This is a genomic window from Pseudomonas sp. NPDC089392, assembly GCF_044749595.1.
Lineage (GTDB): Bacteria > Pseudomonadota > Gammaproteobacteria > Pseudomonadales > Pseudomonadaceae > Aquipseudomonas.
In genome coordinates, this window is record NZ_JBIVIF010000036.1 from 1 (window position 1) to 54,736 (window position 54,736).

Annotated in this window: 51 protein-coding genes (1 of these 51 cut by a window edge); 18 read left to right on the forward strand and 33 right to left on the reverse strand. The window is 63.2% G+C overall.

The genetic code is table 11. The annotated features are described in order from the left end of the window. Nucleotides 1-224: 224 nt before the first annotated feature. Nucleotides 225-707 carry a hypothetical protein gene (locus tag ACIP1G_RS24230; protein ID WP_400741422.1) on the reverse strand — a complete coding sequence of 161 codons (483 nt, stop codon included), beginning with the start codon at nucleotides 705-707 and terminating at the stop codon, nucleotides 225-227. A 367-nt stretch (nucleotides 708-1,074) separates the two neighbouring features. Here ACIP1G_RS24230 and ACIP1G_RS24235 point away from each other — a divergent pair, with 367 nt between their 5' ends. After that, the gene (locus ACIP1G_RS24235; RefSeq protein ID WP_400741425.1) at nucleotides 1,075-1,698 is read left to right on the forward strand and encodes a response regulator; all 624 of its coding nucleotides are present in this window, start codon (nucleotides 1,075-1,077) and stop codon (nucleotides 1,696-1,698) included. 55 nt (nucleotides 1,699-1,753) lie between these two features. On the opposite strand, the gene ACIP1G_RS24240 is transcribed toward ACIP1G_RS24235, so the two are convergent. From ACIP1G_RS24240 to metG, 7 genes are all read right to left on the reverse strand, one after another. Further along, on the reverse strand, nucleotides 1,754-1,930 hold the full coding sequence (locus ACIP1G_RS24240; RefSeq protein WP_400741427.1) for a PA3496 family putative envelope integrity protein: 177 nt from the start codon (nucleotides 1,928-1,930) through the stop codon (nucleotides 1,754-1,756). A gap of 104 nt (nucleotides 1,931-2,034) precedes the next feature. After that, nucleotides 2,035-2,673, reverse strand: coding sequence for an endonuclease III (nth, locus tag ACIP1G_RS24245; RefSeq protein WP_400741430.1), 639 nt, complete (start codon nucleotides 2,671-2,673; stop codon nucleotides 2,035-2,037). Nucleotides 2,674-2,677: 4 nt separating this feature from the next. Continuing rightward, entirely contained in the window at nucleotides 2,678-3,202 is a 525-nt protein-coding gene (locus ACIP1G_RS24250) for an Rnf-Nqr domain containing protein (RefSeq protein WP_400741432.1), read from the reverse strand. Next, on the reverse strand, nucleotides 3,195-3,797 hold the full coding sequence (locus ACIP1G_RS24255) for an RnfABCDGE type electron transport complex subunit G (RefSeq protein WP_400741435.1): 603 nt from the start codon (nucleotides 3,795-3,797) through the stop codon (nucleotides 3,195-3,197). Before ACIP1G_RS24255 ends, ACIP1G_RS24250 begins: the two co-directional genes overlap by 8 nt. Further along, nucleotides 3,794-4,768, reverse strand: coding sequence for an RnfABCDGE type electron transport complex subunit D (locus ACIP1G_RS24260; protein ID WP_400741438.1), 975 nt, complete (start codon nucleotides 4,766-4,768; stop codon nucleotides 3,794-3,796). Before ACIP1G_RS24260 ends, ACIP1G_RS24255 begins: the two co-directional genes overlap by 4 nt. Further along, nucleotides 4,765-5,313 carry an Rnf-Nqr domain containing protein gene (locus ACIP1G_RS24265; RefSeq protein WP_400741440.1) on the reverse strand — a complete coding sequence of 183 codons (549 nt, stop codon included), beginning with the start codon at nucleotides 5,311-5,313 and terminating at the stop codon, nucleotides 4,765-4,767. The genes ACIP1G_RS24260 and ACIP1G_RS24265 overlap by 4 nt, the downstream gene beginning before the upstream one ends. A gap of 133 nt (nucleotides 5,314-5,446) precedes the next feature. Then, nucleotides 5,447-7,486 (reverse strand): methionine--tRNA ligase, encoded by a 2,040-nt coding sequence (metG, locus tag ACIP1G_RS24270; protein WP_400741443.1) that lies wholly within the window; start codon nucleotides 7,484-7,486, stop codon nucleotides 5,447-5,449. A gap of 158 nt (nucleotides 7,487-7,644) precedes the next feature. Here metG and apbC point away from each other — a divergent pair, with 158 nt between their 5' ends. Next, nucleotides 7,645-8,739 (forward strand): iron-sulfur cluster carrier protein ApbC, encoded by a 1,095-nt coding sequence (gene apbC / locus ACIP1G_RS24275; protein ID WP_400741445.1) that lies wholly within the window; start codon nucleotides 7,645-7,647, stop codon nucleotides 8,737-8,739. Nucleotides 8,740-8,906: 167 nt separating this feature from the next. Here apbC and ACIP1G_RS24280 read toward each other — a convergent pair whose 3' ends face one another. After that, nucleotides 8,907-9,116, reverse strand: a complete 210-nt coding sequence (locus ACIP1G_RS24280; RefSeq protein WP_003254922.1) for a cold-shock protein — start codon at nucleotides 9,114-9,116, stop codon at nucleotides 8,907-8,909. Nucleotides 9,117-9,444: 328 nt separating this feature from the next. On the opposite strand from ACIP1G_RS24280, the gene dcd reads away from it, so the two are divergent. After that, nucleotides 9,445-10,011, forward strand: a complete 567-nt coding sequence (gene dcd, locus ACIP1G_RS24285; RefSeq protein WP_003258001.1) for a dCTP deaminase — start codon at nucleotides 9,445-9,447, stop codon at nucleotides 10,009-10,011. Between the two features lie 93 nt (nucleotides 10,012-10,104). Next, the gene (locus ACIP1G_RS24290; protein WP_016498226.1) at nucleotides 10,105-10,332 is read left to right on the forward strand and encodes a hypothetical protein; all 228 of its coding nucleotides are present in this window, start codon (nucleotides 10,105-10,107) and stop codon (nucleotides 10,330-10,332) included. A 6-nt stretch (nucleotides 10,333-10,338) separates the two neighbouring features. On the opposite strand, the gene pdeM is transcribed toward ACIP1G_RS24290, so the two are convergent. The 6 genes from pdeM to ACIP1G_RS24320 form a co-directional block, all read right to left on the reverse strand. Further along, the gene (pdeM, locus tag ACIP1G_RS24295) at nucleotides 10,339-10,989 is read right to left on the reverse strand and encodes a ligase-associated DNA damage response endonuclease PdeM (protein WP_400741448.1); all 651 of its coding nucleotides are present in this window, start codon (nucleotides 10,987-10,989) and stop codon (nucleotides 10,339-10,341) included. A gap of 79 nt (nucleotides 10,990-11,068) precedes the next feature. Next, nucleotides 11,069-13,543, reverse strand: a complete 2,475-nt coding sequence (locus ACIP1G_RS24300; RefSeq protein WP_400741451.1) for a ligase-associated DNA damage response DEXH box helicase — start codon at nucleotides 13,541-13,543, stop codon at nucleotides 11,069-11,071. Nucleotides 13,544-13,610: 67 nt separating this feature from the next. Then, on the reverse strand, nucleotides 13,611-14,726 hold the full coding sequence (locus ACIP1G_RS24305; protein WP_400741453.1) for a succinylglutamate desuccinylase/aspartoacylase family protein: 1,116 nt from the start codon (nucleotides 14,724-14,726) through the stop codon (nucleotides 13,611-13,613). A gap of 207 nt (nucleotides 14,727-14,933) precedes the next feature. Beyond that, complete coding sequence (locus ACIP1G_RS24310; RefSeq protein WP_400741456.1) at nucleotides 14,934-16,592, reverse strand: ATP-dependent DNA ligase; 1,659 nt, start codon at nucleotides 16,590-16,592, stop codon at nucleotides 14,934-14,936. Beyond that, nucleotides 16,589-17,605: a ligase-associated DNA damage response exonuclease gene (locus ACIP1G_RS24315; RefSeq protein WP_400741457.1), complete on the reverse strand. Its 1,017-nt coding sequence runs from the start codon at nucleotides 17,603-17,605 to the stop codon at nucleotides 16,589-16,591. Before ACIP1G_RS24315 ends, ACIP1G_RS24310 begins: the two co-directional genes overlap by 4 nt. Before the next feature lie 98 nt (nucleotides 17,606-17,703). Further along, the gene (locus ACIP1G_RS24320; protein ID WP_400741460.1) at nucleotides 17,704-18,045 is read right to left on the reverse strand and encodes a hypothetical protein; all 342 of its coding nucleotides are present in this window, start codon (nucleotides 18,043-18,045) and stop codon (nucleotides 17,704-17,706) included. A 284-nt stretch (nucleotides 18,046-18,329) separates the two neighbouring features. Here ACIP1G_RS24320 and ACIP1G_RS24325 point away from each other — a divergent pair, with 284 nt between their 5' ends. After that, nucleotides 18,330-18,755 (forward strand): type II toxin-antitoxin system HicB family antitoxin, encoded by a 426-nt coding sequence (locus tag ACIP1G_RS24325; protein ID WP_400741462.1) that lies wholly within the window; start codon nucleotides 18,330-18,332, stop codon nucleotides 18,753-18,755. Between the two features lie 44 nt (nucleotides 18,756-18,799). Here ACIP1G_RS24325 and ACIP1G_RS24330 read toward each other — a convergent pair whose 3' ends face one another. Both ACIP1G_RS24330 and ACIP1G_RS24335 read right to left on the reverse strand, forming a co-directional pair. After that, nucleotides 18,800-21,241 carry a penicillin acylase family protein gene (locus ACIP1G_RS24330; RefSeq protein ID WP_400741465.1) on the reverse strand — a complete coding sequence of 814 codons (2,442 nt, stop codon included), beginning with the start codon at nucleotides 21,239-21,241 and terminating at the stop codon, nucleotides 18,800-18,802. Between the two features lie 1,312 nt (nucleotides 21,242-22,553). Then, nucleotides 22,554-23,894, reverse strand: coding sequence for a PLP-dependent aminotransferase family protein (locus tag ACIP1G_RS24335; RefSeq protein ID WP_400741468.1), 1,341 nt, complete (start codon nucleotides 23,892-23,894; stop codon nucleotides 22,554-22,556). Nucleotides 23,895-24,048: 154 nt separating this feature from the next. Here ACIP1G_RS24335 and ACIP1G_RS24340 point away from each other — a divergent pair, with 154 nt between their 5' ends. Next, on the forward strand, nucleotides 24,049-25,245 hold the full coding sequence (locus ACIP1G_RS24340) for an MFS transporter (protein WP_400741470.1): 1,197 nt from the start codon (nucleotides 24,049-24,051) through the stop codon (nucleotides 25,243-25,245). A gap of 65 nt (nucleotides 25,246-25,310) precedes the next feature. On the opposite strand, the gene ACIP1G_RS24345 is transcribed toward ACIP1G_RS24340, so the two are convergent. The 4 genes from ACIP1G_RS24345 to ACIP1G_RS24360 are packed head-to-tail and all read right to left on the reverse strand — an operon-like array spanning nucleotide 25,311 to nucleotide 26,974. Further along, on the reverse strand, nucleotides 25,311-25,514 hold the full coding sequence (locus ACIP1G_RS24345) for an SEC-C metal-binding domain-containing protein (RefSeq protein ID WP_400741472.1): 204 nt from the start codon (nucleotides 25,512-25,514) through the stop codon (nucleotides 25,311-25,313). Nucleotides 25,515-25,521: 7 nt separating this feature from the next. After that, nucleotides 25,522-25,998: an LEA type 2 family protein gene (locus ACIP1G_RS24350; RefSeq protein ID WP_400741475.1), complete on the reverse strand. Its 477-nt coding sequence runs from the start codon at nucleotides 25,996-25,998 to the stop codon at nucleotides 25,522-25,524. 2 nt (nucleotides 25,999-26,000) lie between these two features. Next, nucleotides 26,001-26,477 carry a YchJ family protein gene (locus ACIP1G_RS24355; protein ID WP_400741478.1) on the reverse strand — a complete coding sequence of 159 codons (477 nt, stop codon included), beginning with the start codon at nucleotides 26,475-26,477 and terminating at the stop codon, nucleotides 26,001-26,003. A 2-nt stretch (nucleotides 26,478-26,479) separates the two neighbouring features. After that, entirely contained in the window at nucleotides 26,480-26,974 is a 495-nt protein-coding gene (locus tag ACIP1G_RS24360; protein ID WP_400741481.1) for a DUF6231 family protein, read from the reverse strand. A 159-nt stretch (nucleotides 26,975-27,133) separates the two neighbouring features. Here ACIP1G_RS24360 and ACIP1G_RS24365 point away from each other — a divergent pair, with 159 nt between their 5' ends. From ACIP1G_RS24365 to ACIP1G_RS24380, 4 genes are all read left to right on the forward strand, one after another. Further along, nucleotides 27,134-27,826 (forward strand): OmpA family protein, encoded by a 693-nt coding sequence (locus ACIP1G_RS24365; protein WP_400741483.1) that lies wholly within the window; start codon nucleotides 27,134-27,136, stop codon nucleotides 27,824-27,826. 90 nt (nucleotides 27,827-27,916) lie between these two features. Next, nucleotides 27,917-28,636 (forward strand): OmpA family protein, encoded by a 720-nt coding sequence (locus ACIP1G_RS24370; RefSeq protein ID WP_400741486.1) that lies wholly within the window; start codon nucleotides 27,917-27,919, stop codon nucleotides 28,634-28,636. 97 nt (nucleotides 28,637-28,733) lie between these two features. After that, a complete protein-coding gene (locus ACIP1G_RS24375) occupies nucleotides 28,734-29,009 on the forward strand; it encodes a DUF1145 domain-containing protein (RefSeq protein ID WP_400741489.1) in 276 nt (91 codons plus the stop codon). After that, nucleotides 29,002-29,760: a collagen-like protein gene (locus ACIP1G_RS24380; RefSeq protein ID WP_400741491.1), complete on the forward strand. Its 759-nt coding sequence runs from the start codon at nucleotides 29,002-29,004 to the stop codon at nucleotides 29,758-29,760. Before ACIP1G_RS24375 ends, ACIP1G_RS24380 begins: the two co-directional genes overlap by 8 nt. Nucleotides 29,761-29,878: 118 nt before the next feature. On the opposite strand, the gene ACIP1G_RS24385 is transcribed toward ACIP1G_RS24380, so the two are convergent. Beyond that, nucleotides 29,879-30,343, reverse strand: coding sequence for a CopD family protein (locus tag ACIP1G_RS24385; protein ID WP_400741494.1), 465 nt, complete (start codon nucleotides 30,341-30,343; stop codon nucleotides 29,879-29,881). Between the two features lie 98 nt (nucleotides 30,344-30,441). On the opposite strand from ACIP1G_RS24385, the gene dinG reads away from it, so the two are divergent. From dinG to pdxH, 5 genes are all read left to right on the forward strand, one after another. Beyond that, nucleotides 30,442-32,586: an ATP-dependent DNA helicase DinG gene (dinG, locus tag ACIP1G_RS24390; RefSeq protein WP_400741496.1), complete on the forward strand. Its 2,145-nt coding sequence runs from the start codon at nucleotides 30,442-30,444 to the stop codon at nucleotides 32,584-32,586. 81 nt (nucleotides 32,587-32,667) lie between these two features. Next, nucleotides 32,668-34,902: a beta-agarase gene (locus tag ACIP1G_RS24395; protein WP_400741498.1), complete on the forward strand. Its 2,235-nt coding sequence runs from the start codon at nucleotides 32,668-32,670 to the stop codon at nucleotides 34,900-34,902. A 281-nt stretch (nucleotides 34,903-35,183) separates the two neighbouring features. After that, on the forward strand, nucleotides 35,184-36,329 hold the full coding sequence (locus ACIP1G_RS24400) for a serine hydrolase domain-containing protein (protein ID WP_400741501.1): 1,146 nt from the start codon (nucleotides 35,184-35,186) through the stop codon (nucleotides 36,327-36,329). Between the two features lie 99 nt (nucleotides 36,330-36,428). After that, nucleotides 36,429-37,400 (forward strand): OmpA family protein, encoded by a 972-nt coding sequence (locus ACIP1G_RS24405; RefSeq protein ID WP_400741503.1) that lies wholly within the window; start codon nucleotides 36,429-36,431, stop codon nucleotides 37,398-37,400. A gap of 18 nt (nucleotides 37,401-37,418) precedes the next feature. Then, a complete protein-coding gene (pdxH, locus tag ACIP1G_RS24410; protein WP_400741505.1) occupies nucleotides 37,419-38,066 on the forward strand; it encodes a pyridoxamine 5'-phosphate oxidase in 648 nt (215 codons plus the stop codon). A gap of 40 nt (nucleotides 38,067-38,106) precedes the next feature. On the opposite strand, the gene ACIP1G_RS24415 is transcribed toward pdxH, so the two are convergent. Next, nucleotides 38,107-38,340 (reverse strand): hypothetical protein, encoded by a 234-nt coding sequence (locus ACIP1G_RS24415; protein WP_400741507.1) that lies wholly within the window; start codon nucleotides 38,338-38,340, stop codon nucleotides 38,107-38,109. A gap of 147 nt (nucleotides 38,341-38,487) precedes the next feature. Here ACIP1G_RS24415 and ACIP1G_RS24420 point away from each other — a divergent pair, with 147 nt between their 5' ends. Beyond that, nucleotides 38,488-38,952, forward strand: coding sequence for a glycine zipper 2TM domain-containing protein (locus ACIP1G_RS24420; RefSeq protein ID WP_400741509.1), 465 nt, complete (start codon nucleotides 38,488-38,490; stop codon nucleotides 38,950-38,952). A gap of 70 nt (nucleotides 38,953-39,022) precedes the next feature. Here ACIP1G_RS24420 and nhaA read toward each other — a convergent pair whose 3' ends face one another. From nhaA to ACIP1G_RS24460, 8 genes are all read right to left on the reverse strand, one after another. After that, complete coding sequence (nhaA, locus tag ACIP1G_RS24425) at nucleotides 39,023-40,198, reverse strand: Na+/H+ antiporter NhaA (protein ID WP_400741511.1); 1,176 nt, start codon at nucleotides 40,196-40,198, stop codon at nucleotides 39,023-39,025. A 295-nt stretch (nucleotides 40,199-40,493) separates the two neighbouring features. Then, on the reverse strand, nucleotides 40,494-42,101 hold the full coding sequence (locus ACIP1G_RS24430) for an NAD(P)/FAD-dependent oxidoreductase (RefSeq protein ID WP_400741514.1): 1,608 nt from the start codon (nucleotides 42,099-42,101) through the stop codon (nucleotides 40,494-40,496). A 103-nt stretch (nucleotides 42,102-42,204) separates the two neighbouring features. After that, nucleotides 42,205-42,879 (reverse strand): COG3650 family protein, encoded by a 675-nt coding sequence (locus tag ACIP1G_RS24435; RefSeq protein WP_400741516.1) that lies wholly within the window; start codon nucleotides 42,877-42,879, stop codon nucleotides 42,205-42,207. A 224-nt stretch (nucleotides 42,880-43,103) separates the two neighbouring features. Further along, on the reverse strand, nucleotides 43,104-43,805 hold the full coding sequence (locus ACIP1G_RS24440; protein WP_003254879.1) for an ABC transporter ATP-binding protein: 702 nt from the start codon (nucleotides 43,803-43,805) through the stop codon (nucleotides 43,104-43,106). Beyond that, nucleotides 43,806-44,573 carry a high-affinity branched-chain amino acid ABC transporter ATP-binding protein LivG gene (gene livG, locus ACIP1G_RS24445; protein WP_346646073.1) on the reverse strand — a complete coding sequence of 256 codons (768 nt, stop codon included), beginning with the start codon at nucleotides 44,571-44,573 and terminating at the stop codon, nucleotides 43,806-43,808. Continuing rightward, on the reverse strand, nucleotides 44,570-45,826 hold the full coding sequence (locus ACIP1G_RS24450; RefSeq protein ID WP_400741518.1) for a high-affinity branched-chain amino acid ABC transporter permease LivM: 1,257 nt from the start codon (nucleotides 45,824-45,826) through the stop codon (nucleotides 44,570-44,572). The genes livG and ACIP1G_RS24450 overlap by 4 nt, the downstream gene beginning before the upstream one ends. Then, nucleotides 45,823-46,746, reverse strand: a complete 924-nt coding sequence (gene livH, locus ACIP1G_RS24455; RefSeq protein WP_201201760.1) for a high-affinity branched-chain amino acid ABC transporter permease LivH — start codon at nucleotides 46,744-46,746, stop codon at nucleotides 45,823-45,825. The genes ACIP1G_RS24450 and livH overlap by 4 nt, the downstream gene beginning before the upstream one ends. Before the next feature lie 186 nt (nucleotides 46,747-46,932). Further along, entirely contained in the window at nucleotides 46,933-48,048 is a 1,116-nt protein-coding gene (locus ACIP1G_RS24460; protein WP_103449448.1) for a branched-chain amino acid ABC transporter substrate-binding protein, read from the reverse strand. A 359-nt stretch (nucleotides 48,049-48,407) separates the two neighbouring features. Here ACIP1G_RS24460 and ACIP1G_RS24465 point away from each other — a divergent pair, with 359 nt between their 5' ends. Together ACIP1G_RS24465 and ACIP1G_RS24470 are read left to right on the forward strand one after the other, a co-directional pair. Then, nucleotides 48,408-48,719, forward strand: a complete 312-nt coding sequence (locus ACIP1G_RS24465) for a DUF2288 domain-containing protein (RefSeq protein ID WP_400741521.1) — start codon at nucleotides 48,408-48,410, stop codon at nucleotides 48,717-48,719. Nucleotides 48,720-49,027: 308 nt separating this feature from the next. Next, nucleotides 49,028-49,915 (forward strand): NAD(P)-dependent oxidoreductase, encoded by an 888-nt coding sequence (locus ACIP1G_RS24470; protein WP_400741524.1) that lies wholly within the window; start codon nucleotides 49,028-49,030, stop codon nucleotides 49,913-49,915. Here ACIP1G_RS24470 and ACIP1G_RS24475 read toward each other — a convergent pair. Next, nucleotides 49,815-52,079, reverse strand: coding sequence for a putative bifunctional diguanylate cyclase/phosphodiesterase (locus tag ACIP1G_RS24475; RefSeq protein WP_400741526.1), 2,265 nt, complete (start codon nucleotides 52,077-52,079; stop codon nucleotides 49,815-49,817). The genes ACIP1G_RS24470 and ACIP1G_RS24475 overlap by 101 nt on opposite strands. A gap of 309 nt (nucleotides 52,080-52,388) precedes the next feature. Beyond that, nucleotides 52,389-54,736, reverse strand: partial view of an RNA polymerase-associated protein RapA gene (gene rapA, locus ACIP1G_RS24480; protein WP_400741528.1) — the 3' portion only. The gene runs 499 nt beyond the window's last position; the window shows 2,348 of its 2,847 coding nt (coding positions 500-2,847); the start codon falls outside the window, past its right edge — the gene reads right to left on this strand; the stop codon is at nucleotides 52,389-52,391.

Here is a 54,736-nt window from a genome sequence, read left to right on the forward strand (position 1 = left end):
AGGCGTTCGCGCGCAAATGCCACAGGCATAATTGGCCAGAAACAAACGTAGGAGCGGCTTTAGCCGCGAAGCGCCGCGCGGGCGGCGCTCGATCTATGCATCAACCAAAATCCCAAGACATGCACCTGGAAGCCCTCACCCCACCTCCCGACGGGCAAATCGCAGCCGCTCTTCCCCTGTTTTCCGTGAAAACCCTATTATACCTATGAAAACCCTTCGGGCATTCAGCCTCCGTGCTTGCCTATGTCATCCTCAAGTGCACTGATTGTCAGCTGCGCGCACAAACCTTTGTCCACATTGCAAAGGCGCCATGTGCGAGGCGGTAGCGGCGGTTGACTAAGGGCAAACTGCAGGTGATGTTCCATCATGCGATAGGCGTCGGGCCCGGAGAACATGAATGTGATGGGCTCGTCATGCTTCGCCAGTCTGGCTTCGCTGGCGCTTTCGGGCGAAGCTGATGTCGTCGGTATTTCCGCATCATCGTATGCAGAATGGTTTGGCAGCGGGCTGTAGAACGACTTGTAATTGAAGTTGAGCGTCAGGAAGAATAGCGCCGTCAAAAAGAACGGAAAACCCACCAGAAACCAGGTATAGAGCTTCTGGCTGGACTCGCTGAGAAACGGCAGTGTCGCAAGGGCAGAGGCTTCGATTATTCCCGCGAAGATGGCAATGATCGTCAGCGGGGCGACAGGTTGTGCTTTAGGCATAGGGGCCGTCTCCAGCGGTTTTGCCCATCTTTACCTTACGGCTGCATTCAACTAAAGACTGGACCGTTTCCCCGGTGAGGAAAAGTCAGCGTAATTTGTTGCTGCCCTGTCTTTTCAGCGTATTTGAATCGGCTTTGTCTCCAGGTGAAGGTCAGTTTTCAGCTGTTAAGCTTTTGCGAGTAGCTGATACCGTTAGTTTCGCTAATAAGGAATTTGGTTGTTACAACTAGAGCTGTTATGTGTAGGAAATTTCTGTAAGTGCTGTAGGTTTCTTCTGCTCTTGAGTTTCGTCGCCAAATCGCCGCGCCATCATGCACCCCGTCGGTTATCTTGGCGTGCCAAAGCAACAACAATGAATGGATATCGCATGAATAAAGTGCTTGTCGTGGATGATCATCCGGTCATACGCTTGGCCGTACGCATGCTGATGGAGCGGCATGGGTATGACGTCGTAGCGGAGACCGACAATGGGGTGGCTGCACTGCAGCTGACTCGGCAATACCTGCCAGACATCGTGGTGCTGGATATCGGCATCCCGAAACTGGATGGCCTGGAGGTGATCGCCCGCATGGCGACTTTCAGCCCAAGCAGCAAGGTGCTGGTGCTGACGTCGCAGGCCCCCGGCAACTTCTCGATGCGCTGTATGCAGGCGGGGGCGGCGGGATACGTGTGCAAGCAGCAGGAGCTCACTGAGCTTCTGAGCGCCATCAAAGCCGTGTTGTCGGGCTACAGCTATTTTCCCAATCAGGCCCTGCATACGTCACGAGGCCGGGGCGGGGGTAGTGAGACGGATATGGTCAACCGCCTCTCCGCACGCGAGATGACAGTGTTGCAACAGCTGGCACGCGGGCGCTCGAACAAGGAGATTGCCGACAGCATGTTCCTCAGCAACAAGACGGTCAGTACCTACAAGTCCCGCCTGTTGCTCAAGCTCAATGCACGGTCGCTGGTCGACCTGATCGAGTTGGCGCAACGGCAAGGGTTGAGCTGACCGCCAGGCTGTAAAGCCTCCACCCAGGAGGCTTTGCCAGGGTTGCAGGCCAAAGCTACAGGTCGTAGTCGAAATCGGCCAACTGCTTCTGCAGGCGCCGTTCTTCCAGCATGTTGTCGATGGTGCGGCGTTTGCTCAGGTTGGTCTTTGCGGTTTCCACCTGGGGCTCCGCGTCATCTTCTGTGGCAACAAAATCATCTTCGATCGACAGGTCGTCTTTATCGGTGCTCATGAGTCGCTCCAAGCCAAGGGGCCATTGGCCGTCCTTATAACCAGAAAGCAGACGCTGGTAAAAAAGATTTTTTCAATCGCAAAGCGTGGTTTCCAGCTATCGACTCAATCGTCGGAGGTCTTGTGCTTGTACTCGCACAAATCTTCGATCCGGCAGCTACCGCACCTTGGCTTGCGTGCCTGGCACACATAGCGCCCGTGCAGGATCAGCCAGTGGTGGGCGTCGAGCAGGTAATCCTTGGGCACGAACTTGATCAGCTTTTTCTCCACTTCCAGTACCGTCTTGCCTGGCGCAATGCCGGTGCGGTTGCTGACCCGGAAGATATGGGTATCCACTGCCATGGTCGGCTGGCGGAATGCCGTGTTGAGCACCACGTTGGCGGTCTTGCGGCCCACGCCAGGCAGCGCCTCCAGGGCTTCGCGGGTTTGCGGCACCTGGCTGTCGTGGTGCTCGATCAGCAGGCGGCAGGCTTCAATGACGTTCTTGGCTTTGCTGTTGTACAGCCCGATGGTCTTGATGTATTCGCTCAGGCCGTCAACGCCCAAGGCGTAGATGGCCTCGGGAGTGTTGGCGACGGGAAACAGGCGAGCGGTGGCCTTGTTGACGCCGACGTCGGTGGATTGCGCAGACAGTGTCACGGCGACCAGCAGTTCAAATGGGGTGGTGTAGGCCAGTTCGGTCTTCGGGTCGGGGTTGTCTTCGTGCAGCCTGCGAAAGATCTCCAGGCGTTTGGCGGCATTCATGAAATCAGAGCTTTCCTTGACGACGAGGGTGGGCAGGGCCCGGACGCAGGCGATTGTACAAGGCCAACAGCAGTCCGAGCAGTAGCAGGGCGCCGGGGGCCAGGTTGGCCAGGTGTACATCGGCCAGGTCGGCCAGCCATTGGCGGCTGGCGCCGAGCAGCAGGCAAGTGGCAAGCACCGCGGCAAGGTGCCTGGCGAGCAGGCGCCAGCGACCTTGGTTAGGCAGCAGGTGGTCGGTGGCCAGGCATTGCAGGCACAGCAGTGCGGGATAATGGCCGAGGGCAATGGCCAATGGCAGCAGCCAAGCCCGCAGCGCCAGTTGCAGGCAGCTGGCCAGTGCGGCCAGCAGTAGCAGGCTGGCCAGCACATACGCCCAGCTGCTCAGGTGCTGGCGCAGGGGCGCCATCAGCAGTTGGTGCAGGAGGCTCATCACTACCGCACACAGGCCGATAGCCGTGCCTTCGCGGAGTGTGTGGGTGGCGCCCAGCAGGGGTACAAGCGCTACAGCCAGCAGGTAGAACCTATTCATGTGTGGCGCCCTCCAGCAGTGCGCTGCGCTGCTCGTCGAAATAGCTCAGGGCCTCCTGCAATGCTGCGATCACTGCCCGCGAGGTCACGGTGGCGCCGGCCAATTGGTCAAAGTCACCCTGGTCGCGCTTCAGGGCCCAGTGATCGCCCAAAAGCCGGTTGGCAAATTGCCCCAACCAGTTCACGCGTGGGTCAGCCAGGCGTGCGCCAAGCCCGGGGCTTTCCTGTTGCTCGACCACCTGGCTACCAATCAGGTGGCCATCAGCGGCGATGGCGATGCTCAGCACGATCGGCCCGGCGTAGCCCTGGGTCTGGGTGACGAGGATGATCGCGGTAGGTTTGCCTGCCAGCGTGGCCCGGTAAGCCGCCAGGATACGGCTGCTTGGCCGCTGTGGCGCGGGTCTTGATAGCGGGGTGTCGAGTGGCTGGTTGTCGTAACTGCCTTCGGGCAGCACCGCCAACCGCTGGCGGCTTTGCAGTTGTTTCTCGGCGTCGGCAATCGCCGTGCTGGTCCAATGTCGCCATGCCAGGGTGGCGGACAAGGCGAGTGCCGCAGTCAGCATCAGCAGGCACGTATCACGCACCAGGCGGTTCATCGAGTGGCCTGCTGGTGTTGCAAGGCCAGGCGCTCAAGGCTCGGCGCCACGAGGTTCATCAGCAGGATGGCGAACGCCGTGCCATCCGGGTAGCTACCCCAAGTGCGAATCAGGTAGATCAGCAGCCCCGCCCCCAGGCCGAACCACAGTCTCGCCCACTCGTGCCGGGGGCCAGACACTGGCTCGGTGGCGATGAAGAACGCCGCCAGCATGGTCGAGCCGGAGAACAGGTGCAACAAGGGCGAGCCGTTGGAGTCCGAGCCCGAGCCGTTCCAGGCTAGCAGGCTGAACAACAACAGCCCTGCCAGTAGCCCAACCGGCGTATGCCAGCTAATCACCTTGCGCTGTAGCAGGAACAATCCGCCCAGCAGGAATGCCAGGTTGGCCCATTCGCTGCCGCGCCCGCCGACGCTGCCGAAGCCTGGGTGGCTGGCGAACAGCTCATCGATGGTCAGGCTGCGGTTGTGGCGCAGGCCGTCGAGTAGTGTTGGCCGCGCCCAGGCATCGATCTGATCACCGCCGGCGAACACCTGTTGCAGGCTGTCGAGCAGGCCAGGTGCTGGCCCTGGCCAGTGGTTCATCTGCAGCGGGAAACTCAGCAATACGAAGGCATACCCAACCATGGCCGGGTTAAACAGGTTGCGCCCGACACCGCCAAAGGCCTGCTTGCCGATGCCAATGGCAACGCTTGCGGCGACTACAGGCAACCACCAGGGGGCAAGTGGGGGCAGGGCAGCGGTGAGCAGCACGGCAGTCACCAGCGCGCTGCCATCATTTAACGCCGCGCCCAGCGGTTGTGCGCGTAACGCCAGCAGCAGTGCTTCGCAAGCCAGCGCGGCACTGGCGCAAAGCAACAGGTTCAACAGCAACCCCCAGCCGTGCAGCCATAGCAGCGTCAGCAGGCCAGGCGCGCAGGCCAGCAAAACCAGGCCCATGCTGGTGCGTAACCGCGGGTCAGGTTTGCTTTTCATTGGCTGAATAACCCGTTGAAACCGGAAAACGCCATGGCCATGATTCCGGCACCGATCAACTCGATGGGCAGGCCGCGCAGCACGCCGGGGACGTCGGCGTCAGCAATGCGCTGTCGCAAGTCGGCGAACAAGGCCAGCGCCAGCCAGAAACCGGCTCCAGCCAGCAGGGCTTGCAGCAGCGAGGATGACCAGGCGCTGTCATCGCTGGCCTGTTGCAGGGCCAGCCCCAGCGCTACGGCGTTGCTCGACAGCAGTGCTGGCAACTGCGCTACGGGCCAGGTCGGGCGCCATTTGGCCAGGAGCCATGGTATGCCCCAGGCGAGCAGTGCCAGCCAGGGTAGCAACAGGAACAGGGCAAGGTCCTGGATGTGCAACGGGGCAAGCACCCCTTGAGCCAGCAGCTGAGCGCCGATCACACCCAGGGCGATGCACAGTGCGCAGGCCAGGCCGTGCACATGCAGGTGCAGCCTGGGCAGTGACTGTTGGTGTAGGCACAGATGATTGACCAGCGCGGCGCTGATCAGGACCAGGATGTAGTCATTCATTAGATGACGATAGCCGGGAATCGGGGCGATTGTCCGGTGTTTGGCATCACGCTGCCGAGCAAATGTGGGAGCGGGCATGTCGCGGCGGTTCGACGCCTCGACATGCCCGCTCCCACCGTGGCCTTCAAGGCTGTTACTTGATGCGCTGACCTGGCTTGGCGCCGCTGTCCGGGCTCAGCAGGTAAATCTCTTCACCGCCAGGGCCGGCGGCCATGACCATGCCTTCGGACACGCCAAAGCGCATTTTCCGTGGCTTGAGGTTGGCCACCATCATGGTCAGGCGGCCTTCCAGCTGGGACGGGTCTGGGTAAGCCGACTTGATGCCGGAGAACACGTTGCGGCGCTCGTCACCGATGTCCAGGGTCAGTTGCAGCAGCTTGTCGGCGCCCGGTACGGCTTCGGCCTTGACGATCAGCGCCACGCGCAGGTCGACGGCAGCGAAGGTGTCGAACTCGATTTCTGCCGACAGGGGGTCCTTGGTCAGCTCGCCGTTGCCGGCCGGGGCCTTGGCTTCGGCGGCCAGCAAGTCTTCCTTGCTGGCGGCGACCATGGCTTCTACCTTGGCCGGCTCGATGCGGCTCATCAGGGCCTTGAACGGGTTCAGCTGGTGGTTTTCCAGGCGCGACAGGTGGTCGTTCCAGGTCAGCGGGGCAACGTTGAGGAAGGCCTCGGCATCGGCAGCCAGCAGCGGCAGCACCGGCTTGAGGAAGATTACCAGCTGGCGGAACAGGTTGATGCCCTGGGCGCAGATGGCTTGTACTTCATCCTGTTTACCTTCCTGCTTGGCCAGCGACCACGGTGCCTTGTCGGCGATCCAGGCGTTGGCGCGGTCGGCCAGGGCCATGATTTCGCGCATGGCACGGCCAAAGTCGCGGCCTTCATAGGCTTCGGCAATGGACGGGGCGGCGGCCAGGAAGGCTTCGGTCAGCTCTGGTGCGGCATCGCCGGCCACCATCACACCTTCGTTGCCCTTGTGGATGAAGCCGGCGCAGCGGCTGGCGATGTTGACTACCTTGCCGACCAGGTCGGAGTTGACCTTCTGCACGAAGTCTTCCAGGTTCAGGTCCAGGTCATCGACGCCGCGGCCCAGTTTGGCCGCGTAGTAATAACGCAGGTATTCCGGCTGCAGGTGATCGAGGTAGGTGCGGGCCTTGATGAAGGTGCCGCGTGACTTGGACATCTTGGCGCCGTTGACGGTCAGGTAACCGTGCACGTTGACTGCAGTCGGCTTGCGGAAGCCAGCGCCTTCAAGCATGGCAGGCCAGAACAGGGCGTGGAAGTTGACGATGTCCTTGCCGATGAAGTGGTACAGCTCGGCGTTGGAGCCTTCGTTCCAGAAGGCATCGAAGTCCAGCTCTGGGCGGCGCGCGCAGAGGTTCTTGAAGCTGGCCATGTAGCCGATTGGCGCGTCCAGCCATACGTAGAAGTACTTGCCTGGCTCGCCCGGGATTTCAAAGCCAAAGTACGGTGCATCGCGGGAGATGTCCCACTCCTGCAAGCCGGAATCCAGCCATTCGGCCAGCTTGTTGGCGACGGCGTCCTGCAAGGTGCCGCTGCGGGTCCACTGCTGCAGCATGGCCTGGAAGTCTGGCAGCTTGAAGAAGAAGTGCTGGGAGTCACGCAGTACCGGGGTGGCACCGGAAATCGCCGACTTGGGGTTCTTCAGTTCGGTAGGTGCGTAGGTGGCGCCGCATTTTTCGCAGTTGTCGCCGTACTGGTCTTCGGCCGCACACTTGGGGCAGGTGCCCTTGATGAAACGGTCGGCCAGGAACATGCCCTTTTCCGGGTCGAAGTACTGGGTCACCGAACGGGTGGCAATGTGCCCGGCTTCACGCAGGCGCGAGTAGATCAGGCTCGACAGTTCGCGGTTTTCTTCGCTGTGGGTAGAGTGGAAGTTGTCGAAGTCCACCAGGAAGTCGGCGAAGTCGCTGCTGTGCTCGGCTTGGACGTTGGCGATCAGTTGCTCCGGGGTGATGCCTTCTTTTTCGGCGCGCAGCATGATGGCCGAGCCGTGAGCGTCGTCTGCGCAGACATAGATGCACTGGTTGCCGCGCAGTTTCTGGAAGCGCACCCACATGTCCGTCTGGATGTACTCCAGCATATGGCCAAGGTGGATCGATCCATTGGCATAGGGCAGGGCGCTGGTGACGAGAATCTGGCGTGGCTCGGACATGGTGGCTCGGCTACTTATCTGGCGACGGGGTAAAAATGAGGTTGATCGGCCACTATAAAGGGCTGGCGAAGATATTTCACCCCGCACGCGCATCTGCTGACGATTGACGGGTTAGGATAGGCGCCTGTTTTACATTCAGTTTGCCAATGGGAGTCTCCATGAGTGCCGTCACCCGTGCCGCCGTCGAAGGCGTGCTTCGCCAGTACACCGACCCCTACCTGAACCAGGACCCGGTCAGCGCCGGCTGCGTGCGCGCCGTCGATATCAAGGGCGGGCAGGTCAGCGTGCAATTGCAACTGGGGTATGCCGCAGGGCTGTTCAAGAATGGCTGGGCCCAGGTGCTGCAAACCGCTATCGGTAACCTCGAGGGCGTCAGCAGCGCCGAGGTGTCGATAGACTGCGTGGTGGCCGCGCACAAGGCCCAGGCCCAGGTGCCGGCCATGGCCAGCGTCAAGAACATCATTGCCGTGGCGTCCGGCAAGGGCGGTGTGGGCAAGTCGACCACGGCGGCCAACCTGGCCTTGGCCCTGGCCCGCGAAGGTGCGCGGGTAGGTATTCTCGATGCCGACATCTATGGCCCTAGCCAGGGCGTGATGTTTGGTATCGCCGAAGGCACCCGCCCGCAGATTCGCGAGCAGAAGTGGTTTGTGCCGATCAAGGCCCATGGTGTGGAAGTCATGTCCATGGCGTTCCTTACCGATGACAACACGCCGATGGTCTGGCGTGGCCCGATGGTTTCCGGTGCATTGCTGCAACTGGTGACCCAGACTGCCTGGGATGACCTGGATTACCTGGTCATCGACATGCCGCCGGGCACCGGCGACATCCAGCTGACCCTGGCACAGAAAGTGCCGGTGGCGGGTTCGGTGATCGTCACCACGCCGCAGGACCTGGCGCTGCTGGATGCCAAGAAAGGCGTGGAGATGTTCCGCAAGGTCAACATTCCGGTGCTGGGCGTGGTCGAGAACATGGCCGTGCACATCTGCTCGAATTGCGGCCATGCCGAGCACCTGTTCGGCGAAGGTGGCGGTGAGAAGCTGGCCAGCCAGTATGGCGTCGACCTGCTGGCCTCGCTGCCGCTGTCGATGCTGATCCGCGAACAGGCTGACAGCGGCAAACCGACGGCGATTGCCGAGCCGGAAAGCCAGATTGCCATGGTTTATCAGGAGCTGGCACGTCAGGTGGGTGCGCGCATTGTGTTGCAGGAAGCGGCGGCGCCGGCGATGCCGAGCATTACCATCAGCGAAGACTGATCTGAGACCGTGTCGCCTGCTCCCACAGGTAAAGCGCAGCCTGCAAGTGCCGCGCGGTCCCTGTGGGAGCGGGCAAGCCCGCGAAGCAGGTGACTCGGTCTTTCAGCCAGGCATAAAAAAACCCGCCAGAAGGCGGGTTTTTTTGAAAGCTAAAAAGCTAGATCGACTTAGGCGATCTGAACTTCTTCAGCCTGCATGCCTTTCTGGCCGCGGGTAGCGACGAAAGTAACAGCCTGGCCTTCTTTCAGGGTTTTGAAGCCGTCAGCTTGGATGGCTTTGAAGTGCACGAACAGGTCGTCGCCCGACTGAGGGGTGATGAAGCCGTAGCCTTTCTCATCGTTGAACCACTTAACAACACCGGATTGACGGTTGGACATTTTTCTGTCTCCTTGGACAATTTGATAACGGTCAGGAAAAACCCTGGCCGGGACTGAGCGCAAAGAGAGCAGAAAATTCAGCGATGGGCCGATCAGGATCGTGCATCAAACTAGAGATTCTCGGTGTCACGTGCAGCACAGTGGCGCCACCTTACCCCACTTTCCACGAGCTGCCAATGGTCTGTGAACGCTTTAAGCAAATTCGGATCGACGGCGGCTGCAGCCCCCGTCCGGCGCGGGATGAGGCAGTGGAACTTTAACCCGGGCGCCGGGACCGGTAATATGCGCGTCTGGATTTTCCCCTCGCAACTCTTCAGGACACCCCGCCATGAGCATCAAATCGGACAAGTGGATTCGCCGCATGGCGCAGGAACACGGCATGATCGAACCGTTCGTCGAACGCCAGGTGCGCGGCGAGCAGGACAGCCGGGTTATCTCCTTCGGCGTCTCCAGCTACGGCTACGACGTGCGCTGCGCCGACGAATTCAAGGTGTTCACCAACATCAACTCGGCCACCGTCGATCCGAAGAACTTCGATGCCGGCAGCTTCGTCGACATCAAGAGCGACGTGTGCATCATCCCGCCGAACTCGTTCGCCCTGGCGCGCACCGTCGAGTACTTCCGCATCCCGCGTGACGTGCTGACCATCTGCCTAGGCAAGAGCACCTACGCCCGTTGCGGCATCATCGTCAATGTCACCCCGCTCGAACCCGAATGGGAAGGCCACGTGACGCTGGAGTTCTCCAACACCACCACGCTGCCGGCGAAGATCTACGCCAATGAAGGCGTGGCACAGATGTTGTTCCTGCAGTCCGACGAAGAATGCGAAGTGTCGTACAAGGACCGTGGCGGCAAATACCAGGGCCAGCGCGGCGTCACCCTGCCTCGTACCTGAGCCGACAAACGCGGGGAATTACCCGCGGCTTTGGCACTCCAACGGATGAACGCCGGTGCGCATGATGCGCATCGGCCTTGTCAGGAGCCGCCAATGAAACTCCATCCCGCAATCAGTGCCAAGCTGGCAGGTCTGCAGCCCAACCACATCGGGTTGTTGCCCTGGTCACTGCTGGCACACCCGCTGCCGATGCAGGCGGGGGGCGTGCCCCACCAGCCTGACCCCGATACCCCGCAACCGCCGGAACCTGGTGAAACTCAACCCATGGAGCCGGGCGAGCCGACCCTGCCAGATGAGCCGCCTCCCGCGCCTGTAGCCTGAGCGCTGCTATAGCGCCCAGATGCGACCAGCCCCGGCCAGGTAAACCCGGCTGGCGCTGGTGGGGGTGATTTCCCAACCGCCGGTGAATTCACCGAAAGCCGGCAGCAGGCTGACCTGCTCATCGATCAGGAAGCAAGGCAGGCGCAGGCGCTGACGGGCTTTGCCGCGAAGGACGAAGACCGGGTGTACATGGCCTGCCAGTACCGGGTGTGTCGGGTTGGCTTCAGGTTCATGCTGTAGTGCAAATGGGGCTAAAACCCAAGGTTCGTCCTTGACCTCAATTCCGAGCGAAACGGGTGGGTCGCCGGCGTTGCGATCATGATTGCCGCGTATCAGGACGATTTTCAGGTCATTATGCCGCGCTCGCCAGGCATGCAGCCGGGCCAGCGTTGCTGGGGCCCGGGCTGTGCGCGCATGCAGGAAATCGCCCAGTACTATCAGTTGCTCGCACTTATGTTCCTCTAGCAGGGCATCCAGGCGGGCGAGCGTTGCCTCGGTCGTACCGCGCGGCACGGGTTGATGCAGGGCGCGGTAGCTGGCGGCCTTGCCAATGTGCACGTCGGCCACCAGCAAGGCGCGGCGCGCGGGCCAGTAGATGGCTTTGTCAGGGAGCAGCCACAGCGTCTGGCCGCAGTGCTCAATGGGCTGGTGATTCATGCAGTCTTGCCCGTTTTGACCGGGGGCCGCGTCGCGAAAGGGCTGCAAAGCAGCCCCAAAAAGCACCAACACATCGCAGTCACCCCCCGCCCGCCGCATGCTCCAGTTCCGCCACCATCCGCGCAATCCGGTCCGCCAGTTTCTCGGTGCTCAACGTCTCGCGCATCCCCTCCACCAGCAAGGCAAACGCCAACGGCCCCGGCCGCTTCAACGCGCGCAGGTCCAGCTGCAACCCGTTCATTTTCAGCAGTTGCCGATGCAGCCGCTCGATTTCCAGTTCTTCTCTCAACACTTCATCCCGTGCCTGGCCAAGCAGCAAATTCTCCGCGTCATGCTTGCGAAAAACCTCATAGAACAGCCCGCTGGACGCCTGGATCTGTCGCGTACTCTTCTGCGCCGCCGGATACCCGCCAAACACCAGCCCGGCAATCTGGGCAATCTCACGAAAGCGCCGCAGTGCCATTTCCCCTGCGTTCAGGCTGGCAAGCACATCCTCCAGCAGATGTTCGGTACTGAGCGCCTGCGGCAAGTGGGTCGCCCAGTCGACGTTGCCAGGACTGAGCAGCTCGAACCCATAGTCGTTGACGGCAATCGACACCGACAGCGGCTGCTCGCGGCTGACCCGCCAGGCGATCAGGTTGGCCAGGCCGAGGTTGGCCATGCGCCCGGCAAAGGGATACAGGAACAAGTGCCAGCCCTGGCGGGATTTGAAGGTTTCGGCCAGCAGCGTGCGCGTGGTGGGCAAGGCCGACCATTGTGCCTGTAGTACCAGCAACGGGCGCACGGCCCGCATCTCCGGGCCAGCAAAACGATCATTGGCTGCGGCATCGAGCTGTTCGACCAGCGCATCCGCCAGCTCGCTGGACAGCGGCATGCGCCCGCCATTCCAGCGTGCCACAGCCGCCTTGCGCGCCGTGCTGCGACGCACATAGGCGGTCATGTTTTCCACTCGTACCAACTCCAGTATTCGCCCGGCGAACACCAGCGTATCGCCGGGCCGCAGGCGGGCGATGAATGCTTCTTCGACACTGCCCAGCGTCTTGCCCCCACCGCCCTTGCTCCAGAATTTCAGCTGCAGGTTGGCATCACTGACGATGGTGCCGATACCCATGCGATGGCGCCGTGCCAGGCGTTCACTGGCCACCCGGTACACCCCGTCGGCGTGGCGCTCGACGCGCTGGTAGTCCGGGTAGGCGCTGAGCGAGCTGCCGCCGTGGCAGACGAAGTCCAGCGCCCACTGCCATTGGCTGTCGCGCAACTCGGCGAAAGCCCAGGTGCTGCGCACTTCGGCCAGCAACTGCTCGGGGCGAAAGCCACCGCCCAAGGCCATGCTGACCAAGTGCTGCACCAGCACGTCCATGCACAGCCGCGGCGAGAAACGGGCCTCGATATGCCCGGCTGCCAGTGCCTGGCGGGCCGCCGCCGCTTCTACCAGTTCCAGGCTGTGAGTGGGCACCAGGGTAACCCGCGAGTGCCGCCCTGGTGCATGGCCGGAGCGGCCGGCCCGCTGCATCAGGCGCGCAATGCCCTTGGCTGAGCCGATCTGCAGCACCCGCTCCACGGGCAGGAAGTCCACGCCCAGGTCCAGGCTGGAGGTACAGATTACCGCCTTCAGGCTACCCTGCTTGAGGCTGCGCTCGACCCAGTCCCGGGTATCGCGGGCCAGCGAGGCGTGGTGCAGGGCAAGCACGCCGGCCCAGTCGGGGCGGGCTTCGAGCAGGGCCTGATACCAGAGTTCGGCCTGGGCGCGGGTGTTGGTAAACACCAGGCAACTGGTGCTGGCATCGATCTCGTGGCTGACCTGGCCGAGCATCTTCAGGCCCATATGCCCGGCCCAGGGGAAACGCTCGATCGCAGCCGGCAGCAGGGTATCAACCTGCAGCGCCTTGTCTTGCCGGCCCTGCACCAGCAGGCCGCCTTGCGGCAGCAACACCTCCAGCGCGTGGCGCAGGTTGCCCAGTGTTGCCGACAAGCCCCAGGTTGGCAGGCCAGGTTGCCAGTGACGCAGGCGAGCCAAGGCCAGTTGCAGTTGTACGCCACGCTTGTTGCCCAGCAGCTCGTGCCATTCGTCCACTACCACCATGCGCAGCGTGGCGAAATCCTCGTGTGCCTGTGCGCGGGTCAACAGCAGGGTCAGGCTCTCGGGGGTGGTGACAAGTACGCTGGGCAGGCGCCGGGCTTGCCGGGCGCGCTCGGCGCTGCCGGTGTCGCCGCTGCGTACACCCACGCTCCAGGGCAGGCCCAGTTCATCCACAGGTGCTTGCAAGGCGCGTGCAGTGTCGGCTGCCAGGGCACGCATGGGCGTCACCCACAGCACCTGCAAGGGTGCAGGCTGGCGAGCTTGGGCTTGGGCTTGGGCTTGGGCTTGGGCTTGGGCCTTGAAGGCGCGTAGCGCGGCCAGCCATACCGCGTACGTCTTGCCGGCGCCGGTACTGGCGTGTAGCAGGCCGGATTCACCGCGCTCTACAGCCGCCCATACCCGTCGCTGAAACGCGAACGGCTTCCAGCCACGGTGGGCGAACCAGGCATTGGCAAGGTCGGTAGCGGTAGGCATCAGGCAGGAGGTCCTACGAAGGCTGTGCTTCTACAGACCGCCGGCCACAAGCAATGGTTTTACTGGATCAGTTGGCCAGCAGGTAACCGCTGCGACACACCTGCTCGCCGGCGACATGGGCGATGACCATGCCGGCGGTGGCCATGCGCCGTACGCTGCGCGCATACAGCAGGCCAGGCTGGCTGTTGTGTACCGCAGTCACGCGGTCGCTGAGCGGGTCGATGACTTCGGCGATCAACTGGCCGGCCTCCAGGTGCTGGCCCGGTTTGGCGTGATACACCAGCAAGCCGCCCAGTGGTGTCGCCACGGGTTCCACGGCAGCCAGTGGCGTGGCAGGGCAGAGCAAGGCGGGCATGGCGGCGCTGGAGCCCTCGATAACACCCGCGTGGGTGAGGAAGTCGAGTATCGCCTGGCAGTCCTTGCTGGCCAGGTCATGGCTGACATCCGCCTGGCCACGTAGCTCGACCGTCACCGAACAGCAGCCCAGCGGGACCGGGAAGCGCTTGCCGAAGCGTTGCTGCAACTGCCACCAGACCAGGCTGAAGCACTCATCGAATGACTGCCCGCCCGAGTCGGTGGCCAGCAGGCTGGCCTGGGCGCCCAGGTAGCGGGCCAGCGGCTCGATTTGCGGCCAGGCGTCTGGTGTGGTGTACAGGTGCTCGACCGCCTCGAAATCGCAGTGCAGGTCCAGCACCATGTCGGCATCGCACGCCAGGCGCTGGAGGATCAGGCGCTGGGCCTGCAGCGGTGTGCGCGCAGGGTGCGCGTCCAGCCCACGGCGCAGGTATTCGCGGATCAGCGCAATGTTGTGCGCCGGGTCCTGGTTCAGGTGTTCTTCGACCTGGTCGCCGATGCTGTCCGACAAATCGACGAAGTTGCGGTTGAAGTTTTCACCGCTTTGCAGTTCGAAGCGCCCCAGTGGCGCATCCAGCAGCACTTGCTCCAGGCCCACCGGGTTGGCCACCGGCACCAGGATGATCTCGCGCTGCAGCCGGCCCTGCTGTTCCAGTTCCGCCAGGCGGCGCTTGAGGTGCCAGGCTACCAGCATGCCCGGCAGTTCGTCGGCGTGCAGTGAGGCCTGGATATAAACCTTGCCGCCACCACGGGGGCCGAAGTGGAAGCTGTGCAACTGGCGGGTGATGCCCGGAACGGGGGAGAGCAGGTCGTGGGTTGAATGGTGCATGTTGGTCCTGGCTGCGTGGCGAAAACGGTCTGCGACACGGGTCGGCACACAGATAGAAGCACAGTTTTTGGCCTTGCGCCTCCATCGGTGTTGCCCTGAGCACCGGGTTGGCTTCTTCGCGGGTGAACCCGCTCCCACAGACAGCTAGTGTGTATCACCTGTGTGCGGGTTTACCCGCGAAGAAGCCAACCCGGTCGCAAATTCTTCTCAGGCCAGCAATGCCTGCAAGCTCGCCAGGTCATCCGCCTCTTCCACCGGCTTGTCCAGCCGCCAGCGCAGCATGCGCGGAAAGCGCACGGCAATACCGCTCTTGTGGCGCCGGGACAGCGCGATGCCTTCAAAGCCCAGCTCGAACACCAGTGTTGGCGTTACGCTGCGCACCGGGCCAAAGGTGTCCACCGTGGTTTTGCGGATGATGGCGTCGACCTTGCGCATTTCTTCGTCACTGAGCCCTGAATAGGCCTTGGCAAACGGCACCAGCGCCCGCCCCGGCGTGCCGGCCGGTGTATCCCACACGGCGAAGGTGTAATCGCTGTACAGGCTTGCCCGGCGGCCGTGGCCGCGCTGGGCATAGATCAGCACGGCATCGACGCTGAACGGGTCGATTTTCCACTTCCACCAAGTGCCCATGTCCTTGGTACGCCCCACGCCGTACAGGGCCTCGCGCTGCTTGAGCATCAGGCCTTCGACCCCCAGGCTGCGCGACTGCTCGCGCTGGCGGGCAAGGTCGTCCCAGCCGGGGCCTTCCAGCAGCGGCGACAACAGCACAGGCGCCAGTGGGCACTCAACCACCAGGCGTTCCAGTTGGCGACGGCGTTCATGCTGTGGTCGGTTGCGCCAGTCCTCGCCTCGCCACTCCAACAGGTCATAGGCCTGCAGCACCACTGGAGCATCGTTCAGCAGCTTCTTGCCCAGCGTTTTGCGCCCAATGCGCTGCTGCAACACGGCAAAAGGCTGCACCGCCAGTTCAGCGCCTGTACCACCTGGCTTCCAGACCAGAATCTCACCGTCCAGCACCACGCCATCGGGCAGCGTCTGCGCCAGGCTGTGCAGTTCGGGGAAGCGGTCGGTCACCAGTTCTTCGCCGCGCGACCAGACCCACAGCTGGCCCTCGCGCTTGACCACCTGGGCGCGAATGCCGTCCCACTTCCACTCGATTTGCCAATCGCTTGGCGGTCCGAGCAGGGTATCGAATTGATCGGTGGGAATTTGCAGCGGGTGGGCCAGGAAGAATGGGTAGGGCTGGCCGCCACGCTGGCTGTGTTCATCGGCGGACTCGGCGGCGATCAGCTTCTGGTAACTGGCTGCCGTGGGGCGATGGCCGATGTCGGTGTAGCCGACCAGGCGCTGGGCCACGCGTTTGACATCTAGCCCGGCCAGTTGCGCCAGGGCCCGGGTCACCAGCAGTTTGGACACGCCCACGCGAAAACTACCCGTGATCAGCTTCAGGCACAGCATCAGGCTGGGGCGCTCCAGCTGCGCCCAGAGCGGCTGCAGGTGCTGCTGGATCTGTTCAGGCGGTAGCCCGCGCAAGGGCAGCAAGTGCTGTTCCACCCAGATAGCCAGGCCTTCTTCGCTGCCATCGGCGTGTAGCGGCAGCAGCAGCGAAATGGTCTCGGCCAGGTCGCCCACGGCCTGATAGCTTTCTTCGAACAGCCAGTCCGGCAGGCCGGCCAGGGCCGTGGCCAGTTCGCGCAAAAGACGCGTGGGCACCAGCTGGCGCGGGCGCCCGCCGGCCAAAAAGTACACCGCCCAGGCGGCATCTTCGGCAGGGGCCGTGGCGAAGTAATCTCGCAGTGCGTCGAGCTTGGCGTTGCTGGAGGTGGTCGCATCCAGGCGCATGTACAACGTGGCGAAGGCTTTCATGGCGCCGGCTCGGCATTCGGTACGTCGTCTTCCTCGCCATACTCGGTGACGAAGGCGCGGGCATCCAGGCCTTGTTCGTTGAGGTAGCGCACCAAGACGTTGACCGAACCATGAGTGACCATCACCCGTTCGGCACCGGTCTGGCCGATGGCCCAGAGCAGGCCGGGCCAGTCGGCATGGTCGGAAAGCACGAAGCCTCGGTCCACGCCGCGCCGCCGGCGGGTGCCGCGCAGCAGCATCCAGCCGCTGGCGAAGGCATCGCTGTAGTCGCCGAAACGGCGCATCCAGCTGCTGCCGCCGGCCGACGGCGGGGCCAGCACCAGTGCCTGACGCAGCAGCGGGTCGTTGCGTGGGATATCGCCGGCATAGCGGGTTTCTGGCAGCTGGATACCGGCGTCGCGGTACACCCGGTTGAGCGGCTCGACGGCGCCGTGCACAAGGATCGGCCCGATGCTGGCGTCCAGCCCATGCAGAATCCGCTGGGCCTTGCCGAAGGCGTAGCAGAACAACACGCTGGCCTTGCCCTGTACGCAGTTTGCACGCCACCAGGCATTGATACCGGCAAAGATCTCTGCCTGGCTGGGCCAGCGGTAGATCGGCAGGCCGAAGGTCGATTCGGTGATGAACGTGTGGCAGGGCACCGGTTCGAAAGGTGTGCAGGTGCCATCGGGCTCGACTTTGTAATCACCGGAGGCGACCCACACTTCACCCTGGTACTCCAGGCGCACCTGCGCCGAGCCCAGCACATGCCCGGCCGGGTGCAGGCTCAAGGTTACGCCATGGTGCAGCAGGCGTTCGCCGTAAGGCAGAGTCTGCAAATTGATGTCCTGGCCCAGGCGGCTGCGCAGGATGCCAGCGCCGGGGCTGGCGGTCAGGTAATGGCCATTGCCGGTACGTGCATGGTCGCCGTGGCCATGGGTGATCACGGCGCGGTCCACGGGCCGCCACGGGTCGATATAGAAATCACCGGGCGGGCAGTACAGGCCTTCGGGGCGGGCGATGACGAGGTCCATGGCGCAACGTCTGGGAAGGGGCTTGCTAGCTCAGAGTGTTGCCGGCTGCGGGAAGTTCGAAGTGTGAGGCAGCCCTCGCAAGGGCTGCCTGGTCTGCATCAGGAAATTGCAATCTTCCAGCCTGACAGCCTCGCTTCCTCGATGCCGACCTTGGCAACCCGGGCGATGTTCAGGCGTTTGCCGTCATGCATCAGGTAGGGGGCAATATGGAGGTAATCCCAGACAGTTTCAGCATTGTCTGGCAGCAGATCCTCGGCGTCATAAGTGATTTCCAAGGTTGCCGGCGAAGTGCCGGCAGGGGCGCAGGCATCACCGTCGGTGATCATCCGGTAGTCGGCGATTTCGGTACCTACCCAAAGTTGCGCATTAACGGTAGCGCCAGCTGGAACTTCGAGGGTATCGGGCCAGGAAATTTCGATTTTCAGGGTTTCTGTAGCCATGGTTATCATCCTCTTGATGGAAAGGTGCCGTACTTGTCGTGAACAGTGCGGCGCCGAGGATGCTAGAGAGCTGGGCGGTCGGTCGTAAGTTGGAAACGATTCGTTAGCGACCGAGCGGGCAGTACCAGGCTTCGGGGGGGGGCGATGACCAGGTCCATGGTATGGGCGTTCGTTGTCGCAAGTGAAATGGACTACGCGCTGTTCAGAAATGCCGAAACTCCATTTGCGGTTAACTGTGTGCTGCCAAGGACAGTCATTTCAAGGTTTATTTAGAGGGACACGTGATGATTTTCGAGTATCCGGTCGTCGTTCATCAAGAAGAGGGCAATGCCTGGGTGAGTTGTCCCGATGTGCCTGAGATGGCCTGCGCTGGTGATACGCCGGAGGAGGCATTGTTCGATGCCGTGGATGCCTTGGAGTCCGCGCTTTCGTTCTATGTGGATCAAAAGCAGGCTATCCCGCTCCCTGCAATTGCAACAGCAGGTCAACCCGTCGTACGCCTGCCAGCCCTGACGGCAGCGAAGGCGGCGTTGTGGAACACCATGGTGGCACAAAAAGTCAGCAAGACCGAGATGGCGCGCCGACTAGGAGTGAATCGCCCCCAGGTCGATCGCCTGGTCGACTTGTTGCACCGCTCCAAGATCGAACAGGTCGAGTATGCGCTGCATGTGTTGGGGCAGCGGATCGAGCTTTCAGTTGTAGCTGTTTAGTGCAAAGCCTGAGCCGCCACGGGTGGCGGCTCAGGCTGACAGGGTTACTTGCCGGGCACCAAGGTCAAACGCTGGTTGCCATACGCCCGCCCAAAGTTCTGCTGCTGCAGCGGCAGGCTCATGAAGCGCCCTTTGAACCAGGCATCCAGCCCGTCGCTGTAATGCGCGCTGGCCGGGTTGCCGGACTGACCGCTGCTGGTCAGCACCTGCAACGGTTCGGCCTGGCCGAAGTCGACGATCATCCGTGCCGAGGCTGGCAGGCGGGTGTCGAAGTCGCTGCCCCAGGCGTACGGCGTCAGGGCCTGGGTAGTGAAGTCGCCGCCTGCGGCCAGCGGCGAACGGCTGATGGCATCGCCCAGGCCATGGTAGGCCGGTGCCGGCCAGCGGTACTGGTGCAGCTTGCCCCACTGCCAGGCGCGGCGGTCTGCCCCCAGTTGTGCGGTGCCGGCATCCACTGCGCCCGCCAGGCTGCGGGCGAGAATGGCTGGCTTGTCTTCCTTCTGCGGGGTGCTGCGGTCATCCCAGAACGGGCTGTCGTCGCGCCCTAACAGGTGATCGGCCTGCGCCGAGAACGACAACCGCGCATTGCTGACGAACGCCTGCCAGGCCGGGCCGGACTCCGGGACCAGGTCATCGAGGAAGGTCTGCCGTGCCACTTCCTGAAGGAACAGCTCGTACAGTGCGGCATCCGCCGACACCGGGCTCAGGCGGCCATCAAAGGCCTTGAGCCGGGTCAGTGCATCGCGGGCCTTGTCGCGCTGTGCCGCGGGCAGGGCATCAATCGCCTGTTTGAGCGGCTGGGCCATGCCGGGTGCGTCGAACATCTGCTTGAGCTTGTCGGCCAGCAGGGTGACCTGATCGTTCTGCAGGGCCATCATGCTGCGGCTGTCGTGGCGGCCATTGCCGGCCAGCTGGGCCAGGCGCTCGGCGCGCTCGGGGTAATACCAGGTGCTGGACAGCTGCATGCCATAGCCGCGTGGCAGGCTGCGCTGGTTGGCATGGCCGATCCAGCCGGCGGGTGGGTCCTGGTCGTAGGGGTGCAGCATCGGGTCGGCATAGCCGTCCCAGTCATAGCGCCCGTCCCAGCCCGGCGAAGGCAGCAGGCCCTGGCCTTCGCGGCGATTTGGGTAGCGGCCACTGACTTGCCAGCCAATATGCTCGGGTTCGGCGAACACGAAGTTCAGGGCAGCGGCAGTCACTTCACGCGTGCTGTCGAACGCCCGCTCCACGTTGCTGGCCCGGGTCAGATTGAACAGCGCATCCAGGCTGCGGTCATCCTTGAACTGCGGCAGGTTCAGCGCCAGGCCCAGGCTGGCGCTGTCTGGCTGGGCCAGCAGGGTGCCATGGCGGGTGTCGTACATCACTTCGCGCAGCGGCCGCTGGCCACGGACAAAGAAGGTTTCGCTACGGGCGCGGGCCGGCAGCCATTTACCATCGGCCAGATAACTCAGTTGGTTCCCCTGACGACGCAGTTGCTCCAGGTACAGGTCCTGGTTGTCGGCCATGACCGCGCTGCTGCTCCAGGCCAGCTTGCCGTTATAGCCGGCCAGCACAATCGGCAGGCCGGGCAGCGACAGGCCGGCGACCTGGTACTTGCCGGTGTGGATTTGCACCGGGCTCAGCGCCCAGGCGGCGCGGCTGTCGCTGGCCAACAGGCTCTTGCCGCTGCGGCTGCGTTGCGGGCCGAGGGCCAGGTTGGCCGAGCCTGGGCTGCCGAGCAGGTCAAGGTCAGCCAGCTTCTGGCTGGCAGCTGCCAGGGCGGGCAGCCCCGGCAACTGGCTGGCCAGGTTCAGGCCCTTGAGCTTGTCCACTTCGCTTTCGGCCAGCGGTTCGTCCGGGGCGCCGGGTAGCAGCCAGGCCAGCTTGTCGCTACCGGCTTTCTGCGCCAGGGTCAGGGCGCTCAGCTCCTCTTGCAGGTTTACCGACTGGCTGAAGGCATACAGGCTGAAGATCAGCGCCGAGTCTTCAGGCTTCCAGTATTCGGGGCGGTAGCCACTGTTGGCCAGGCCAGCGGGCAGCTTGTCGCGGTAGCGGAACAGGTAGGCGTTGACCCCACGTGCATACACCTCGAAGAAGCGCTTGAGCCTTGGCGATGCGTCCGCGTACTGCTGGGCGGCGCTCTGCTTGAGGTTGGCGGCACGCATCAGGCGGTCGATGTCCAGCGCTTCGCTGCCGGCCAGTTCGGCCAGGCGGCCCTGGGCAAGCAGGCGCATGGCGAGCATCTGCTCGATGCGGTCACCGGCATGCACATAGCCCAGGCTGAACAGCGCGTCATGGAAACTGCTGCTTTCGATCAGCGGTGCACCCATGGCGTTACGCCGTACCGAAACGTTCTGTGCCAGGCCCTTGAGCGGCTGCACGCCGCTGGTCGGTGGCACGCTGTCCTGGTAGCCGCCCGTCTGGCAGCCGGCCAGCCCGAGCATGCCGAGCAGCGTGGCAGCGGTTGCGAACCGCGGGCGGAAGGGAGGAAAGGCGGGGGCGGCCATGACAAGGGCTCCTGCAAGGCGAGGCGAGTGTGGAAAGGCGCTAAGGTAGTAAGCACGCAGGCGCCATGCAAGGTCCCTCGGCGCTTTATTTTTTGAGCTTGGCGTTGGGCGTGTGGTGCCTTTGAGATCGAGCGCCGCCCGCGCGGCGCTTCGCGGCACAAGGCCGCTCCCACATCTGTTTCGGGCCAATGTCTCCTGGGCCAGAGGCGCGCGCACCCTGGGTGTATGGCTGGAGATTGATGTAGAGCGACTGCGCCCCCTTCGATATCGAAGGGTACAAACAAGGCGGACAGCGGTGACCTCACAGAAGTGACTGGCCCGAAACAGACAGTGGGAGCGGGCTTGTCCCGCGAAGCGCCGCGCGGGCGGCGCTCGATCTGTGCATCACCTCAAATCCCCCGCCATGCACCTGGATGCCCTAACTCCACCTCCCCGACAAGCCAATCGCAGCCACCTATCCCCAGCGAATGCGCTGGCGGCTGTGGCGATGAATGGCCAGGGATACTGGCCCGCAGGCCCGGCCTCTTCGCGGGTGAACCCGCTCCTACGACGGCCTGTGCCGAGCCACCGATGTGTGTATGCACCCCCGATCAATGTAGGAGCGGGTTCATCGAGGCGTCGAACCGCCGCGAATGCGGTGGTGGCTGCGACGGTAAAAGGCCAGGGATATTGGCCAGCAGGCCCGGCCTCTTCGCGGGTGAACCCGCTCCTACGACGGCCTGTGCCGAGCCTCAGATGTGTGTATGCACCCCCGATCAATGTAGGAGCGGGCTCATCGAGGCGTCGAACCGCCGCGAATGCAGTGGCGGGTGCAACGGTGAATGGCCAGGGATACTGGCCAGCAGGCCCGGCCTCTTCGCGGGTGAACCCGCTCCTACGACGGTCTGTGCCGAGCCACCGAGGTGTGTCCACCACCGATCAATGTAGGAGCGGGTTCACCCGCGAATGCGGTGGCGGCTGCGACGGTAAATGGCCAGGGATATTGGCCCGCAGGCCCGGCCTCTTCGCGGGTGAACCCGCTCCTACGACGGCCTGTGCCGAACCTCAGATGTGTGTATGCACCCCCGATCAATGTAGGAGCGGGTTCATCGAGGCGTCGAACCGCCGCGAATGCGGTGGCGGCTGCGACGGTAAATGGCCAGGGATATTGGCCCGCAGGCCCGGCCTCTTCGCGGGTGAACCCGCTCCTACAACGGCCTGCGCCGTACCACCGAGGTGTCTGCAGCACCGATCAATGGCGCGAGCTTCGCTCGCGATGCGCCGCGCGGGCGGCGCTCGATTTACGCACCACCTCTAAACTCAAGGCAGGCACTCAAACCCTGAAATGCTCAGCCACGGTGTCGGAAAAGTGCGTGCAATTGATGCGCGCAAAACGTTGGTAGTTACGGCTGACCGCGAACGCCGAACCCGGCATCAATAGCACTTTGTGTTGCTCCAGCTTGTGCATGAAAGGTTGCAGGTCTGCCAGGTCGGGGTGGTATACCCACAGGAACATGCCACCTTGCGGCGTTATATCGAACTGCCAGCCACGCTCCAGCAACAAACGCTGGGATTGCGCCTGCTGGCGGATCAGGCGCTGCTGCACGTCATTCATGTGCCGGGCATAGGTGCCGTCGGACAAGATGGTGTTGACGAAGCGTTCGCAAAACGCCGGGACGGCCACGCAGGTCAGCAACTTCAGGCGTATCAGCGGTTCGATCAGCGCTGCCGAGCAGGCGATGTAGCCCACCCGCAACGACGCAGACAGGCATTTGGAGAAGCTGCCGATGTAGATGACCCGCTCAAGGTTGTCCAGTTCGGCAAAAGTCTGGCGCACGCCTGGGCTGAAGTCGCCGTATACATCATCTTCGACCACGAAGAAGTCATGCTCCACCGCCAGGCGCAAGACACTGAAGGCATTGTGTGGGCTCAGGTTGCCGCCGGTCGGGTTGTGGAACGTGCTGTTGCAGAAGAACGCCCTGACCTTGTGTTTGGCCAGGTAGTTTTTCATGTCCTCCACGTCCGGCCCGTCCTGGCCGCGGCGGACCCCGACCACATGGCCGCCGGCCAACTGGATCAGCTTGATCAGGTTGCCATTGCCGGGCTCGTCGACGAACACGTGATCGCCTGGCTTGATCAGCAACCGCGCCACCAGGTCCAGTGCTTGCGTGGCGCCCAGCGTGGTCAGCAATTGCTGCGGCCGGGCATCGACACGGGTCAGGCGTTTCAGGTGCACGCACAACTGCTTGCGCATGGGCAGGTAACCCTGGATATCGCCATATTCCGCCAGCGAACTCTGCTCCAGCCGCGCCGTGCGCCGAATCGCCTTGGTCAGTAGCTCGGTGTCACGCCAGGCGGGTGGCAGCCAGCCGCTGCCCAGTTTGGTGTACTGCTGGCCACCCTGCAGCAGCTTGAACAGCGGGTCGCCGGCCATTGCGTTGGGGGCATCCACCGGGCTTGCCTGCCGGGAGTGGCCAGCAACGAAATAGCCGCGACCGGGGACGGCCGTCAATACGCCTTCACTGACCAGCCGGGCGTAGCTGGAGACAACGTCGTGATAACTGCAGCCGACCGCAGCTGTCAGCTTGCGGATCGACGGCATGCGCTGCCCGGGTAGCCACTCGCCGGCTTCGAGGCGCTGTTTCAACTGTTCATGAAGGCTTTGCGGGCGCATGGCAGGTCCAGCAGCTGTTAGAAAAAACAGCCTAACAGTTAAGCGGAAAGCGCGTCGACTGTTCGCGCCCCAGGCCACGGCAGATGCGACCATGCACCTATCGCACTCATCGCGATGCCAAGAACGGCCCATCCACCTACCGTGAGCACACGCCATGACCAGCACACTTCCGCGGCGCACGTATCTGTATTTCACTGCGCAGTCGATCAACCTGACCACTGCCGTGATGTCGGTGACCATGGCGGCGATCGTCGGGGCGGCACTGGCGCCTGCCGCCACATGGTCCACGGTGCCGTATGGTTTCCAGTTCCTCTGCCTGATGCTGACCACCTATCCGGTCTCCAGGCTTATGAGCCGTATTGGTCGCAAACACGCGTTCATGCTGGGCTCCATACCCTTGGCCGTATCGGGTGTCACGGGCTACCTGGCCGTGCAGTACCAGAACTTCCCGACCCTGGTCATCAGCCATTCGGCATTGGGCATCTATATTGCGTTCGCCAACTTCAACCGCTTTGCGGCCACCGACAACCTGGCCCAAAGCCTGAAACCCAAGGCGCTGTCCCTGGTGGTGGCTGGCGGGGTGATCGCCGCCGTTGTCGGGCCAGCCCTTACCGAGTGGCTGCGCGACCTGGGCGGGTATCCGCTGTTTTCGCTGTGTTACGCCGCGTTTGTCGGCCTGGCGGTGATGTCCTTGCTGATAGCTGCCTGCCTGCCCAGCGATGCCGTAAGGGCCGGCCATGAACGTGCGGCAAAGCCCGCCGACGCGACCTCGGAGCCGCTGAGCCCGGTGGTGGTCGTGGCCATGGCGGTTGCCGCGCTGGGCTACGGCATCATGAATTTGCTGATGATTCAGGCGTCGATGCACATGAAGCACATGCATGAGGACTTTTCCGATGTGCGCCTGGCAATCCAGTGGCATGTGATTGCCATGTTTGCGCCGTCGTTCTTTACCGGTGCCATCATTCACAAACTCGGGGTCAGAACCACCATCTGCGCAGGCCTGGGCCTGTTGATCTGTTGCACGGCGATGAACATGTGGTCGCACAGCTACGCGATGATGACTCTGTCGCTGATAGCCCTTGGCCTTGGCTGGAACCTGACTTACGTAGGGGGCGGGGCGCTGTTGGCGCAAGCGCTGCAAAACAGCCCGGCAGCGATGCAGATGCAGGGCAAGAACGATCTGGCCATTGCGGTTTTTGCCACGGTGGGTGCGTTCAGCCCATCACTGCTGCTGGGTACGGTTGGCTGGGACGGCACCAATGCCATTTGCATGGCCCTGTGCTTCGTGCTGTTGCTGGCTACCGCCGGGCTGTTGCAGCGCAAGGTAACCGGGCCTGCTGGGGCCAACTAGCTGAGGTGGCCCCGCCTGCGGCTCACAGCGAGGCCCTGTGTGGGGCTGCGCAAGCGCTGTTCAGGTCAGGCGCCGTGGCACTTCTTGAACTTTTTCTGGCTGCCGCACGGGCACGGGTCGTTACGGCCAACGTCCTTCAGGGCGTTGCGTACCGGCTCCTGGTGGCCGTGGTTGCAGTGCGGGCCGTGTACATGGCCGTGATCGTGGTGGTGGTCATGATCATGATCGTGGTTGCAGTCAGGGCCATGAACGTGGGGTTGTTGGGACATTGCAGGGTTACTCCGGTTTGAGATCGCCGGGGATTATCTCACCACTGCGCGACAAGTGCAGGTCCCGATGGAACAGCAACCCGGTCGCCAGCTCGCCCTGCAGGGTGTAATGCAGCGGTTGCTCGCTTCTCAGCAGCTTGGCCAGTGGCTTGAGGTGCTGCCACAGGTTGGTCCGCGCGGTGATCTTGAAGGTACGCCGGGCATGCCCGCCCACGCTGCGCCATACACTGGTTTCATCCTGTACCAGCAGCAGGTCGTTGAGGCGTATCGCATACGACAGGTTGCGGATGAACAGGCGGCTGTCATTGGGGTTGTCTACCCGCAGGTGCAACACGAACTCCTGCTCCAGCAACCTGGCCTTGACCGTCTCGACCTCGACCAGGTGTACCTCGGGTTCGCGCCAATCGTCACCGCCCCAGCTGGCACAGCCTGCCAGCAGCGCCATCAGGGTGCAGAGCAACAGCAGGCCAGCGCGGGCGGTCATGCTCAGCTACCCACGTAACTGGCGCAGCATTTCTTGAACTTCTGCCCGCTGGCGCAGGGGCAGGGGTCGTTGCGCCCGGCCTTCAGCCCTACCGTGGGGTCGATGAAGTACCAGCGCCCGGCATGCTGGACGAACGCCGAGCGTTCGCGGTGCTGGTGGTCGCCCTCCTGATCGTGCCAACGGGCGGTGAAGGTGACAAACCCGTGTTCGGGTTGGCCGCCCAGCACTTCTGCGCTTTCCACCTCCAGGCCCAGCCAGGTGCTCTGGGCGCTCCAGGAAGCCATGGCGTCGCGGTCCAGGCCCGTTTGCTGGGCCGGCAGGGTGGTGGCTACCAGGTAGTCGACCAGGCCCAGCACATAGGCACTGTAGCGTGAGCGCATCAGCGTCTGGGCATCCGGTGCCGGGGTGCCGGCATGGTAGTGCCCGCAGCAGGCGTCGAGCAGGTTGCCACTGCCACAAGGGCAGACCGAGACACTCATCATCACCACCAGTACTTGCCGAAGTTTTGAGGGTTGGCCCAGAACTTGGCGTTGAGCCAGTCCGGGACCTGCTTGTAGTCATGTAGATCATAGGTGAACAGGCTCAAAACCTGCTGGTCACGGCGAAATCTCTCGCTGGCCGACAGTGCCAGGGCAAAAAAGTCGGTGTCTTGCCAACCGCTCGCGGCCAGGTCGGCCAGCACTGCAACCCGGCTGGCATTGAGGTTGCGAATGCCGCCGAGCAGTTCCAGGCCAGTGCGCTTGGGCAGGTGTTCCAGGCAGTCCACCAGTACTGCCAGATCAAAGCGCTGGGCTGCCAGTTCGGCTGGCAGCGGGCCAGGGGCGGCAGTGGCGATCGTCACCTGCGGGTGCGCCTGGACAAAGGCGTCCAGCGCAGGGAAACGCGTGCCCACCAGCAGCAGGCGTTGCGGGGTGAAGCGCTCTAGCAGGGCCGCCAGGGCCTGCTGCGGGGTGCGTTGGGAAAAACCTTCGGTCATTGCCATTCCTCGTTCAAGTCGTCCAAGACTAGCGGGCCGCAGCGTGTGGGCAAAGAGGCATGTGACCACGTCGTGGCTTATAGCTGGCAGGGATGGAATGTGCGGTCTTTACTGCCATTGATCGGCCTTATGCCGATCCCCCCTTGGAGAAGCAATGAAATGAGCATAGTACGCACAGCGTTACCCCTGGTACTGCTCACCAGTGTGTTGACTGGTTGTGCAGGTTTGCAAAAAACCGACTGGCCGAAGTGTGCCGCCGTCGGGGGTGTAGGCGGCGCTGCCCTGGGCGCCATCGAGAGTTCCACCTGGGCTGGCTGGGGCGCGTTGCTGGGCGGTGGCCTGGCGGCGGGCTACTGCTGGGCCCATGGCGATGGTGACGAAGATGGCGACGGCGTGCCAGACAGCCGTGACAAGTGCCCGGGCACCCCGCGCGGTGTTCAGGTCGATGCCAACGGCTGCCCGCCGCAACCGGCTGCGGTGGTCGAGGAAGTGGTGGTACAGAAGGAAGAAGTCATTGTCATCCGCGACGTGCACTTCGAATTTGATTCTGCGCGCCTGACCGCCAGTGACAAAGAGCGCCTCAATACCATTGCCACACGCCTGAAACAGGAAGCACCTTCTGCACGCCTGAGCGTCAGCGGCCATACCGACAGCGTCGGCTCCGACAGTTACAACCAGAAACTGTCCGAACGCCGTGCCCACTCGGTGACCGAATACCTGATCGAGAGTGGCGTACCGCGCAGCAGCTTCGTTTCGGTGGTAGGTGCGGGTGAAACCCAACCGGTGGCAGACAATGCCACGGCCGAAGGGCGTTCCATGAACCGCCGTACCGAGATCAAGATCCAGCGGTAAAACGGCATGCGCCCGTGCCTTGAGCAGTGGCGCGGGCGTGCCTTTCTGCCGGTAAGCCGTTAGAGGCCAATGACACAAGGAGCATTCAGCATGAGTGTGACGTCGAAGGCGGCACTGCCGCTGCTGGTGGCCGCCAGCCTGCTCGCGGGCTGCGCCACCCACAGCGATGGCAGCGCGCCCCTCAACCAAAGGACATGGCCTATCTGCAGTGTGCTGGGCGGCCTGGTAGGTGGCGGCCTGGGCGCCATCGAAAGTTCAACCTGGGCCGCTGCTGGCGGCGCGTTGGGCGCTGTCGCCGGGGGCCTGATCTGTTTCGCCCAGGATGGTGACGAAGATGGCGACGGCATTTTCGACCGCCGCGATCGCTGCCCCGATACCCCTGCCAACACCCCGGTCGACCATATGGGCTGCCCGCTTAAGCAGTACCCGGCAGCGCCCCCTGTCCCTGAAGCTGAACGCGCGCCAGAGGTGATCATCCTGGATGACAACGGCGCGGTGATGTTCGCCTTTGATTCCGCCGAGCTGACCCCGGCCGCCCAGCAGCGCCTGCAAGGCCTGGTAGAAAAACTCAATGCGCCGACTGTGGCCAAGGTCAGGGTGGTCGGGCATACCGACAATGTCGGCTCCGACAGCTATAACCAGGCACTTTCCGAACGCCGGGCCAGCAGTGTCGCCGAGTTCCTTATCAGCCAGGGACTGGAGCCCGGCAAAGTTACCAGCCAGGGCCGCGGCGAAAGTGAACCGGTTACCGACAACGAAAGCGAAGAGGGCCGCACCCGCAACCGACGCGTGGAACTGCACCTTGACTGAGCGGTGCTGGCCCCTTCCTTGGCATTGCAGTTAATGTTGGTCGCACGGCCTGCTCGAACGGGCCATCTCGACATAACAACAATCAAAAGGGACGGGTATGAAGTTCATCCTGGGCCTGGGCAAGGTCCTGACGGTCGTTTTCTGGGGGGTGGTGTTGTTCAACCAGTTGATGCCACAACCCTTGCCCTTCAATCTGCTGATCAACGCCACCGGCATCGCCTTGCTGGGCCTGCACCTGCTTGAAGTGCTGTTCTTCAACCGCAGTTTGCGTGGCCGCAGCCACCGCTGGTTCGACCGTTTGCAGATCCTGTTGACGGGCATTTTCCATATCATGTCCATTCCCCGTGCGCAGGAGGCGCCGCGAAATGCGTAATCTGATGTTGCTGGCCATGTTGGCCGCTCCCCTGGCCCAGGCCGAAAGCCTGGAGGTCGCCAGTAATTCCATGGTGCGCCTGCCCGACAGTTCCGCCAGCGTGCATCTGACGCACTTGCGTGTCGCGGATGCGGCAACCCTGATGCTGCCCGCCACGCTTGCAGAATTGAAGGTCGACCAACTGGAGCTGGGGCGTGATGCGCGTATCGCCGTTGCACCTTCTGATAAGCCTTTGCTGATCGAGGCACGTAGCGTGCGGCTGGCTGAGGGCAGTGAGTTCAGCGCCACCGGGGCGGCGGGTAGTTACCAGCGGGCAGCCCGCTCGGGCCGCAGCCTGGACCTGAAACTGGTAGAAGTGGATGCCGAGCGGGTGGCGATCGATGCCCGCGGTGGCGCCGGTGCCCCGGGTTACGTGGGGCTCGATGGTGCCAACGGCCAGGCCGGTGGCTGCGCCTGGGGCCAGGCCAGCCGTGGCGCCAATGGTGATGACGGCGGCAACGGGCACGATGGCGCGCCGGGCGGGCGCATTCGCCTGAGCTTGCCGCAGGGCTTCCCGCATGAGCGCATCGTGGTACGCCTGGACGGCGGTGCACCGGGCAAGGCCGGAGCGGCAGGCAAGGCCGGTAAGGGCGGGGCGAGCAAAGGTTGCCTGGTGTACCGCACCGATGCAGGGGCCAATGGCCAGCCGGGGCAACCGGGTCAGCCTGGCTTGGCGGGGGCAGCGGGGGAGTTGATCCTGCAGCGCCTGTGAAAACCTGTGCTGGCCCTATTGCCGGCAAACCAGCCCTCACCCCGACCGCAGCGGCCGCAAGCCCTGTGCAGTCCCTGTGGGAGCTGGCTTGCCGGCGATAGGGCCGGTGCAGGCAGCATCAGATCATCAAGCGCGAACTGGCCACCGCGACCACGGCCAGCCCCAGCAGCAGGTTGATACCGACCATCCGCCGAATCCGCCCCAGCACCGCCGCACCCGTCGGCCAGTCCTCGGCCTGTACCGCCGCCTTCAGTTCCGGCAGCAGCAACGCCTGAATGCGCATAAATAAGGCAAACATGGCGATCCCGCCGCCGATCATCACCTGCACGTACTTCGGCGCCGTCTCGAAACCGCTGAAGCGCATGTGCAACATGCCGATACCACTTATCGCCAAAATCGCCACCGCCAGCCAGACCCAGACGAAGAAGCGTCGGAAAACTTCCACCCACAAGCGCAGCCGCGCAGGCCCCTCAAGGGCTGCAACCGTTGCCGGGCGCAGCACCAGCCAGGCGAAGAACATGCCGCCGACCCATACCAGGGCGGCCAGAACATGCAGTGTGTAGGGCAGGGCAAAGGCGAGCATCCGGATCTCCATGCGGCACAAAGGGCAATAGCGGGGTATGATAGCCGCCCCATGCGAAACACTGAAAATATATCCAGCCCTCCGGGCGCTTGCAGACCATGATCAGCAACGAACTCAAAGCCACCATCCAGGGCGCCTACTCGCGTTTTCTCGAAGCCAAGAGCCTCAAGCCGCGCTATGGCCAGCGCCTGATGATCGCCGAAGTGGCCAAGGTACTTGGCGACATCGCCTGCGACGATGAAGGCCGCCGCGCCGGCGAGCCTGCCGTGGTCGCGGTAGAGGCGGGCACCGGTACCGGCAAGACGGTCGCCTACGCGCTGGCCGCGATCCCGGCCGCCAAAGCCGCCGGCAAGCGCCTGGTGATCGCCACTGCGACCGTTGCCCTGCAGGAGCAGATCGTCATCAAGGACCTGCCCGACCTGATGCGCAGCAGCGGGCTCAACTTCAGCTTCGCCCTGGCCAAGGGCCGTGGCCGCTACCTGTGCCTGTCCAAGCTCGACATCCTGCTGCAGGAGGGTCACGCCCAGTCGGCCACCGCCCAGCTGTTCGAGGAAGAAGGCTTCCACATCGAAGTCGACGAGCGTAGCCAGAAGCTGTTCAACAGCATGGTCGAGAAGCTTGCCGGCAACCGTTGGGACGGTGACCGCGACAGCTGGCCCGAAGCCCTGGAAGACCAGGACTGGGCGCGCCTGACCACCGACCACAGCCAGTGCACCGGCCGCCACTGCCCGAACTTCCAGCAATGCGTCTTCTACAAGGCGCGTGAAGGCATGGGCAAGGTCGACGTGATCGTCACCAACCACGACATGGTCCTGGCCGACCTGGCCCTGGGCGGCGGTGCGGTGTTGCCCGACCCGCGCGACACCATGTACGTGTTCGACGAAGGCCACCACCTGCCAGACAAGGCCATTGGCCATTTCGCCCATTATTCGCGCCTGCGCTCGACTGCCGACTGGCTGGAACAGACCGCCAAGAACCTGACCAAGCTGCTGGCCCAGCACCCGCTGCCCGGTGACCTGGGCAAGTACATCGAGCAGGTGCCCGAGCTGGCGCGGGAAGTGCGTACCCAGCAGCAGTTCATGTTCACCCTGTGTGAACAGGTTGCCGACTTCCGCCCCAGCGAGGACACCGAAGGGCGCGAGCGCCCGCGCTACCGCTTTGAAGGTGGCGTGGTGCCAGAGCAGATTCGCGAAGTGGGCATCGAGCTGAAGAAAGGCTTTGCCCGCCTCAACGACCTGTTCACCCGCCTGGCCGACCTGCTCAAGGAAGGCATGGACGGCGAGGTCAACATCGGTATCGCCAGCCACCAGGCCGAGGAGTGGTACCCGCTGTTCGGCAGCCTGGTCACCCGTGCCCAGGGCAACTGGGAATTGTGGACGGCCTTTACCGCCGAAGACCCGGAAGACAGCCCGCCCATGGCCCGCTGGCTGACCCTGGCCGAGAGCGGTGCTTTGTTCGATATCGAGGTCAACGCCAGCCCAATCCTTGCAGCCGAAATGCTCCGCCGCAGCCTGTGGAGCGTTGCCCACGGTGCGCTGGTGACGTCGGCGACGTTGACCGCGCTGGGCAAGTTCGACCGCTTCCGCATGCGCTCGGGGTTGCCGCGTGATGCGGTCACCTGCGTGGTGCCCAGCCCGTTCGTGCATGGCGATGCCGGCCTGCTGCGGGTCCCCGACCTCAAGGCCGACCCACGTGATGCGGCGGCGCACACCGCGGCAATCATCCGCGAGCTGCCGAATATCGTCGAAGATGCCCGCGGCGCGCTGGTGCTGTTCTCCTCGCGCAAGCAGATGCAGGACGTGTTCGACGGCCTGGACCGTGACTGGCGCAAGCTGGTGCTGATCCAGGGCAACCTGTCCAAGCAGGAAACCCTGAACAAGCACAAGGCGCGGGTCGACGATGGCCAGCACAGCGTATTGTTCGGCCTGGCCAGCTTTGCCGAAGGTGTCGACTTGCCGGGTGCGTACTGCGAGCACGTCGTCATCGCCAAAATCCCTTTTTCCGTGCCCGACGACCCGGTCGAGGCCGCGTTGTCGGAGTGGATCGAGGCCCGCGGCGGCAACCCGTTCATGGAAATTGCCGTGCCAGACGCCTCGCTGAAGCTGATCCAGGCCTGCGGCCGCCTGCTGCGCACCGAGCAGGATCGCGGCGTCATCACCTTGCTTGACCGGCGCCTGGTCACCCAGCGCTACGGCAAGGCTATCCTCAATGCGCTGCCGCCGTTCCGGCGGGAGATTTCCTGACCGCCGGAGCACGCTAGCTCCGGCGCGTTGTCCATTACTCAGTCGTGGGCCATGACGGCCCTGAAGGAGAGCCCCAGCCTTATGGTCCGCCGCGCCTTGCCCGCCGTTTTCGCCCTGTTGTTCAGCTCGCCCTTGCTGGCTGGGCAGCAGACGCTGTTCAGCTTCGTGCGCCCGGCCTCGGTGGTCAATGTGGCGACCGAAAATGCCGGCATGCCGCAGTACAACGCGGAGCAAACGGCCGAGGGCGAGGTGTTGCGGCGCGTGGTGTTCAACCCAGCCCAGCGGCCGACCCTGCGCCTGAGCCCGCAAGGCGGAACGTGGGACTGGTCTAGCGGGCAGTTCCTGACCTTGCGCTTGCAAAGTGCCATGGACTGGGCACTGACCGTGGATGTTACGGTGCAGGGCAGTGATGGCCGCACTCTGACCAGCCGCATCGACCTGCCGGCCGGCCCTGCACAAACCGTGATGATCCCGCTGTCGGCCAGCTCGCCGCTGAGCCAGGGCATGCGTGCCGGCCCGCCCATGCCCTGGAGCTACGGCGGCCAGCGCCTGCTGTTTACCAGCACCGCCGGGGTGGTCGACCTCAAGCAGGTGGCTTCGGTCAGCCTGAGTATTCCCAACCCCAAGGTAGCGCAGAACCTGCTGATCGAGCGGGTGGGCATCCAGGATGACGATCAGGCCTACAAGGCGGCCTACCACGAGCTGATCGATGCCTATGGCCAGTCCACCCGCGGCCATTGGCCAGAGAAGGTAGCCAGTGACGAGCAGCTCAAGGCGGCCGATGTACGTGAACAGCAACAGCTCAAGGGCTGGCTGGCGGAGCGCGGCAAGCAGCAACTGGACGCTTACGGCGGCCTGCTGGCCGGCCCGGCGTTCGAGGCCAAGGGTTTCTTCCGCACCGAAAAGCGCGATGGCCGTTGGTACCTGGTAACACCGGACGGGCACCCGTTCTATTCCCTGGGTGTCAATGCCGTGGCTGCCGATGGCGGGCGTACCTACATCGCCGGGCGGGAGGGCATGTTCAAGGCCTTGCCGGGCGAAGGCGATGCACTGTCCGCGTTCTATGGTGAGGGCAACAACGACGACGGCAACCCCTCATCGCAAGGGCGCAACTTCAAGCAGGGGCGCTGGTTCGACTTCTATGCGGCCAACGTGCAGCGCACCTATGGCAAACCTTGCCCGCCTGAGGTGGAGGGGCAACCGCCAAGCTGCCCACCACTGGTGCTGGACGCCGCCCGCTGGCAGGCGCACGCGCTCGACCGCCTGCAGGCCTGGGGCTTCAATACGGTCGGTAACTGGAGCGAGCCGGCCCTGGGCCAGGCCAGGCGCATGCCGTATACCTTGCCGCTGTCGATCGTGGGTGATTACGCCAGCATCAGCACCGGCATGGACTGGTGGGGCCGCATGCCCGACCCGTTCGACCCGCGTTTTGCCATGGCCACCGAACGCGCGGTGGCAATTGCCGCCCGCGACCACCGTGACGACCCCTGGCTGATTGGCTATTTTGCCGACAACGAGCTGGCCTGGGCCGCCCCCGGTAGCGAGCCCAAGGCCCGTTACGGCCTGGCCTACGGCACCTTGCGCCTGACTACCGATGTACCGGCCAAGCGCGCCTTCCTCAAGCAGTTGCGCGACAAGTACCGCAACCAGGAAGGGCTGTCCAAGGCCTGGGGCATCGAACTGACGGCATGGGAGCTGATGGAAGACCCGGGCTTCGAAGCGCCGTTGCCCAACCCGGAACACCCGGAAATCGAGCGCGACTACCAGTACTTCCAGCAAGTCTTTGCCGAGACCTACTTCAAGACCATTGCCGATTCGTTGCAGTGGCATGCGCCCAATCACCTGCTGCTCGGCGGCCGTTATGCTGCCAGTACGCCAGAGGCGGTCAAGGCCTGCGCCGAATTCTGTGATGTCCTCAGCTTCAACTTCTATACCCTCAAACCGCAGGACGGCTACGACTTCGCACGCCTGGCCGAGCTGGACAAGCCGGTGCTGGTGTCCGAGTTCCAGTTCGGCTCACGCGATCGCGGGCCGTTCTGGCCGGGGCCGCTGGAAGTGGCGCGGGAAGAAGACCGCGGCCCGGCCTACGGCAACTTCCTCAAGGCAGCCCTGGCGCAACCGATGATCATTGGCGCGCACTGGTTCCAGTACCTCGACCAGCCGGCCAGCGGTCGCCTGCTCGATGGCGAGAACGGTCACCTTGGGCTGGTGGCGATCACCGATATGCCGTACCCGGGGTTTGTCGATGCTGTGCGCAAGAGCAACCTGCAAACCATGGCCCAGCTGCGCACCGAGCTGGAAAAACCAGCGCCTTAGCACAGGCCGACGCGGTCTGTTCTTTTTGTAGGAGCGGGTTCACCCGCGAAGAGGCCAGCAGCCCTCACACAAGGCCGACAAGTTGCCCGGGGCGAGCACGGACCCCCGGTTGCCTGTGTCGGCCCTTTCGCGGCGGTTCGACGCCTCGATGAACCCGCTCCCACAGGGGATCGCGCCAGCTTTCGGAAATTGGCCACCACCCAGCTCAAGCCAGTTTGCAAAACGCCAAACTACTGAAACAATGCACACCTTTTTGAACATGGTCGTACGGAGAGCAGCGGGTGCAGATCCAGGGTCACTATGAGCTGAAGTTCGAAGCCGTGCGCGAAGCCTTCGCCGCGCTGTTCGATGATCCCCAGGAGCGTGGCGCGGCGCTGTGCATCCAGGTGGGTGGCGAAACCGTCGTCGACCTGTGGGCCGGCAGTGCCGACAAGGACGGCCAGCAGGCCTGGCACAGCGATACCATCGCCAACCTGTTCTCCTGCACCAAGACCTTCACCGCCGTTACCGCGCTGCAGCTGGTCGGCGAGGGCAAGCTGGCCCTCGACGCCCCGGTGGCCAACTACTGGCCCGAGTTCGCCCAAGCAGGTAAACAGTCGATCACCCTGCGCCAGCTGCTCAGCCACCGTGCCGGGCTGCCGGCCATCCGCGAGCTGCTGCCGGCCGAAGCCCTGTATGACTGGCAGGCCATGGTCGATGCCTTGGCGGCCGAAACGCCGTGGTGGACACCCGGTAGCGAGCACGGCTATGCCGCCATCACCTATGGCTGGCTGATCGGCGAACTGATCCGCCGTGCCGACGGCCGTGGCCCCGGCGATTCGATTGTGGCCCGCACCGCCCGCCCGTTGGGGCTGGACTTCCATGTCGGCCTGGCAGACGAAGAGTTCCATCGCGTGGCGCATATCGCTCGCGGCAAGGGTAACCCTGGGGATGCTGCTGCGCAGCGCTTGCTGCAGGTGACCATGCGCGAGCCCGAGGCACTGTCGACCCGTGCCTTTACCAACCCGCCAGCGATCCTGACCAGCACCAACAAGCCGGAGTGGCGGCGTATGCAACAGCCGGCGGCCAATGGCCATGGCAATGCACGCAGCCTGGCCGGCTTCTATGCCGGGTTGCTGGACGGCAGCCTGCTGGAATCCGAACTGCTCGACGAGCTGACCCGTGAGCACAGCCTCGGCCAGGACCGTACCCTGCTTACCCAGACCCGTTTCGGCCTTGGCTGCATGCTCGACCAGCCCGATGTGGCCAATGCCACCTTTGGCCTCGGTGCTCGCGCCTTCGGACACCCCGGTGCCGGTGGCTCCGTCGGTTTTGCCGATCCGGAGCACGATGTGGCCTTCGGTTTTGTGGTCAATACCCTGGGCCCGTATGTTTTGATGGACCCGCGCGCCCAGAAGCTGGTACGTGTTCTTGGCAGTTGCCTTTGATCGGGTAAAGCGGTATTGCCTCACCCCTTTGATTATTCTGACTGTCAACATCTGAAAGGGTGTTGGCAAAATTTATTTCTATTTCATGGTGTATCGCTGATGTCTTCACATAAAACCTTAGCACTCGCCCTGTGCCTGACCGCCGTTACCGGTTGCGCCAGCCACAACTCGGGAGGCTCCAAGGAAGGCAGCTCAAGCTGGTGGCCTTTCGGTTCGGACAAGGTTGCCGAACAAGAAGTGAAGGCAGCCGTAACCGAAAAAGTGGCCAAGGCCGAAGCCAAGCCTGAAAGCGCCAGTCACTGGTGGTGGCCGTTTGGCGGTGACGACAAGCAAGCCAAGGGGCCGGTCGTGCCGAAGATCGACCAGAAGGCCACCCAGGCCTGGCTGGACGAGTACGAACCCAAGCTGCGCGAAGCGATCAAGGACAGCAAGCTGGAACTGGAGCGTCGCGACAACGTGCTGGCAGTGACCATTCCGGCGGACAGCTCGTACAACCCTGACCGCCCCAACATGCTGCTGCCAATGACCCTCGGACCGATCACTCGTGTGGCCAAGACCGTTGAAGGTGACCCCAAGACTGCCGTACTGGTACTGGGCCATGCCGACAGCAGCGGTGTTGCTACTGCCAACCAGAAGCTCAGCCTGGAGCGCGCTGCTTCGGTGTCGGCCATCTTCCGCCTCAGCGGCCTGCAGCGTGACCGCCTGACCCTCAAAGGCATGGGCTCGGAAATGCCGCGCGCTGCCAACGACAGTGCCGAGGGCCGTGCCCTGAACCGCCGTGTGGAAATGCTGCTGACCCCGCAGAGCACCATGGTCGCACTGCTGGCCAAGTACCAGCAAGTTGCTCCGGCGCGTGCGCCGATGGTAGCGGTGCAGGATGCCAAGGCGCCTGCCGCCAAGGCCGCCGACAGCAAGCCGGCTGCCAAGGCAGCAGCGAAGAAACCTGCGGCCAAGGCCAAGGCACCTGCCAAGACCACAGCCAAGAAAAAGGCCGCGCCAGCCAAGCCTGCCGCCAAAAAAGCTACCACTGACAAGAAAGTAGCTGCCAACAGCCCTGCGAAGACCAACTGATCGTCAAGGAACGCAGCAATGACCCAAACTCTGGCCGATATGCGCCGCGACTACACCCGTGATGGCCTGGCTGAAGCCCAGGCCCCGGGGGAGCCGTTCGCCTTGTTCCACCAATGGTTTGCCGATGCGGTGAAAACCGAGCAGGTTCCGGTGGAAGCCAACGCCATGACCTTGGCCACCGTGGACGGCGAAGGCCGCCCACATTGCCGTGTATTGTTGCTGAAGGGGCTCGATGAGCAGGGTTTTACCTTCTTCACCAATTATGACAGCGCCAAGGGCCAGCAACTGCAGGCCAACCCGTTTGCGGCCATGACCTTCTTCTGGCCAGCGCTGGAGCGCCAGGTGCGTATCGAAGGGCGGGTGGAAAAGGTCACGGCGCAGGAATCGGACGCTTATTACCAGGTGCGCCCGCTGGGCAGCCGCCTGGGGGCTTGGGCTTCGCCGCAGAGCCGGGTGATTACCGGGCGTGAGGAGCTGGAGGGCCTGGTCAAGGCCACCGAGGCGCGTTTCTCCGACACCCAGCCGCATTGCCCGGAGCATTGGGGTGGGTATCGGTTGCTGCCTGAACGGATCGAGTTCTGGCAGGGGCGGGCTAGCCGGTTGCATGACCGCTTGAACTATCGGCTGGTGGATGGGCAATGGCTGCGGGAGCGGCTGGCGCCCTGAGATTTTTGGGGCCGCAACGCGGCCCCAGCAATCTATCTGGCTACCCCGTATACCCCGCCGCCTCGCGCTCCAGCCACCCCGCCAAGTCCTTACGCTTTACTTTCTCCACCCGCGCCTGCTCCAACCTCTGCAGCATGTATTCGCGCTTCCCCAGGTCAGCCCCCGCCATCGATAACGCCAGGTCACGGTCCATCCAGCGGCGCATGCGCACGTACAACCACCAGTGGAAATACAGCCCTGCAACGGTGGTGACCACGACGATGAAGTAATCCATGGTTATCCTTGGTCTGATCTGAAAGCCCTTCGACACAGCCGTAGGGGCTGTACCCAGGCTGAATGAAAACAATTTTATTACGTCTGCACCGTGACAGCCGTCAACGCGCAGCGTCTAATGAGCACCTGACTTATGGAGACTTTACCCATGCGTAAATCCGCTTTGCTGGTGGCGACCTTTACCACCATGTCGCTGTTGCTGGGGGGCTGTGCCTCGAGCCTGACCGGCGACAGCTACTCCCGTGATGAGGCCCGCCGCGTGCAAACCGTGCGCATGGGCACCATCGAATCGTTGCGCCCGGTCAAGATCGAAGGCACCAAGACCCCGATCGGTGGTGGTGCTGGTGCCGTTGTTGGCGGCGTTGCCGGCAGCGCCGTAGGCGGTGGCCGTGGCAGCATCGTTGCGGCAGTGATCGGTGCCGTTGCCGGTGGCTTGGCCGGTTCTGCTGCCGAAGAAGGCCTGACCCGTACCCAGGGCGTCGAAATCACTGTACGTGAAGATGATGGCAGCATGCGCGCCTATGTGCAGGCCGTGCAGGAGAACGAGATCTTCCGCATTGGCGACCGTGTGCGCATCATGACCGTCGACGGTACCAGTCGCGTCGCGCACTGACCGTACTGCAACAAAACAAAACCCCGACATGGCTACTGCCAGTCGGGGTTTTTTTCATTCGTCAGCCCATTCAACCAACACTGGGTTTACGGCTGGCCATGGCGGTGACGGCATAGCCGATTACTGCGGCGAAAAACGAGCCGGTCAGAATGCCCATGCGGTCCATGCCAGCGTAATCACTGCTACCCGGTACAAAGGCGAGCGAGCCAACGAACAGGCTCATGGTGAAACCGATGCCGCACAGTATCGCCACCCCCAGCAGCTGCCCCCAGCCGGCACCTGCCGGTAGCGCGGCCAGGCGAAGCTTGACCGCTATCCAGGTAAGGCCGAAAACACCCACAGTCTTGCCCAGTAGCAGGCCGACCGCGATGCCCATGGGTACCGGGTGGGTGAAGCTTTCTACGGTCATGCCGGCCAGCGACACGCCAGCATTGGCGAAGGCGAACAGCGGCAGGATGGCATAGGCAACCCAGGGGTGCAGGGCGTGTTCGAGGGACAGCAATGGCGAAGTCTCGGCATTGCGTGTACGTAGCGGAATGCACAGCGCCAGGGCGACACCGGCCAGGGTGGCATGCACGCCACTCTTGAGCACGCAGACCCACAGGATCAGGCCAATGACCATGTAGGGCCCAAGCTTGACCACGCCAAGCCGGTTCATGGCCACCAGCACCACCAGGCAGGCCGCGGCCAGCAGCAGCGACACGCTCGACAGGGTGCCGGAGTAGAACAGGGCGATGACGATGATCGCGCCCAGATCGTCGATGATCGCCAGGGTCATCAGGAACAGCTTCAGCGACACCGGCACGCGTTTGCCCAGCAGGGCCAGTACACCGAGGGCGAAGGCAATGTCGGTGGCGGTGGGGATCGCCCAGCCAGCCACGGCGGCAGGGTCGTCACGGTTGATGAACCAGTAGATCAACGCCGGTACCACCATGCCGCCAATAGCGGCCGTGGCAGGCAGCACGATCTGCGAAGGCTTGGACAGGTGGCCGTCGACCACCTCGCGCTTGACCTCCAGGCCGATGAGCAGGAAGAACAGCGCCATCAGGCCGTCGTTGATCCACAGCAGCAAGGGCTTGGCGATGTTCAGTGCGCCGACCTGAACGGCGACGGGAACGTCGAGCAGGCCGCTGTACAGGTAGGACAGTGGCGAGTTGTTGATGACCAGCGCCAATACGGCGGCGGCGATTAGCAGCAGGCCGCTGGCGGCTTCGAGCTGGAAGAAACGGGTAAACAGGCTACGCACGGGCTATAGGCTCTCCATGAGCAGTTTACGAATTGAACGGGCGTACACCCTAGCCTGTGGCGATATGCTTTAAAACAAAAACTATATTCGTTTTTGTTATATGGTGTTGCTGCCTGGGCTGTTGCAAGCCTAGATGCAGGTGGGGAAGGATGGGGGAGGGGAAGTCTGATGTTTGTATCGGATAATTCTGATGCCTATACCGGCCTCTTCGCGGGTGAACCTGCTCCTACAAGGGAACGATGCCCGGTGTAGGAGCGGGTTCACACGCGAAGAGGTCGGTACAGGCAATAAGGGATCAAAGGCCGAGCATATCCCGCGCCACCGCCTCGGCAATGCGAATCCCGTCGACACCCGCCGACAGAATCCCGCCCGCATAACCAGCCCCTTCACCCGCCGGGAACAGCCCTTTCATGTTCAGGCTCTGGTAATCCTCACCGCGGGTAATCCGCAGCGGCGACGAGGTACGCGTCTCAATCCCGGTCAACACCGCATCATGCAGGTTGTAGCCCTTGATCTGCCGGTCGAACGCCGGCAGCGCCTCGCGGATCGCCTCGATGGCGAAGTCCGGCAGGCTCGGCGCCAGGTCACCCAGGGTCACGCCTGGCTTGTAGGACGGCTCGACACTGCCCAACGCGGTCGATGGCCGCCCAGCTACGAAGTCGCCCACCAGCTGCGCCGGCGCCTGGTAGTTGCTGCCGCCCATCACGTAGGCATGGGACTCCAGGCGCTCTTGCAGTTCGATGCCGGCCAGCGGGCCGCCCGGGTAGTCGCGCTCGGGGTCGATGCCGACGACGATGCCGGAGTTGGCATTGCGCTCGTTACGCGAGTACTGGCTCATGCCGTTGGTCACCACCCGGCCCGGCTCGCTGGTGGCAGCGACCACGGTGCCACCCGGGCACATGCAGAAGCTGTACACCGAACGGCCGTTCTTGGCGTGGTACACCAGCTTGTAGTCGGCGGCGCCGAGTTTCGGGTGGCCGGCGTACTTGCCCAGGCGTGCCTTGTCGATCAGGGTTTGCGGGTGCTCGATACGGAAGCCTACCGAGAACGGCTTGGCTTCCATGAACACACCCTTGGCGTGCAGCATGCGGAAGGTGTCACGGGCACTGTGGCCGAGGGCCAGCACCACATGGCGCGAGTGCAGCTGCTCGCCGCTCTCCAGCACCACGCCGGTCAGCTGGCCATCGTCGATCAGCAGGTCGGTGACCTTCTCCTGGAAGCGCACTTCGGCACCGAGGGCGATCATGTCCTGGCGCATCTGCTCGACCATGCCGGTGAGGCGGAAGGTACCGATATGCGGCTTGTTGATGTACAGGATTTCGTCTGGCGCACCGGCCTTGACGAATTCTTCCAGCACTTTGCGGCCGTGGTGCAGCGGGTCCTTGATCTGGCTGTACAGCTTGCCGTCAGAGAACGTACCGGCGCCGCCTTCGCCGAACTGCACGTTGGACTCGGGGTTGAGCACGCTCTTGCGCCACAGGCCCCAGGTGTCCTTGGTGCGCTGGCGCACTTCCTTGCCGCGTTCGAGGATGATCGGCTTGAAGCCCATCTGTGCCAGTAACAGGCCGGCGAAGATGCCGCACGGGCCGAAGCCGACTACGATCGGGCGCTCCTGCAGGCCTGCCGGCGCTTGGCCAACGAACTTGTAGGTTACGTCCGGGGCCGGGCCGATGTTGCGATCGTCGGCGAACTTGCTGAGCAGCTCGGCTTCGTTGCTGGCTTCCAGGTCGATGGTGTAGATGAACAGCAGTTCGCTGTTCTTCTTGCGCGCATCGTAGCTGCGCTTGAACAGGTTGAAGCTGAGCAGTTGCTCGTCGCGGATGCCCAGGCGCTGGACGATGGCTTCACGCAGGGCTTCGTCGGGATGATCCAGGGGCAGCTTCAGTTCGGTGATTCGTAGCATGGCAGGGTCCAGTATCCCGGCCATGGGCGGCCGGCGGCTTTACACAAACCGCCAAGTATAAGCTGTTCGCCGCCCCGACTGGCAGGATAAAAGCGCCCGGCGATCAGTTGTCGCGTGCGCCGCCGTAGTAACCGCAGCCCTTCAGGGTCTTGCCGTCGACGTGCAGCTCGGCGCGCAGATGGCGCACGGCGCCGCTCATGCTGTCGACGCAGCGTTGCGGGGCGACCCACAGCTCAACATGCTGGCCGTTGGCTTCGCTGGTCAGGGTCAGGCCGCCACCGGGTACTTCTTCTTCAAGGAAGGGTAGCGGCAGGGGCTGCTGGCCGACGCGGTTGAGCACCATGCCCTTGCCGCTGGCCTTGATGTCCCAGTCTGGCTCGTGGCCGTTGGCGCGCAGGGTAAGTTGCTTGAAGTTGGGGTCTTCGCAGGCGCGGGTGGAAGGCTCCAGGCGATACAGGCGGCGCACTTCCAGCTGGCCGTCGTTGTTGGCCTGCTTGCTGCCGGTAAGCCGGCCACGGACGTCGGCGAACAGTTTGTCGTTGGCGTCTTTGGCCAGGCTGGCGGCTTCCTGCAGGATGCCGGTGGCGGCGACGTCGTTGATCACGAAGGTGCGGTTTTCGCTGCAGGGTTTGAACAGCAGCTGGCCACCGGCGGCGCGCAGCTCGCCCTGCATGCGCGTGGTGCCGATGTTCGGGTCGCTGGGGGTGTCAGCCATGAGCTGGCAGCCGGCGAACAGGGGCAGCAGGGCGGTCAGCAGCAGGGTGGGGGTGAGGCGCATGATGGGGCGGGCTCCGGGATCTTTGCCAAAGAGCTGGCCACGTTACGCAGGCTGGCGGTGGATCACAAGTTAATGGTTGCCTGTGCTGGCCTCTTCGCGGGTGAACCCGCTCCTACAATAGACGGTGCACGGCCGTTGTAGGAGCGGGTTCACCCGCGAAGAGGCCAGCACAGGCAATACATTCCTTGCAGGCAGAAAAAAGGGCCCGAAGGCCCTTTTCCCAATCAACCACCCAGATACGCGTCGCGCACCTTCGGGTCGGTCAACAATGCCTCACCGGTCCCCTGCATCACCACCCGGCCGTTCTCCAGCACATACGCCCGGTCAGCGATCTTCAGCGCCTGGTTGGCGTTCTGCTCCACCAGGAACACGGTCACGCCATCACGGCGCAGCTGTTCGATGATATCGAAGATCTGCTGGATGATGATCGGCGCCAGGCCCAGCGAAGGCTCGTCGAGCAGCAGCAGCTTGGGCTTGCTCATCAACGCCCGGCCAATGGCAAGCATCTGCTGCTCGCCACCGGACATGGTGCCGCCACGCTGGATGTAACGCTCCTTCAGGCGCGGGAACAGCTGCAGCACCTTGTCCAGCTGCTCCTGGTAATCGCCCTTGTCGGTGAAGAAGCCACCCATTGCCAGGTTTTCCTCGACGGTCAGGCGGGCGAACACGCGGCGGCCTTCCGGCACTACCGCAATGCTCTTGCGCATGATGTGCGAGGACGGCTGGCCGACCAGTTCTTCACCCAGGTACTTGATGCTGCCGCTGTGCGCCTGCGGTGAGCCGCACAGGGTCATCAGCAAGGTCGACTTGCCGGCACCGTTGGCACCGATCAGGGTGACGATCTCGCCCTGGTTGATCTCCACGTTGACGCTGTGCAGCGCCTGGATCTTGCCGTAGAAGGTGGAAACGTTCTCGAACTTCAGCATTTACGCTTCCCCCAGGTAGGCTTTGATCACTTCAGGGTTGTCGCGGATCTCCTCCGGCGTGCCGTGGGCCAGGGGGGTGCCCTGGTTGATCACCACGATATGGTCGGAAATGCTCATCACCAGCTTCATGTCGTGCTCGATCAGCAGCACGGTGACGTTGTGCGACTCACGCAGGTAGGCGATCAGCGCCTTGAGGTCTTCGGTCTCCTTGGGGTTCAGGCCCGCTGCCGGTTCGTCGAGCATGATGATGCGCGGCTGGGTCATCATGCAGCGGGCGATTTCCAGGCGGCGTTGCTGGCCGTAGGCGAGGGTGCCGGCGGTACGGTTGGCGAACTCGGTCAGGTTGACCTTCTCCAGCCAGTACTGCGCGCGCTCCATGGCCTCCTTCTCGCTACGGCGGAAGCTCGGGGTCTTGAACAGGCCGGCGAAGAAGTTGGTGTTCAGGTGGCGGTGCTGGGCGATCAGCAGGTTTTCCAGCGCGGTCATTTCCTTGAACAGGCGCACGTTCTGGAAGGTTCGCACCACGCCCTTGCGGGCGATCTGGTGACCGGCCAGGCCCTGGATCGGCTGGCCATCGAGCAGGATGGTGCCGCCGCTGGGCTTGTAGAAGCCGGTCAGGCAGTTGAACACCGTGGTCTTGCCGGCGCCGTTCGGGCCGATCAGCGCCACCACTTGTTTTTCCTTGACGGTCAGGGCCACGCCATTGACCGCCAACAAGCCGCCGAAGCGCATGCTCAGGCCGCTGACTTGCAGAATTTCGCGGCTCATCGACGCAGCTCCATGTGTGGACGTTGCATAGGCAGCAAGCCTTGCGGACGCCAGATCATCATCAACACCATCAGCGCACCGAACATCAACATGCGGTATTCGCTGAACTCACGCATCAGCTCGGGCAGCAGGATCATCACGATGGCCGCGAGGATCACGCCCAGTTGTGAGCCCATGCCGCCGAGCACGACGATGGCGAGGATGATCGCCGACTCGATGAAGGTGAACGACTCCGGCGTTACCAGGCCTTGGCGCGCGGCGAAGAAGCTGCCGGCGAAACCGGCGAAGCAGGCGCCCAGGGTGAACGCCGAGAGCTTGATCACGGTCGGGTTCAGGCCCAGTGCACGGCAGGCGATTTCGTCTTCGCGCAGGGCTTCCCAGGCACGGCCGATCGGCATGCGTAGCAGGCGGTTGATCACGAACAGCGCCAGCAAGGCCAGCAGCAGGGCCACCAGGTAGAGGAAGATGACCTTGTTGATCGAGTTGTATTCCAGCCCGAAGAACTCGTGGAAGGTCTGCATGCCCTCGGCGGCACGGCGTTCGAAGGTCAGGCCGAAGAACTCCGGCTTGGGGATGTTGCTGATGCCGTTGGGGCCGCCGGTCCAGTCGGTGAGGTTACGCAGGAACAGGCGGATGATCTCGCCGAAGCCGAGGGTCACAATCGCCAGGTAGTCACCGCGCAGGCGCAGCACCGGGAAGCCAAGCAGGAAACCGAAGGTGGCGGCCATCAGGCCGGCGATCGGCAGGCAGACCCAGAAGCTCCAGCCCAGGTAGTGCGAGAGCATCGCGTAGCTGTAGGCACCGACGGCGTAGAAACCGACGTAACCGAGGTCGAGCAGGCCCGCCAGGCCGACCACGATGTTCAGGCCCAGGCCCAGCAACACGTAGATCAGGATCAGCGTGGCAATGTCGACCGCACCGCGCGAACCGAAGAACGGCCACACCAGGGCTGCGACGATCAGGCCCATGATCACATAGCGCTGGGTCTTCGGCAGGGTCAGGTAGTTGCTGACAGCCGGCGGGATCAGCTTGCGATCCGAACGGCGGCCCATTACCGCACTCCACTGCTTGTCGAACAGCACGCGCAGGAACATCAGCACCGAACACACGGCGATGATGCTGATGGTGAACGAGCCTTGGCTGTGCACGACCAGGCTGATGCCGTCGATGCTCAGTTTCAGGCCCAGCACCGGGAAGGCCACGGCCCAGACCAGCAAGGCGCTGAAGAACGCCTGTTTGAGATTTCTGTTCATACTTTTTCAACCTCCGGGCGGCCCAGGATGCCGGTCGGCCGGAATAGCAGGACAAGAACCAACAAGCCGAATGCCACCACGTCCTTGTACTGGTCGCCGAAGATATCGGCGCCAAACGCTTCGGCCACGCCCAGCACCAGCCCGCCGAGCATGGCGCCCGGGATGCTGCCGATGCCACCCAGCACCGCCGCGGTAAAGGCCTTCAGGCCCACCAGGAAACCGGCGTTGGGGTTGATCACCCCGTACTGCATGCTCAGCAGCACGGCCGCCACGGCTGCCAGGGCGGCACCGATGACGAAGGTGAGGGCGATGATGTTGTTGGTGTTGATGCCCAGCAGGTTGGCCATCTTGATGTCCTCGGCGCAGGCGCGGCAGGCGCGGCCCAGGCGGGAACGGGAGATGAACAGGGTGAGCAGGGTCATGGCCACCAGGGTGACCACGAACACCAGGATCTGCATGTAGGAAACCAGGACTTCTTCCGCACCGCCTGGCCCGAACGAGAAGCTGCCGGGGATCAGGTTGGGGATGGATTTGTCCTTGGAGTCTTGCGACAGCAAGACCGTGTTCTGCAGGAAGATCGACATGCCGATGGCGGAAATCAGCGGGATCAAGCGGTTGCTGTTGCGCAGGGGGCGGTAGGCAACCCGTTCGATGCTGTAGCCATAGGCACTGGTGACGCAGATGGTCGCGACGAAGGCGACGGTCATCAGGATCGGCAGCGAATGGATACCCATCATGGCCAGGCCTGCCAGGGCGATGAAGGCCACGTAGGAACCGATCATGTACACCTCGCCGTGGGCGAAGTTGATCATGCCAATGATGCCGTACACCATCGTGTAACCGATGGCGATCAAGGCATAGGTGCTGCCGATGGTCAATCCATTAACCAGTTGTTGGAAGAAATGGTAGATCTCAGGCATTACAGCGCTCCTAAAAACCTGATTTGCATTTCGCTGGCGGGGGTAAGGCCAGGAAACCGCGGGTGACGGTTTTAAGATTTTCAGGTGGGCCCGCCCCCGGATCGCGGGGATCAGGCCCATGAACCTCGTAAAACAAAGCCCACTGCTCGCACAGTGGGCTTCTTCGGTCAGCTATTAGTCACGCAGTTACTGAGGGGAAACTTCGGTCTTCGGCTTGCCGAAGTGCCATTCGTAGACCACGAATTTGAAGTCTTTCAGGTCGCCCTTCTCGTCGTACGACAGGGTGCCGGTCGGGGTCTTGAAGGAGCCGGCGTGGATGGCGGCTGCCACCTTGTCGGTGTCTTCGGACTTGGCCGCTTCGATACCTTTGGCGATCAGTTCGACTGCCGAGTAGGCCGGGAACACGAACGGGCCGCTTGGGTCTTTGCCGTCAGCCTTGATGGCGTCGACAATGGCCTTGTTCTCAGGATCTGCGTCGAACGACTTCGGCAGGGTCACCAGCAGGCCTTCGGAGGCGTTCTGGGCGATCTGCGAGATGGAGTCGTTGCCCACACCTTCCGGGCCCATGAACTTGGCTTTCAGGCCCTTTTCCTGAGCCTGGCGCAGAATCAGGCCCAGCTCTGGGTGGTAGCCGCCGTAGTAGACGAAGTCGACGTTGTTCTGCTTGAGCTTCTGGATGATCGAGGAGAAGTCCTTGTCACCGGCGTTCAGGCCTTCGAAGACAGCAACCTTGGTGCCTTTCTTCTCAAGGGTTTGCTTGACTGCGGTGGCGATGCCTTCACCGTACTGCTGCTTGTCGTGCAGTACCGCAACCACTTTTGGCTTGACGTGGTCGGCAATGTAGTTGCCGGCAGCCGGGCCCTGGGCGCTGTCCAGGCCGATGGTGCGGAAGATCAGCTTGTAGCCACGGGCGGTGATTTCCGGCGAGGTGGCGGCCGGGGTGATCATGATCACGCCTTCGTCTTCGTAGATGTCGGACGCTGGCTGGGTGGAGCTGGAGCACAGGTGGCCGATGACGAACTTGACGCCGTCGTTGACCACTTTGTTGGCGACTGCCACGGCCTGTTTAGGGTCGCAGGCGTCGTCGTATTCCTTGGCTTCGAGCATCTTGCCATCGACGCCGCCCTTGGCGTTGATATCCTTGATGGCTTGCTTGGCGCCGATGAACTGCATGTCGCCGTACTGGGTCACAGGGCCGGTTTTAGGGCCCGCGATCCCGATCTTGATGGTATCGGCGGCAAACGAATGGCTGGCTACCCCGGCCAGTACCATTGCGGCGAACAGCTTGGAAATCTTGATCATAGTGCTCCACTCATTCTGTTGTAATTCTTATAGTCCTGGCGGCCAGGGCTACAGACCGGGCGGGATTTGCGGCGTGGCCATGCCAACGCGCAAGCCCACCTTCCCCCGGAACATGTCCCGGAACTGTACCGGTACAGTGTAGAGCGCTGTTCGAGCGCTTGAAAAGCGGTCGAAAAGTGCCTGCTTCCTGGGTTGTCGCATGGTCGACACAAAAATACAGAAAGGCGCCATCAAACTGCCTGTATCTGCGACCCCGCCCCACAAGTTCGGGGTCAATCGACCAAATTACATATTTGAAACCGGGTTTTTCTGCAAAAATACCGGCCTTTTTTATTGGCCGATTTCTGCGGGTACCACCCATGACTGATCAAACAAGCACCCTCTATGCCAAATTGCTTGGCGAGACGGCAATCATCGAGTGGAAAGCGTTGGAGCGTTTCTGGGCCAAGGGTGACCTGATTTGGGTCGACCCCAGCCTGGACCTGATCACCGTAGCCGAGGCAATGGCCGAGAATCGCAGCGAGATCTTCGCCAAGTGGCGTAGTGATGGCACTGTCGGGCCGGTGACGGCCGACCAGGCCTTGGACCTGCAAAGCCGCGATCCAGAGATCTGGGCGGTAGTGGTTTCTCCGTTCATCGTGATCCAGGCCAAGCGCCCTGTCGATGCGTGAGCGTTTTTGGTGCGCAAAAATGCGCAGCAGCCCCGTTTTGGTGCTTGAAGGCGTTCAAGTCGGGTAGAGGTAAGTAACAATTCGGCGTGGCGGTAACAGTTTACGGGATGCGTAATGTGTCCACAGTCCTGCCAGGCGACGCGCAACCTTGTAGGAGCGGCCTTGTGTCGCGATGGGCTGCGCAGCAGCCCCCCATTTTTTGCATTGATGCAGAAATTGGGGCTGCTGCGCACCCCATCGCGACACAAGGCCGCTCCTACAGGGGCCCGCGTCGCCTGGGTAATGTTCGAATTAGTCAGGAGTCATCAATGAGCACTGCACTACCTTCGCTTGGATTCGCCGGCATCGGCCTGATGGGCCTGCCCATGTGCCGGCGCCTGTTGGCAGCGGGTTACCCGTTGACCGTATGGAACCGCAGCCCGGACAAGTGCGCCGCCCTGGTCGCAGCCGGTGCGCGCCTGGCCAGCAGCCCTGCCGAACTGTGCCGCGACAGCGACATGGTGCTGTTGTGCCTGGCTGACACGGCGGTGGTGCGTGAGGTGGTGTTTGGCGAGCACGGCATTGCCCGGGGCGGGCGCAGTGGCCAGTTGTTGATCGACTTCTCCAGCCTGGAACCCACCGCCACCCGTGAAATGGCCGCCGAACTGGCAGCACTGTGCGGCATGGCCTGGCTGGATGCGCCGGTGTCTGGTGGCACGCCCGGTGCTGAAGCGGGCACGCTGGCGATCATGGTCGGCGGCGAGGCAACCGACTTGCAACGCGCACGCCCGGTGCTGCAGGTGCTAGGCCAGCGTGTGACGCACATGGGGGCTGTAGGGGCCGGCCAGGTGACCAAGGCCTGCAACCAGATGATCGTGGCTTGCAATGCCCTGGTGATCGCCGAAGTGGTGGCGCTGGCCGAACAGTCCGGGGTGGACGCGACGCTGATTGCCGAAGCGCTGGCCGGCGGTTTTGCTGATTCAAAACCGCTGCAGATTCTCGCGCCGCAAATGGCCGAGAGCCGTTTCGAACCCATCAAGTGGCACGTACGCACGCTGCTCAAGGACCTTGATGGCGCCGTCAAATTCTCCCGCGAGCAGGGCTCGGCGACGCCGCTCAGTGGCCTCGCCGCGCAATTGATGCGCCTGCACGGTAGCCAGGGGTACCTGCAAAAAGATCCGGCGACCCTGGTGGAACTTTACCGCCGCAAGGGCTGATTACGCCGTTCTGGCGCTGCAGCCGCTCCAGCAGCGGCCGCAACTCGGCCAGTGGCACCGGGCCGCCCAGCAGGTAACCCTGCAGGTAGTCGCAGCCGTGGGTTTCGAGGAACTCAAATTGTTCGGCGGTTTCCACGCCTTCGCTGACCACCTGCAGGTGCAGGGTATGGGCCATGGCGATGATCGCCTGGACGATTTCGCGGTCCTTCAGGCTGCCCGGCACCTCCAGCAGGAAGGTGCGGTCAATCTTCAGCACGTCCAGGGGTAGGCGCTTGAGGTAGGCCAGTGACGAATACCCAGTGCCGAAGTCATCGATTGACAAGGCCACGCCCAAGGCACGAACGCGCTTGAGCAGGTTGACCGTGCGCTGGATATCGCCCATCAAGGCGTTTTCGGTTACCTCCAGCTCCAACTGTCGGGGGGCAAGGCCGGCGTGGGACAACGCCTTTTCTACCTCGTTGGGTAGCTCATCATGGCTGAGGGTGACGGCCGAACAATTCACCGTGACCTTGAGGTCGCCATAGCCATGGCGCAGCAGGTGGGCCAGGTCGGCACAGGCACGGCGCAATACCCACAGGTCGAGGTCGATAATCAGGCCGTTGGCTTCGGCAATAGCGACAAAACGCTCGGGCCCGAGCAGGCCGTGCTGCGGGTGCTGCCAGCGGACCAGGGCCTCCACCTTTCCCACTTGCCCGGTACTCAGGTTGAAGATTGGCTGGTAATGCACGCACAGCCCACGCTCTTCAAGCAGGGCCAGGCGCAGTTCTTCTTCCAGCTGCAAAGCCAGGGAGGCGCGGTTTTTCAGGGTGTCGTTGAAGAAGTTCAGGCTGTTGCGCCCGCTGTCCTTGGACTGGTACAGGGCCAGGTCGGCATGCTTGAGCAGCTCTTCGGCAGTGTTGCCGTCTTCGGGGAAGATGCTGATGCCGATGCTGGTGGTCATGACCATGCGCCGGCCGCCTAGATCGATGGGCTCTTTCATCCGTTGCATGATGCGCTGCGCCAGGTGGCGGGCTTCGTCACGGCTGTTGAGGCTGGTGACCACGCAGAATTCATCGCCGCCAAAGCGTGCGACCAGGTCATGGCTACGCGTGGCGGCCTTGATGTGGTTGGCGATCACCTTTAGCAGCTGGTCGCCGGCGTCGTGGCCAAGGCTGTCGTTGATGCGCTTGAAGTGGTCGATGTCGAGGAACATCACCGCCAGACGGCTGGCCGTGGCCTGGTGTTCAAACAGGCGCTCGGCGAACACCTGATTGAAGCCGCGGCGATTGACCAGGTTGGTCAGGGCATCGTAGTGCGCGGCCTGCTGCAGCGATGCGCGGGCCTGGTCCAGCTGGCTGAGCAGCACGCTGATCCGGCGCAGGTCGTGCTCCTTGCTTTGCAGCTTTTTGTCGGCCAGCGCGGCACTGATGCTGGCACCGCTGATCAGCAGGGTGATGAAGCCGATGCCCAGCCCAAGCTGCAGGCTGTTATCACCGGAGGGCAGGCGCAATGCCGTATCGGCTGGAATGACCAGGGTCATGGCCGACATCGCCGTGAAGTGGGTGGCGACAATGCCGCCGGCCATCAGCAGGCTGGCGCCGTACTTCATGGCCTGGTGCAGGGTGCCGCTGCCATTGCGGAAGTAGCGGGCCAGGCACAGCGCGGCCAGGCTGGTAAGCAGGGCAATGGCACCAGAGGCCAGCAGCAGGTCGGTCCGGTAGTACTGGTGGGCGCCGGTTTCCAGCGCGGCCATGCCGACGAAGTGCATGAGGATGATGCCCACGCCGATCAGCACGGCACTCTGCAGGAAGTAATGCGCGCGCATCTGGCTGCGGTCGAGGCTATGCATGGTCAGCCAGGCGACGATCAGGGCGATCAGCAGCGAAAGTACGGTAAGGGAAATGTCGTAGTGCACTTCCACGGGGGCCTGGAAGGCCAGCATGCTGATGAAGTGCATCGCCCAGATGCCACCTGCCAGGCAGCAGGCACCGAGCATGTTCCATTGCCGGTGGGCGGTAGGGTCTTCGCTGTGTGACTGGCGCTCGGCCATGTCCAGGGTGGCGAAGCAGGCCGCAGTGGCGACGATGTAGGCGAGCAGAACCAGGAACGGTTCATGCCGGCAATCGATGACGATGCGCCCGGTTGCCGGAAGGTCGGTGAACAGTTGCAGTCCCAGCCATTCCATTGAATGCCTCTTGATCGAGTTTTCACTCGTCTGCGCAACAACCCTGTGCAGACTGTCCAGAGGCAGTATAGGAAGAGGTGTTTAAGCCTTCCTGACTAATGGCACATTGATTTCTACGATTTGGTTATCAACCTAATCGCAGTCAGGAATAAAGAGCTTGGCCTTTGTGCGATCCCTGTAGGAGCGGCCTTGTGTCGCGATGGGCTGCGCAGCAGCCCCAGCCTTTTGCACTGATGCACAGATCAAGGGGCTGCTGCGCAGCCCATCGCGACACAAGGCCGCTCCTACAGGGGATCGCGTTAGCCGGGGTTAACCAGCCACCAGCACGCGAATGGCTTCAAGGCGCAGGGCGGCCTTTTCCAGCATTGCCAAGCCATCTTCACGCTGCTTGCGCAGGGCGTCGATCTCGCTGTCACGCACGCTTGGGTTGACCGCTTGCAGCGCGATCAGGCGGGCCAGTTCTTCATCGGCTTCCGCCGTGAGGCGGCGCTGGGCCTCGGCCACGCGCTCGACGTGGGCTGGCATCACCTTTGTCTCGCCGCCACTGATGCGCTTGGCCAGCACGTCACGCTGGGCCTGGACGAATTTGTTGGCACTGGCGCGCGGCACGCTTTCGAGCTGGTCGTTGAGGGTTTCGAAGGCCACGCGGGAAGCCAGATCGTTACCGTTGGCGTCGAGCAGGCAGCGCAGGGTCGCCGGTGGCAGGTAGCGGCCCAGTTGCAGGCTGCGCGGTGCCACCACCTCGCTGACGAACAGCAGTTCGAGCAGCACGGTGCCCGGCTTGAGCGCCTTGTTCTTGATCAGCGCCACGGCGGTGTTGCCCATCGAGCCGGATAGCACCAGGTCCATGCCGCCTTGCACCATCGGGTGTTCCCAGGTGAGGAACTGCATGTCCTCGCGCGACAGCGCCTGGCCACGGTCGTAGGTGATGGTCACGCCTTCGTCGTCACCCAGCGGGAAGCTGGCGTCGAGCATCTTCTCGCTTGGCTTGAGGATCAGGGCGTTCTCGGAATGGTCTTCGCTGTCGATGCCGAAGGCGTCGAACAGGGTTTCCATGTAGATCGGCAGGGCGAACTGGTCGTCCTGTTCGAGAATGGCCTCGACCAGCGCCTCGCCTTCACCGGCACCGCCGGAATTGAGCTCCAGCAGGCGGTCGCGGCCAGTGTGCAGTTCAGCTTCCAGGCGTTCGCGTTCGCTGCGGGCGTCGGCCACCAGGGCATCCCAGGCCTTGCTTTCGCCACTTTCCAGCAGTGGCAGCAGGCGCGGGCCAAACTGGTGCTGCAGGGCGTTGCCGGTCGGGCAGGTATTCAGGAAGGCGTTGAGGCCTTCGTGGTACCACTGGAACAGGCGCTCCTGCGGGCTGTCCTGCAAATACGGGACATGCAGCTGGATGGTGTGCTTCTGGCCGATACGGTCGAGGCGGCCAATGCGCTGTTCGAGCAGGTCCGGGTGGGCCGGCAGGTCGAACATCACCAGGTGGTGCGAGAACTGGAAGTTGCGGCCTTCGCTGCCGATTTCGGAGCAGATCAGCACCTGGGCGCCGAATTCTTCATCGGCGAAATAGGCGGCGGCGCGGTCACGCTCAAGAATGCTCATGCCTTCGTGGAACACCGAGGCCGGGATGCCGGAGCGCACGCGCAGGGCGTCTTCCAGGTCCATGGCCGTTTCGGCATGCGCACAGATCACCAGCACCTTGGTGCGCTTGAGCATTTTCAGGGTGTCGATCAGCCAGTCGACCCGTGGGTCGAAACGCCACCAGCGCTCGTCGTCGGCAACATCACCTTGCGCCTGGAAGGCAACTTCCGGGTACAGCTCGGCCTTTTCGCCAGGCGGCAGGTCGCGATATTGCTCGGGCATGGCCACTGGGTAGGGGTGCAGCTGACGCTCAGGGAAGCCCTGGACTGCCGCGCGGGTGTTACGGAACAGCACGCGGCCGGTGCCGTGGCGGTCTAGCAACTCGCGGATCAGGCGTGCGCTGGCCTGGGTGTCGCCGTCGCTGACCGCAGCCAGCAGGGCTTCGCCTTCGGCACCCAGGAAGCCCTGGATGGTGGTGTGGGCCTTGGGCGACAGGCGGCCTTCGTCGAGCAGTTCCTGTACGGCTTCGGCCACCGGGCGATAGTGCTCGCTTTCGGCGCGGAAGGCGGCCAGGTCGTGGAAACGGTTAGGGTCGAGCAGGCGCAAGCGGGCGAAGTGGCTGTCCTGGCCGAGTTGCTCGGGGGTGGCGGTAAGCAGCAGCACGCCCGGGATCACCTGGGCCAGTTGCTCGACCAGGCCGTACTCGGTGCTGACCTGGTCTTCGTGCCAGACCAGGTGGTGGGCCTCGTCGACCACCATCAGGTCCCAGCCTGCGGCAAACAGCGCGTCCTGGGCCTTTTCGTCGTCGACCAGCCATTCCAGGGCGACCAGGGCCAGCTGGGCATCCTCAAACGGGTTGCTGGCGTCGCTTTCGATGAAGCGCTCGGCGTCGAACAGGGCTACCTGCAGGTTGAAGCGCCGGCGCATCTCCACCAGCCACTGGTGCTGGAGGTTTTCCGGTACCAGGATCAGCACGCGGCTGGCGCGGCCCGACAGCAGCTGGCGGTGGATGACCAGGCCGGCCTCGATGGTCTTGCCCAGGCCCACTTCGTCGGCCAGCAGTACGCGCGGGGCGCTGCGGT

Bases quoted from the DNA above. Each gene is read 5' to 3' on its own strand.
- ACIP1G_RS24375 (WP_400741489.1), top strand. From the start codon at position 28,734: ATGAAGTTCATCCTGGGCCTGGGCAAGGTCCTGACGGTCGTTTTCTGG.
- dcd (WP_003258001.1), top strand. From the start codon at position 9,445: ATGAGCATCAAATCGGACAAGTGGATTCGCCGCATGGCGCAGGAACAC.
- ACIP1G_RS24325 (WP_400741462.1), top strand. From the start codon at position 18,330: ATGATTTTCGAGTATCCGGTCGTCGTTCATCAAGAAGAGGGCAATGCC.
- ACIP1G_RS24370 (WP_400741486.1), top strand. From the start codon at position 27,917: ATGAGTGTGACGTCGAAGGCGGCACTGCCGCTGCTGGTGGCCGCCAGC.
- ACIP1G_RS24450 (WP_400741518.1), bottom strand. From the start codon at position 45,826: ATGAACAGAAATCTCAAACAGGCGTTCTTCAGCGCCTTGCTGGTCTGG.
- ACIP1G_RS24470 (WP_400741524.1), top strand. From the start codon at position 49,028: ATGAGCACTGCACTACCTTCGCTTGGATTCGCCGGCATCGGCCTGATG.
- ACIP1G_RS24340 (WP_400741470.1), top strand. From the start codon at position 24,049: ATGACCAGCACACTTCCGCGGCGCACGTATCTGTATTTCACTGCGCAG.
- nth (WP_400741430.1), bottom strand. From the start codon at position 2,673: ATGAATGCCGCCAAACGCCTGGAGATCTTTCGCAGGCTGCACGAAGAC.
- ACIP1G_RS24235 (WP_400741425.1), top strand. From the start codon at position 1,075: ATGAATAAAGTGCTTGTCGTGGATGATCATCCGGTCATACGCTTGGCC.
- ACIP1G_RS24335 (WP_400741468.1), bottom strand. From the start codon at position 23,894: ATGCGCCCGCAAAGCCTTCATGAACAGTTGAAACAGCGCCTCGAAGCC.
- ACIP1G_RS24240 (WP_400741427.1), bottom strand. From the start codon at position 1,930: ATGAGCACCGATAAAGACGACCTGTCGATCGAAGATGATTTTGTTGCC.
- ACIP1G_RS24380 (WP_400741491.1), top strand. From the start codon at position 29,002: ATGCGTAATCTGATGTTGCTGGCCATGTTGGCCGCTCCCCTGGCCCAG.
- ACIP1G_RS24350 (WP_400741475.1), bottom strand. From the start codon at position 25,998: ATGACCGCCCGCGCTGGCCTGCTGTTGCTCTGCACCCTGATGGCGCTG.
- ACIP1G_RS24290 (WP_016498226.1), top strand. From the start codon at position 10,105: ATGAAACTCCATCCCGCAATCAGTGCCAAGCTGGCAGGTCTGCAGCCC.
- livH (WP_201201760.1), bottom strand. From the start codon at position 46,746: ATGCCTGAGATCTACCATTTCTTCCAACAACTGGTTAATGGATTGACC.
- ACIP1G_RS24230 (WP_400741422.1), bottom strand. From the start codon at position 707: ATGCCTAAAGCACAACCTGTCGCCCCGCTGACGATCATTGCCATCTTC.
- ACIP1G_RS24415 (WP_400741507.1), bottom strand. From the start codon at position 38,340: ATGGATTACTTCATCGTCGTGGTCACCACCGTTGCAGGGCTGTATTTC.
- ACIP1G_RS24315 (WP_400741457.1), bottom strand. From the start codon at position 17,605: ATGGACCTCGTCATCGCCCGCCCCGAAGGCCTGTACTGCCCGCCCGGT.
- ACIP1G_RS24300 (WP_400741451.1), bottom strand. From the start codon at position 13,543: ATGCCTACCGCTACCGACCTTGCCAATGCCTGGTTCGCCCACCGTGGC.
- ACIP1G_RS24250 (WP_400741432.1), bottom strand. From the start codon at position 3,202: ATGAATAGGTTCTACCTGCTGGCTGTAGCGCTTGTACCCCTGCTGGGC.
- ACIP1G_RS24360 (WP_400741481.1), bottom strand. From the start codon at position 26,974: ATGACCGAAGGTTTTTCCCAACGCACCCCGCAGCAGGCCCTGGCGGCC.
- ACIP1G_RS24365 (WP_400741483.1), top strand. From the start codon at position 27,134: ATGAGCATAGTACGCACAGCGTTACCCCTGGTACTGCTCACCAGTGTG.
- ACIP1G_RS24310 (WP_400741456.1), bottom strand. From the start codon at position 16,592: ATGAAAGCCTTCGCCACGTTGTACATGCGCCTGGATGCGACCACCTCC.
- ACIP1G_RS24435 (WP_400741516.1), bottom strand. From the start codon at position 42,879: ATGCGCCTCACCCCCACCCTGCTGCTGACCGCCCTGCTGCCCCTGTTC.
- ACIP1G_RS24265 (WP_400741440.1), bottom strand. From the start codon at position 5,313: ATGAATGACTACATCCTGGTCCTGATCAGCGCCGCGCTGGTCAATCAT.
- dinG (WP_400741496.1), top strand. From the start codon at position 30,442: ATGATCAGCAACGAACTCAAAGCCACCATCCAGGGCGCCTACTCGCGT.
- ACIP1G_RS24280 (WP_003254922.1), bottom strand. From the start codon at position 9,116: ATGTCCAACCGTCAATCCGGTGTTGTTAAGTGGTTCAACGATGAGAAA.
- ACIP1G_RS24260 (WP_400741438.1), bottom strand. From the start codon at position 4,768: ATGAAAAGCAAACCTGACCCGCGGTTACGCACCAGCATGGGCCTGGTT.
- ACIP1G_RS24345 (WP_400741472.1), bottom strand. From the start codon at position 25,514: ATGTCCCAACAACCCCACGTTCATGGCCCTGACTGCAACCACGATCAT.
- ACIP1G_RS24395 (WP_400741498.1), top strand. From the start codon at position 32,668: ATGGTCCGCCGCGCCTTGCCCGCCGTTTTCGCCCTGTTGTTCAGCTCG.
- apbC (WP_400741445.1), top strand. From the start codon at position 7,645: ATGAGTGCCGTCACCCGTGCCGCCGTCGAAGGCGTGCTTCGCCAGTAC.
- ACIP1G_RS24355 (WP_400741478.1), bottom strand. From the start codon at position 26,477: ATGAGTGTCTCGGTCTGCCCTTGTGGCAGTGGCAACCTGCTCGACGCC.
- ACIP1G_RS24385 (WP_400741494.1), bottom strand. From the start codon at position 30,343: ATGCTCGCCTTTGCCCTGCCCTACACACTGCATGTTCTGGCCGCCCTG.
- ACIP1G_RS24320 (WP_400741460.1), bottom strand. From the start codon at position 18,045: ATGGCTACAGAAACCCTGAAAATCGAAATTTCCTGGCCCGATACCCTC.
- ACIP1G_RS24420 (WP_400741509.1), top strand. From the start codon at position 38,488: ATGCGTAAATCCGCTTTGCTGGTGGCGACCTTTACCACCATGTCGCTG.
- ACIP1G_RS24465 (WP_400741521.1), top strand. From the start codon at position 48,408: ATGACTGATCAAACAAGCACCCTCTATGCCAAATTGCTTGGCGAGACG.
- ACIP1G_RS24460 (WP_103449448.1), bottom strand. From the start codon at position 48,048: ATGATCAAGATTTCCAAGCTGTTCGCCGCAATGGTACTGGCCGGGGTA.
- ACIP1G_RS24405 (WP_400741503.1), top strand. From the start codon at position 36,429: ATGTCTTCACATAAAACCTTAGCACTCGCCCTGTGCCTGACCGCCGTT.
- ACIP1G_RS24430 (WP_400741514.1), bottom strand. From the start codon at position 42,101: ATGCTACGAATCACCGAACTGAAGCTGCCCCTGGATCATCCCGACGAA.
- pdeM (WP_400741448.1), bottom strand. From the start codon at position 10,989: ATGAATCACCAGCCCATTGAGCACTGCGGCCAGACGCTGTGGCTGCTC.
- ACIP1G_RS24440 (WP_003254879.1), bottom strand. From the start codon at position 43,805: ATGCTGAAGTTCGAGAACGTTTCCACCTTCTACGGCAAGATCCAGGCG.
- metG (WP_400741443.1), bottom strand. From the start codon at position 7,486: ATGTCCGAGCCACGCCAGATTCTCGTCACCAGCGCCCTGCCCTATGCC.
- livG (WP_346646073.1), bottom strand. From the start codon at position 44,573: ATGAGCCGCGAAATTCTGCAAGTCAGCGGCCTGAGCATGCGCTTCGGC.
- ACIP1G_RS24255 (WP_400741435.1), bottom strand. From the start codon at position 3,797: ATGAACCGCCTGGTGCGTGATACGTGCCTGCTGATGCTGACTGCGGCA.
- ACIP1G_RS24330 (WP_400741465.1), bottom strand. From the start codon at position 21,241: ATGGCCGCCCCCGCCTTTCCTCCCTTCCGCCCGCGGTTCGCAACCGCT.
- ACIP1G_RS24475 (WP_400741526.1), bottom strand. From the start codon at position 52,079: ATGGAATGGCTGGGACTGCAACTGTTCACCGACCTTCCGGCAACCGGG.
- pdxH (WP_400741505.1), top strand. From the start codon at position 37,419: ATGACCCAAACTCTGGCCGATATGCGCCGCGACTACACCCGTGATGGC.
- ACIP1G_RS24305 (WP_400741453.1), bottom strand. From the start codon at position 14,726: ATGCACCATTCAACCCACGACCTGCTCTCCCCCGTTCCGGGCATCACC.